Annotated in this window: 54 protein-coding genes, 5 tRNA genes and 3 pseudogenes (2 of these 62 cut by a window edge); 45 read left to right on the top strand and 17 right to left on the bottom strand. The window is 43.0% G+C overall.

The genetic code is table 11. From position 1 onward, the window contains the following. The 9 genes from btr to DIC78_RS09130 all read right to left on the bottom strand — a co-directional run. Positions 1-1,322 carry the 5' portion of a bacillibactin transport transcriptional regulator Btr gene (gene btr / locus DIC78_RS09170; protein WP_127696923.1) on the bottom strand. Its footprint begins 259 nt before the window's first position, so 1,322 of the gene's 1,581 nt are visible here — the first part of the coding sequence; the start codon lies at positions 1,320-1,322; its stop codon lies beyond the left edge, outside the window. A 203-nt stretch (positions 1,323-1,525) separates the two neighbouring features. Next, a complete protein-coding gene (locus DIC78_RS09165) occupies positions 1,526-2,770 on the bottom strand; it encodes an exo-beta-N-acetylmuramidase NamZ family protein (protein WP_127696143.1) in 1,245 nt (414 codons plus the stop codon). Between the two features lie 13 nt (positions 2,771-2,783). Further along, on the bottom strand, positions 2,784-4,712 hold the full coding sequence (locus DIC78_RS09160; protein ID WP_127696141.1) for a glycoside hydrolase family 3 protein: 1,929 nt from the start codon (positions 4,710-4,712) through the stop codon (positions 2,784-2,786). 22 nt (positions 4,713-4,734) lie between these two features. Further along, positions 4,735-6,072, bottom strand: coding sequence for a penicillin binding protein PBP4B (gene pbp4b / locus DIC78_RS09155; RefSeq protein ID WP_127696139.1), 1,338 nt, complete (start codon positions 6,070-6,072; stop codon positions 4,735-4,737). Positions 6,073-6,126: 54 nt separating this feature from the next. Then, complete coding sequence (locus DIC78_RS09150; RefSeq protein WP_127696137.1) at positions 6,127-7,494, bottom strand: PTS transporter subunit EIIC; 1,368 nt, start codon at positions 7,492-7,494, stop codon at positions 6,127-6,129. Positions 7,495-7,519: 25 nt separating this feature from the next. After that, a complete protein-coding gene (locus DIC78_RS09145) occupies positions 7,520-8,371 on the bottom strand; it encodes a MurR/RpiR family transcriptional regulator (protein WP_127696135.1) in 852 nt (283 codons plus the stop codon). Positions 8,372-8,386: 15 nt separating this feature from the next. Beyond that, on the bottom strand, positions 8,387-9,301 hold the full coding sequence (gene murQ, locus DIC78_RS09140; RefSeq protein WP_127696133.1) for an N-acetylmuramic acid 6-phosphate etherase: 915 nt from the start codon (positions 9,299-9,301) through the stop codon (positions 8,387-8,389). Positions 9,302-9,411: 110 nt separating this feature from the next. Continuing rightward, on the bottom strand, positions 9,412-9,894 hold the full coding sequence (locus DIC78_RS09135; protein ID WP_101860238.1) for a GNAT family N-acetyltransferase: 483 nt from the start codon (positions 9,892-9,894) through the stop codon (positions 9,412-9,414). 11 nt (positions 9,895-9,905) lie between these two features. Next, entirely contained in the window at positions 9,906-10,361 is a 456-nt protein-coding gene (locus DIC78_RS09130; protein WP_024120027.1) for a 2-thiouracil desulfurase family protein, read from the bottom strand. A 181-nt stretch (positions 10,362-10,542) separates the two neighbouring features. On the opposite strand from DIC78_RS09130, the gene DIC78_RS09125 reads away from it, so the two are divergent. The 26 genes and pseudogenes from DIC78_RS09125 (at position 10,543) to DIC78_RS09000 (ending at position 32,053) form a co-directional block, all read left to right on the top strand. Beyond that, positions 10,543-10,617 (top strand) — tRNA-Glu (locus tag DIC78_RS09125). 3 nt (positions 10,618-10,620) lie between these two features. Beyond that, positions 10,621-10,696 (top strand) — tRNA-Val (locus tag DIC78_RS09120). Positions 10,697-10,700: 4 nt separating this feature from the next. Next, a tRNA-Thr gene (locus DIC78_RS09115) sits at positions 10,701-10,773 on the top strand. Positions 10,774-10,792: 19 nt separating this feature from the next. Beyond that, positions 10,793-10,877, top strand: a tRNA-Tyr gene (locus tag DIC78_RS09110). A gap of 4 nt (positions 10,878-10,881) precedes the next feature. Beyond that, positions 10,882-10,953: transfer RNA gene (locus DIC78_RS09105), tRNA-Gln, on the top strand. Positions 10,954-11,183: 230 nt separating this feature from the next. Continuing rightward, complete coding sequence (sigW, locus tag DIC78_RS09100; RefSeq protein WP_010332813.1) at positions 11,184-11,747, top strand: RNA polymerase sigma factor SigW; 564 nt, start codon at positions 11,184-11,186, stop codon at positions 11,745-11,747. A gap of 13 nt (positions 11,748-11,760) precedes the next feature. Further along, positions 11,761-12,387: an anti-sigma-W factor RsiW gene (gene rsiW / locus DIC78_RS09095; RefSeq protein WP_059292084.1), complete on the top strand. Its 627-nt coding sequence runs from the start codon at positions 11,761-11,763 to the stop codon at positions 12,385-12,387. Positions 12,388-12,548: 161 nt separating this feature from the next. After that, a complete protein-coding gene (gene cdaA, locus DIC78_RS09090; protein WP_024120028.1) occupies positions 12,549-13,370 on the top strand; it encodes a diadenylate cyclase CdaA in 822 nt (273 codons plus the stop codon). Continuing rightward, positions 13,363-14,817, top strand: coding sequence for a CdaA regulatory protein CdaR (locus DIC78_RS09085; RefSeq protein WP_127696131.1), 1,455 nt, complete (start codon positions 13,363-13,365; stop codon positions 14,815-14,817). The genes cdaA and DIC78_RS09085 overlap by 8 nt, the downstream gene beginning before the upstream one ends. An 18-nt stretch (positions 14,818-14,835) precedes the next feature. Next, positions 14,836-16,182 (top strand): phosphoglucosamine mutase, encoded by a 1,347-nt coding sequence (gene glmM / locus DIC78_RS09080; protein WP_127696129.1) that lies wholly within the window; start codon positions 14,836-14,838, stop codon positions 16,180-16,182. Between the two features lie 429 nt (positions 16,183-16,611). Beyond that, positions 16,612-18,414 (top strand): glutamine--fructose-6-phosphate transaminase (isomerizing), encoded by a 1,803-nt coding sequence (glmS, locus tag DIC78_RS09075; RefSeq protein WP_024120031.1) that lies wholly within the window; start codon positions 16,612-16,614, stop codon positions 18,412-18,414. A gap of 295 nt (positions 18,415-18,709) precedes the next feature. Beyond that, positions 18,710-19,333 (top strand): undecaprenyl-diphosphatase, encoded by a 624-nt coding sequence (locus DIC78_RS09070; protein WP_083504421.1) that lies wholly within the window; start codon positions 18,710-18,712, stop codon positions 19,331-19,333. 1,058 nt (positions 19,334-20,391) lie between these two features. Next, positions 20,392-21,909: an NADH dehydrogenase subunit 5 gene (locus tag DIC78_RS09065; protein WP_127696127.1), complete on the top strand. Its 1,518-nt coding sequence runs from the start codon at positions 20,392-20,394 to the stop codon at positions 21,907-21,909. 13 nt (positions 21,910-21,922) lie between these two features. Continuing rightward, complete coding sequence (locus DIC78_RS09060) at positions 21,923-24,541, top strand: DUF2309 domain-containing protein (protein WP_127696125.1); 2,619 nt, start codon at positions 21,923-21,925, stop codon at positions 24,539-24,541. A 76-nt stretch (positions 24,542-24,617) separates the two neighbouring features. Then, a complete protein-coding gene (locus DIC78_RS09055) occupies positions 24,618-25,130 on the top strand; it encodes a carbonic anhydrase (RefSeq protein ID WP_127696124.1) in 513 nt (170 codons plus the stop codon). A gap of 63 nt (positions 25,131-25,193) precedes the next feature. Next, positions 25,194-25,484: a DUF6407 family protein gene (locus tag DIC78_RS09050; protein ID WP_127696122.1), complete on the top strand. Its 291-nt coding sequence runs from the start codon at positions 25,194-25,196 to the stop codon at positions 25,482-25,484. Between the two features lie 56 nt (positions 25,485-25,540). Then, positions 25,541-25,903 carry a Na-translocating system protein MpsC family protein gene (locus DIC78_RS09045; protein WP_003241432.1) on the top strand — a complete coding sequence of 121 codons (363 nt, stop codon included), beginning with the start codon at positions 25,541-25,543 and terminating at the stop codon, positions 25,901-25,903. A gap of 216 nt (positions 25,904-26,119) precedes the next feature. Next, entirely contained in the window at positions 26,120-26,422 is a 303-nt protein-coding gene (locus DIC78_RS09040; RefSeq protein ID WP_024120036.1) for an ArsR/SmtB family transcription factor, read from the top strand. A gap of 129 nt (positions 26,423-26,551) precedes the next feature. Next, positions 26,552-27,724: an MFS transporter gene (locus DIC78_RS09035; RefSeq protein ID WP_127696120.1), complete on the top strand. Its 1,173-nt coding sequence runs from the start codon at positions 26,552-26,554 to the stop codon at positions 27,722-27,724. Between the two features lie 118 nt (positions 27,725-27,842). Beyond that, positions 27,843-28,048, top strand: a pseudogene (locus tag DIC78_RS09030) (glutamine--fructose-6-phosphate transaminase (isomerizing)); the annotation flags it as partial. 228 nt (positions 28,049-28,276) lie between these two features. Next, positions 28,277-28,792: a HEAT repeat domain-containing protein gene (locus DIC78_RS09025; protein ID WP_101860228.1), complete on the top strand. Its 516-nt coding sequence runs from the start codon at positions 28,277-28,279 to the stop codon at positions 28,790-28,792. Positions 28,793-28,796: 4 nt separating this feature from the next. Next, positions 28,797-28,880 (top strand): annotated as a pseudogene (locus DIC78_RS09020) (TlpA family protein disulfide reductase); the annotation flags it as partial. Between the two features lie 218 nt (positions 28,881-29,098). Beyond that, entirely contained in the window at positions 29,099-30,076 is a 978-nt protein-coding gene (locus DIC78_RS09015; RefSeq protein WP_127696118.1) for an alpha/beta fold hydrolase, read from the top strand. A gap of 1 nt (position 30,077) precedes the next feature. After that, positions 30,078-30,749, top strand: coding sequence for a two-component system response regulator YbdJ (ybdJ, locus tag DIC78_RS09010; RefSeq protein ID WP_101864815.1), 672 nt, complete (start codon positions 30,078-30,080; stop codon positions 30,747-30,749). Continuing rightward, entirely contained in the window at positions 30,746-31,732 is a 987-nt protein-coding gene (gene ybdK, locus DIC78_RS09005; protein WP_167492249.1) for a two-component system sensor histidine kinase YbdK, read from the top strand. The genes ybdJ and ybdK overlap by 4 nt, the downstream gene beginning before the upstream one ends. Before the next feature lie 57 nt (positions 31,733-31,789). After that, complete coding sequence (locus DIC78_RS09000; protein ID WP_038954136.1) at positions 31,790-32,053, top strand: hypothetical protein; 264 nt, start codon at positions 31,790-31,792, stop codon at positions 32,051-32,053. Here DIC78_RS09000 and DIC78_RS08995 read toward each other — a convergent pair. Both DIC78_RS08995 and DIC78_RS08990 read right to left on the bottom strand, forming a co-directional pair. Continuing rightward, positions 32,038-32,808 (bottom strand): serine/threonine-protein kinase, encoded by a 771-nt coding sequence (locus DIC78_RS08995; RefSeq protein WP_106021154.1) that lies wholly within the window; start codon positions 32,806-32,808, stop codon positions 32,038-32,040. The two genes, DIC78_RS09000 and DIC78_RS08995, sit on opposite strands and share 16 nt — an antisense overlap. Positions 32,809-32,940: 132 nt before the next feature. After that, entirely contained in the window at positions 32,941-33,798 is an 858-nt protein-coding gene (locus DIC78_RS08990) for a hypothetical protein (RefSeq protein ID WP_127696116.1), read from the bottom strand. 129 nt (positions 33,799-33,927) lie between these two features. On the opposite strand from DIC78_RS08990, the gene DIC78_RS08985 reads away from it, so the two are divergent. The 4 genes and pseudogenes from DIC78_RS08985 to DIC78_RS08970 all read left to right on the top strand — a co-directional run bounded on the left by DIC78_RS08985 (position 33,928) and on the right by DIC78_RS08970 (position 37,415). Then, positions 33,928-35,103, top strand: coding sequence for a DUF4885 domain-containing protein (locus tag DIC78_RS08985; RefSeq protein ID WP_127696114.1), 1,176 nt, complete (start codon positions 33,928-33,930; stop codon positions 35,101-35,103). Positions 35,104-35,458: 355 nt separating this feature from the next. Continuing rightward, positions 35,459-36,847 carry an amino acid permease gene (locus DIC78_RS08980; RefSeq protein WP_024120047.1) on the top strand — a complete coding sequence of 463 codons (1,389 nt, stop codon included), beginning with the start codon at positions 35,459-35,461 and terminating at the stop codon, positions 36,845-36,847. 111 nt (positions 36,848-36,958) lie between these two features. Beyond that, positions 36,959-37,207: a sigma-G-dependent sporulation-specific acid-soluble spore protein CsgA gene (locus DIC78_RS08975; RefSeq protein WP_010332841.1), complete on the top strand. Its 249-nt coding sequence runs from the start codon at positions 36,959-36,961 to the stop codon at positions 37,205-37,207. Between the two features lie 17 nt (positions 37,208-37,224). Then, positions 37,225-37,415: pseudogene (locus tag DIC78_RS08970) on the top strand (DUF5370 family protein). 30 nt (positions 37,416-37,445) lie between these two features. Here DIC78_RS08970 and blaOXA read toward each other — a convergent pair. After that, the gene (gene blaOXA, locus DIC78_RS08965; protein WP_127696112.1) at positions 37,446-38,252 is read right to left on the bottom strand and encodes a class D beta-lactamase; all 807 of its coding nucleotides are present in this window, start codon (positions 38,250-38,252) and stop codon (positions 37,446-37,448) included. Between the two features lie 159 nt (positions 38,253-38,411). Between blaOXA and DIC78_RS08960 the strand changes: the two genes are divergently transcribed. Beyond that, positions 38,412-39,665 carry a CYP152 family fatty-acid peroxygenase CypC gene (locus DIC78_RS08960; RefSeq protein WP_127696110.1) on the top strand — a complete coding sequence of 418 codons (1,254 nt, stop codon included), beginning with the start codon at positions 38,412-38,414 and terminating at the stop codon, positions 39,663-39,665. A gap of 39 nt (positions 39,666-39,704) precedes the next feature. Here DIC78_RS08960 and DIC78_RS08955 read toward each other — a convergent pair whose 3' ends face one another. Continuing rightward, a complete protein-coding gene (locus tag DIC78_RS08955; RefSeq protein ID WP_024120051.1) occupies positions 39,705-39,965 on the bottom strand; it encodes a hypothetical protein in 261 nt (86 codons plus the stop codon). Between the two features lie 268 nt (positions 39,966-40,233). Between DIC78_RS08955 and DIC78_RS08950 the strand changes: the two genes are divergently transcribed. Further along, complete coding sequence (locus DIC78_RS08950) at positions 40,234-41,853, top strand: glutamate/serine transporter AimA (protein WP_024120052.1); 1,620 nt, start codon at positions 40,234-40,236, stop codon at positions 41,851-41,853. Positions 41,854-41,892: 39 nt separating this feature from the next. On the opposite strand, the gene DIC78_RS08945 is transcribed toward DIC78_RS08950, so the two are convergent. Together DIC78_RS08945 and glpT are read right to left on the bottom strand one after the other, a co-directional pair. Continuing rightward, positions 41,893-42,774 carry a glycerophosphodiester phosphodiesterase gene (locus DIC78_RS08945; RefSeq protein ID WP_095714522.1) on the bottom strand — a complete coding sequence of 294 codons (882 nt, stop codon included), beginning with the start codon at positions 42,772-42,774 and terminating at the stop codon, positions 41,893-41,895. 98 nt (positions 42,775-42,872) lie between these two features. Next, positions 42,873-44,207 carry a glycerol-3-phosphate transporter gene (gene glpT, locus DIC78_RS08940; RefSeq protein ID WP_024120054.1) on the bottom strand — a complete coding sequence of 445 codons (1,335 nt, stop codon included), beginning with the start codon at positions 44,205-44,207 and terminating at the stop codon, positions 42,873-42,875. A gap of 282 nt (positions 44,208-44,489) precedes the next feature. Between glpT and DIC78_RS08930 the strand changes: the two genes are divergently transcribed. From DIC78_RS08930 to DIC78_RS08920, 3 genes are all read left to right on the top strand, one after another. After that, positions 44,490-44,738, top strand: a complete 249-nt coding sequence (locus DIC78_RS08930; RefSeq protein ID WP_024120055.1) for a YbeF family protein — start codon at positions 44,490-44,492, stop codon at positions 44,736-44,738. A gap of 94 nt (positions 44,739-44,832) precedes the next feature. Then, on the top strand, positions 44,833-45,750 hold the full coding sequence (locus DIC78_RS08925; RefSeq protein ID WP_127696108.1) for a bifunctional helix-turn-helix transcriptional regulator/GNAT family N-acetyltransferase: 918 nt from the start codon (positions 44,833-44,835) through the stop codon (positions 45,748-45,750). Then, positions 45,747-47,000: an MFS transporter gene (locus DIC78_RS08920; RefSeq protein WP_095714523.1), complete on the top strand. Its 1,254-nt coding sequence runs from the start codon at positions 45,747-45,749 to the stop codon at positions 46,998-47,000. The genes DIC78_RS08925 and DIC78_RS08920 overlap by 4 nt, the downstream gene beginning before the upstream one ends. 26 nt (positions 47,001-47,026) lie before the next feature. Here the strand turns inward: DIC78_RS08920 and DIC78_RS08915 are convergent, their stop codons facing one another. Together DIC78_RS08915 and DIC78_RS08910 are read right to left on the bottom strand one after the other, a co-directional pair. Beyond that, positions 47,027-47,455 carry a hypothetical protein gene (locus DIC78_RS08915; protein WP_127696106.1) on the bottom strand — a complete coding sequence of 143 codons (429 nt, stop codon included), beginning with the start codon at positions 47,453-47,455 and terminating at the stop codon, positions 47,027-47,029. A gap of 60 nt (positions 47,456-47,515) precedes the next feature. Beyond that, positions 47,516-49,693 carry a glycoside hydrolase domain-containing protein gene (locus DIC78_RS08910; protein WP_127696104.1) on the bottom strand — a complete coding sequence of 726 codons (2,178 nt, stop codon included), beginning with the start codon at positions 49,691-49,693 and terminating at the stop codon, positions 47,516-47,518. Positions 49,694-50,143: 450 nt separating this feature from the next. On the opposite strand from DIC78_RS08910, the gene DIC78_RS08905 reads away from it, so the two are divergent. The 10 genes from DIC78_RS08905 to DIC78_RS08860 form a co-directional block, all read left to right on the top strand. Next, on the top strand, positions 50,144-51,202 hold the full coding sequence (locus DIC78_RS08905; RefSeq protein ID WP_127696102.1) for an iron-containing alcohol dehydrogenase family protein: 1,059 nt from the start codon (positions 50,144-50,146) through the stop codon (positions 51,200-51,202). A gap of 99 nt (positions 51,203-51,301) precedes the next feature. Next, on the top strand, positions 51,302-52,456 hold the full coding sequence (purT, locus tag DIC78_RS08900; protein ID WP_127696099.1) for a phosphoribosylglycinamide formyltransferase 2: 1,155 nt from the start codon (positions 51,302-51,304) through the stop codon (positions 52,454-52,456). Positions 52,457-52,605: 149 nt separating this feature from the next. Continuing rightward, the gene (locus tag DIC78_RS08895; RefSeq protein WP_105955631.1) at positions 52,606-53,544 is read left to right on the top strand and encodes a trypsin-like serine peptidase; all 939 of its coding nucleotides are present in this window, start codon (positions 52,606-52,608) and stop codon (positions 53,542-53,544) included. Then, positions 53,507-53,911 carry a DUF2606 family protein gene (locus DIC78_RS08890; protein WP_024120063.1) on the top strand — a complete coding sequence of 135 codons (405 nt, stop codon included), beginning with the start codon at positions 53,507-53,509 and terminating at the stop codon, positions 53,909-53,911. The genes DIC78_RS08895 and DIC78_RS08890 overlap by 38 nt, the downstream gene beginning before the upstream one ends. 174 nt (positions 53,912-54,085) lie before the next feature. After that, positions 54,086-54,982: an enantioselective carboxylesterase CesB gene (locus tag DIC78_RS08885; protein ID WP_127696097.1), complete on the top strand. Its 897-nt coding sequence runs from the start codon at positions 54,086-54,088 to the stop codon at positions 54,980-54,982. A 187-nt stretch (positions 54,983-55,169) separates the two neighbouring features. Then, entirely contained in the window at positions 55,170-55,703 is a 534-nt protein-coding gene (gene pssA / locus DIC78_RS08880) for a CDP-diacylglycerol--serine O-phosphatidyltransferase (RefSeq protein WP_095714500.1), read from the top strand. After that, positions 55,694-56,182 carry a DedA family protein gene (locus tag DIC78_RS08875; RefSeq protein ID WP_024120066.1) on the top strand — a complete coding sequence of 163 codons (489 nt, stop codon included), beginning with the start codon at positions 55,694-55,696 and terminating at the stop codon, positions 56,180-56,182. The genes pssA and DIC78_RS08875 overlap by 10 nt, the downstream gene beginning before the upstream one ends. Next, positions 56,175-56,966, top strand: a complete 792-nt coding sequence (locus DIC78_RS08870; RefSeq protein WP_127696095.1) for a phosphatidylserine decarboxylase — start codon at positions 56,175-56,177, stop codon at positions 56,964-56,966. The genes DIC78_RS08875 and DIC78_RS08870 overlap by 8 nt, the downstream gene beginning before the upstream one ends. Before the next feature lie 57 nt (positions 56,967-57,023). After that, positions 57,024-57,299: a hypothetical protein gene (locus tag DIC78_RS08865; RefSeq protein WP_024120068.1), complete on the top strand. Its 276-nt coding sequence runs from the start codon at positions 57,024-57,026 to the stop codon at positions 57,297-57,299. 130 nt (positions 57,300-57,429) lie between these two features. Next, positions 57,430-57,671, top strand: the 5' end (the start) of a protein-coding gene (locus tag DIC78_RS08860) for an erythromycin esterase family protein (protein WP_400153655.1). 1,078 nt of this gene lie beyond the right edge of the window; the window shows 242 of its 1,320 coding nt (coding positions 1-242); it begins with the start codon at positions 57,430-57,432; its stop codon lies beyond the right edge, outside the window.

Raw genomic sequence — 57,671 nt, 5'->3', positions numbered from 1 at the left:
GTGTCAGCCGGTTTGAATCCTAAATCTTCAAAGAAAACTTCGCGGACGCTGCGATTATGCGCCACATAAAAGCGCTGCTTATGCAGACGAAGAAAGAGATAACGAAACTCTTGAGCGTGCAGCAATGTCTTTTTAGCGGCAGCCGTCTGCTTGTCATAGGCTGCGAGCCACTTTTCAGCTTCCGATTCTTCCTTTAAAAACGAGGCGGTGTGCAGAAAGTGTGCTCTCCAGTTTTCTTCTGCAGGAAGGTAACATACTTCTGCAATGCTGTTCAGGCGCTTTTGTTCTTCTGAAGAAACAGAATCCATGCTGAAAATGATATCGGGTTCAGCTTGGGACAACGTCTGCAGGTTTTCCTCCCATTTTTCATTAAACCGGTATGCGCTGAGCTGTACTGGAATATCTGCTGAATAATGCTGATAATAGTAAGCCGTCCATTTTGGATGGAGTGCGGCTGCAAACGGTATGTGATGCAGAGGAATGAGCTGTCCCATTGTTCCCTTTCCATAGGCGGCTAGTTTTTGCCTGCGTTTTTTCATATAGCTTGTAGGTGAAGAACCTGTGTGCTTTTTAAAGATTCTGCTGAAATAAAATTCATCTTGATAGCCGGTTTGATGGGCGATTTCTTTCAGTTTACAGTTGGATCTTGCCATAAGCCGCTTTGCTCGGGTAATCCGAGTTTTTGTAATGAATTCTGTTACGCTCTGGCCTGTCCATTTTTTAAAGGTTTCGCTGTAATGCTTGGCGCTGATTCCTGCAATTTTTGAGAGCTGGGCAAGTGTAATTTTTGTATCGGCATGAGTTTCAATGTAATGTATTGTTTTTTCAATCGCAGATTGTGTATCGTTTTGATCGGATACATGAGCTGTGAATAGATCATAAATCAGGCTTTGAACCTCTATCACACATTTTAATTGAGAAAGCTGAGCTGATTCTGTCCATATTTCTGCAAGTTCTTGAAGCCGGGCTGAAAGGTTTTCGATATGTGAAACATTCACAAGGTTTAGACTGGATAAATCAGTTTCAGTGCATGGTTTTAAGAGATCTTGCCGGGTTTCCGCTGTATAGCAGTGAAGCCTGATCAGACACACATCTATATTTCTCTCTTCTGCAGGTGTAATGCCGAATGTCTCATGAGGCGGACAAACATACAGTGTCTTTTTTTGGAGAGGAGCGGTTCTTGTTCCGATAGAAATATGTCCATCTCCTTTTAAATGAAAGATCAGCACGAATGAGTCGGTCAATTGCTGTTCTGAGAAGAGATCACTCGTTTTCTTCATATATTCAATTTGTACCGGATGATAAATCATTGAGTTTTGCAAGGAGAAGACCACCTTTTCAGAAACGCTCGCTTAAATGATAATCATTTTCAATAAGATTGTACCAAATAAATGAAAGTTTTCCTATATAAAGCGTGTTGTTTTTGGATTTAAAAAACCCTTGCCGCAATGTGCGGGCAAGGGAAAATGATCATGCTTTTGTTGGGTAAGAAAATGTTACACGTGTAACATACCATTCTTAAGTCTTAATATAGGAGATATTGTTTTCTGGTTTTATTGAATTGCTTCAGCTGTTTTTGATAGGTGTCAATGATTTCATCAATTGAAGCACCGTTCTTGATTTTCGTTCTAATCCAGCCGTTGCCTGCCAATTTATCAAATGAGCCAGACGCTAGGAACTGAAAATCATCAGGATAGAGATCATGTATCATTTTAATAAGCGACAGTCCTGTTTTAACCGCTTCAAATTTTTCTCTGTCCGTAATATAGAGCTGCACGCCGTGGCAAAGTGTTCCTTGATGTTTAGAGAACGTTGGAGTGAAGGAGGAAGCTCTGAATGTAACGCCAGGCAGAGCAAGACTGTTCATTTTTTCTGCAAGCTCTGTGCTTGTGATAAAGGGAGCTCCGATCAACTCGAATGGCTTAGTCGTTCCCCGCCCTTCAGATACATTTGTTCCTTCAATTAACCCTGTTGCAGGGTATACAAATGTGCTCTCTGCGGTTGGCATGTTCGGTGAAGGGAGGACGAAAGGCAGTCTGGTTTCGTCAAAATCCATAGAGCGTTTCCAGTGTTTCATTTTTACGACTGACACATCAGCATTAATATTAAATTCCTTGTTGAATAGTAAAGCCAATTCTCCAATGGTCATCCCGTGCTTTAACGGAATAGGATAGAGTCCGACAAAGGATGCGTACTCGGGCTCCAGCACTGGTCCTTCAACCTTTTTTCCGCCTTGGGGATTCGGACGGTCCAGCACGATAAAAGGAATTCCGTTTTCTTTAGCGGCTTCCATTGCATAAGCCATTGTATAAATGTACGTATAGTAACGAGTCCCGACGTCCTGGATGTCAAATAGAAGAACATCGACATTTTTCAGCATATCAGGAGTGGGTTTTTTCGTTTTTCCGTAAAGGCTGTATACGGGAACCCCGGTTTTTTCGTCAATGTAAGAGCCTACTTCGTCTCCTGCCTGAGCGTCGCCGCGAACGCCGTGCTCGGGCCCGAATAAAGCTGTCAGCTGTATATCGGGGTCTTCGAAAAGAATATCTACGCTGCTTTTAAGGGATGCACTCACACCTGTTGGATTGGTAATCAGTCCAACTCTTTTTCCCATTAGCTGCTTTTTGTGTCGTGACAAGAGGATATCAATGCCGGTCTGGACTTTAGGTTTTTTTGCTGTTTGTTTTTCTGAATCAGGCGAAGCTGAGGCAGCCGTCATTGTCCCGAACATCATAAGCCCTGCGAGAAGAACCAATACCGTTTTCTTCATATGCTCCTCCTTATTAAAGCGGTTTTCCCGTTTTGATGTTTACTCCATAGCCAAATGGATAAAGGATGTCTCCCGGTTTTGTGACGGATGGAATGTCGACTGGCAGCGTGCCCTTTGGCTTTGATTGTCCGAAGATCGCTTTAACGCCGGCCGGAATATTCGGCTGAAGATAACGCCCGTTTGCATATCCTTTAAAACCATAGACGGCAATCAAAGCTCTTGCTTCTTCGAAATTGGCGGCATCATATGGATTGCGCAGACTCATTAAGACAAATTGCTTTTTGTGCTGCAGTGCGGCATTCATGACAGCTCTCGGAAAAGCGGTGGCCCATTTGCTTGAATCTGTTACCGTGTCGTCGATGACACCGTCGTTGACGACAGGGTCATTTTTTACAACGTAAGAGCCTGTAATAATATAATCAGCTTCTTTTACTTGTTTTTCATGCTCAGCATTAAATACCTTTTCTGCAAAGTTGATTTTGTTAAGAGAAACAGATTTGATTTTTTTTCGCTGCATTAAATCGTGAATGGTTTTTTCAATGGATGCTGTTTGTTCCTCGTAAGGTGCGGCAATTAAGATTCGGCTGCCTTTTTTGGGTTTGAACGGCAAGGTATGCTGATCATTTTTTAATACTGTCACTGCCTTTTCAGCGATTTTTTGCTCTGTCTTCGTATGGTGTTTGCTTCCCACTGTTTTGAGTGCTTTCTTCACCTTTTTATCTATGTTGCTGTCATGCTGAGCGGGGTAAATACCGCGCTTTATTTTCAGGGAAATGATTCTTTCCACCGATTTGTTGATTTGCTGTAAGGGAATGTCTCCATTTTTAACAGCTTCTTTTAAGGAGTCAATCACGCTTGCCAATTTTTGTTCATCTTTCAAAGATGTAACTGAGACAGGCATTAACGCGATATCAACACCGGCCTTTATGGCCATGACGACCGCCTCTTCATGACCGAAATGATCTGCTATGGCTTTCATATTGAGAGCATCAGTGACGATTACACCGCCAAATCCCATTTCCTCCCGAAGCAGCCCGGTCATTACTTTCTTTGAAAGTGTAGCGGGAACCATAATATCTGATCCATCAAGCTTGCTTTTATATGTGGTGTCATCAAAGGCTGGGAATTGAACATGAGCTGTCATCACCATATCTGCTCCGGCATCAATCGCTTTTTGAAAAGGATAGAGTTCAACCTCACGAAGCCGTTCCTGGTTATGAGAAACGAGCGGCAGTCCATAATGGCTGTCAACGTCAGTGTCTCCATGTCCCGGGAAATGTTTAAGAGCAGAGGCGATATTTTGCCGTTGCAAACCTTTCATAGAATATAAACCGAGTCGTGCTGTCAGTTCACGATCAGAACTGAATGATCTCACACCGATCACGGGATTATCAGGGTTATTATTAATGTCCAAGACTGGGCTGAAATCTGTATTGATGCCTAAGACAGAAAGCTCTTTTCCAATCATGCTGCCGGTCTGATATGCATTGATTCTGCTTCTTGTTGCGCCAAGCGCCATATTGCCTGGGAAATTAGTGCCCTCCCCTAATCTCGTCACGATCCCGCCTTCTTGATCAATGCTGAGTAAGAGCGGAATCTTAGGGCTGGCCTTTTGATATGCGTCTGTCAGCCGTACCGTTTGCTCAGTTGTTTTTACATTTTCTGCAAAAAGTATGACGCCGCCGAATTGATATTTCTTGATGAGGCCAGCGACTTCCTCATTCATTTTTGTGAAGGCTTGCGGAGAAGACTCACCTTCCTTTTTCCAGTTTCTGAAATCCGGCATCAGCATCTGGCCAAGTTTTTCATCTAACGTCATACGATCAACGATCTGCTTGGCATCATCTGAGCTGCGGGGTTTTGCTACAGCTGTCTGACTGACGCCGAGAAAACATGAAAGAAAAAGGACGGTGGAAAGGATAAGCGAAATGACAGGTTTCATAACAACTTCCTCCTATCGTCGATTATTTCATTGCTTCATAAATCGCGGTAATGACGCTTCCGTAACTGCCTGTTGAAAATTGGTCACCCTCAAACACGTTCGGATTTTCCGCTGGATCAGCGACAGGTGAATGCTTTTTATTTGTTAACAAAGCGATGCCTAAATTGTATGCCGGATCAATGATGGTAACCGTTCCTGTCCAGCCAGTATGTCCGTACGCATTTTCGCTTGCATAAGGGCCAAACATCCATTCCATGCTTTTACTGCCGTTTCGCCGCCATCCAAGGCCGAATGTCGGATCTGTTGCTGATGGCGCCGTAAATAGGTCAGCTGTTTTCTGATCGAATAATGAAACGTTTCGGTACGTTCCTTTGTTTAACATGACTTGAAGCAGAATCGCCATATCATCAGCGTTTGAAAACAGTCCGGCGTGGCCTGAAACGCCTTCCATCGAATAGAATGCTTTTTCGTCATGTACTTCTCCTTGCAGCGTGTCTATGCGGATATGAGGGAAATGGATAACACCGTCTCGTGTATTGCCCATACGTTCAGTGGCTGCGAACTGTTTTGCTTTAAAGCCCTTTTGCAGCGGATTGTACAACGTATGTTTCAGCTTCAGCGGTTTGTAGAGCTCTTGTTCCGTATAGACATCAAGCGGTTTGCCAGTGAGTTTTTCGACAATACAGCCGAGAAGCATGTATCCAATGTCACTGTATACGTGTTTTGTTCCTGTTTCATAATCCAGCGGGATTTTCATCAAGTATTCAATGGTTTTCTCCCGCTCTTGCGAATAATACATTCCGGCTTTTTCCGGGCTGTAAAAGTAGAAGCTGGATGGAAGCCCTGATTGGTGCTGCAGGACATCAATGACACGAATGTTATCTTTCCCTTTGATGCGATCTGTAGGCTGATCCTTGAAATCAGGCAAATAAGCAGATACCTTTTCATAAACGTCGAGTTTGCCTTGGCTGACTAAGCGCTGTAAAGCAAAATTGGCCGCATACATTTTTGTATTTGATGCCAAGTCAAACATCGTGCGGGTTTTCATTTTTGCCGGACGGCGCAACAGTTCAGCCCCGTCATATTTTTTACTGTAGCCGTATGCTTCTTTTTTGATCATACGGCCGTCCTTCACGACGACCAGAACGGCGCCGGGGAATCCTGCTGCAATGTCCCGTTCAATCATCTGATCAACCTTCCTTAGTTTCTTCGACGAAAACTGTGCAGTTTCTGGATTTATTGTTTTCGGCTCAACCTGGTTGTCTGCTTGATGAAGGGCGGTTTGTGCGAAGGCTTCGTTCGGCGTCAGAATGGACACGGTTAAAATAGCGCTGAGTAATGCTAATGTCTTCGTTCTCACAAGCTTGCTCCTTTCCGTGTTTCTATGCCGTTACTATTCCTAAAACGTCATCATTTAATCGAACTGGGCAGCCATTTCATCTTTATATCCGAAAGCGTAGGTCAATAAAAAGCCTGCCGCATAGGAAATAAAGAGACCAATGATATATAAGATGATTTGTGAAGGCAGCACCAGAAAAGAGAGCGGCAATCCGGAGACGCCGAGCGCAACTGTGGCTACCTGAAAATAAGCTTGAAAAGCTCCGCCGATACCCGCCCCTAAGCATGCTGTCAAAAACGGACGGCCAAGCGGCAGCGTTACACCGAATATAAGCGGTTCACCGATGCCGAGCAGTCCTGAAGGAAGACCCCCTGTGATCGCTTTTCTCAGCGTTTTTTTCTTTGTTTTAACGAAGATGGCGAAGGCTGCGCCCACTTGTCCCGCGCCTCCCATAGCAAGGATAGGGAGAAGCGGGTCATCACCGATCGAATTGATGAGTTCCATGTGCACCGGCGTCAGGCCTTGATGTAGCCCGGTGACAACAAGAGGGAGGAAGGTCGCGCCCAGAATAAAGCCTGCAGCGATTCCGCCGATGTCTAAGATGGACAGAAGACCGGATGTGATGACATCTGAAATGAACCCCCCTAAAGGCATGAAAACGACGTACGTCAATATTCCAGTGATCAAAAGCGAAACTGTTGGAGTTACGATAATATCGAGTGATTGAGGAATAAAGCGGCGGACGAATTGTTCTGTGTAAGCAATGAATATAGCTGCGAATAGAACGCCGATGAGCCCTCCCCTGCCGGGAAGAAGCTGTTCTCCGAATAAGCTGATCTTTGCGATTTCCGGGTTAATGATCAGAATCCCTGCAAGAGCGCCGAGAGCGGGCGTCCCGCCAAATTCTTTTGACGCGTTAATGCCGACGAGAATGCCGAGATAAGTGAACAGGCCTGATCCGATGACTGTCAATACAATTGCTGTTTGTGATTCAGCAGAGAGCCAGCCGGCTTGGATTATCGCTTTGGTAATTCCGGTAATTAAGCCTGAAGCGACGAGTGCGGGAATGAGAGGTATGAAGATGCTGGCTATTTTACGTAAAAAAAGCTTAAACGGGGTGGCGTTCTTACGATTGATATCGGATTTCTTTTTGGCTGCGGCCTCTTTTAGATTAAAATCTTCTTCTGATGATACCAGCTTCGAAAAAGCGGCGGTGACATGATTAACGACACCAGTGCCGAGGATAATCTGCAGGGTTTCAGCTTCGACGACTCCAAGGACGCCATCAAGTTCTCTTAACGCCTTACTATCCGTTTTGCTGACATCGTAAGGCGTAATGCGCAAGCGGGTCATGCAATGCGTATAGGAAGAAATATTGGATTTCCCCCCGCATAGCTCAAGGATTTTTTCCGCCAGAGTATTGTAGTGTTTTTCTTTGCTCATACAAACCCCTCCCTTTCAAGATGCCTTATGTCTTTCTCATAGATTTGATTGCTTCTCTCGTTTTATCAATGCAGCCGACCGTTTCTTCATACTGCTCGGCCGCCATGCTTAAAAACAAAACATCAATCATAAAAAGCTGGGCGAGACGGGAGGAAGTGGCTGCGCTTCGAATCAGGGCCTCGTTGGAATGGGCTGTATATAATGAAACGTCGGATAATGCAGTGACGGAGGTTTGGCTGAATTGTGTGAGGCTGATGATTGTGACGCCTTTTTCCTTTGCCATCGAAAGCAGCTCGATGATTTCCTGTGTCTCACCTGAAAATGAAATGGCAAATACAATGTCTTTCTTATCTGCATTTGCGATTAAAGATGCCACAAGATGAGTGTCCGTGAAAGCAGTCGCCTGTTTATGAATTCGAAGCCATTTTTGCTGGGCATCCTTGGCGACAATTCCCGAGGCGCCCAGACCGAAAAAATGTACAGTGTTCGCTTGAAGCAGCAGAGAAACGGCGCGCTCAAGCTCTTGATAATCCATGAGATCTGAGGTGTCTTGAATTGCTTGAATAGCATTGCCGGCTGCTTTTTCAGAGATGGAAGGCAGCGATTCATGAGGAGCGATGTCCCGGTAGCCTTGAACAGCAGGTTTTGCCAGATCGCCCGCTACCCTCATTTTTAAATCCTGAAATCCTTTTAGTCCCAGTGATTTGCAGAGCCTGATGACGGCAGCGTCACTTGAATTAGCTAAGGCGCTGATTTCGCTGACTGTGCTTTCTATCGCTTTGTGGGGATGGGCTAATATGTAGTCCGCAAGCTTACGCTCTGATTGTGGCAGCTTGTGTTTCATTGATTGAATGATAGCTAAACCGCCTGTCGCCATTACTGTCTCTCCTTATCATGAATGGTAGTTTTCAATTGCTTTGTCTATAAAACCGTTCGCTTCATCAAGCAATGTCTTCGCTTTGTTTTGATCTGTGCTGGTTTTGAGCATAACAATTGCTGTTTTGACATGAAGATTCGCCTGTTCAAGTGTGTATTGCGCTTTCTCATAAGAAACGTCTGTAAGGCTTTGAATGATGCTGATGGCGCGTTCTTTTAGTTTTTTGTTGCTGACATTGACATCCACCATCAAGTTTTCGTAGACCTTGCCGATTTTGACCATTACAGCGGTGGATATCATGTTTAGAATCATTTTATGAGCGGTTGCGGCTTTCATACGTGTCGAGCCTGTAATGACTTCTGGCCCGACGACGACTTCAATGCTGTGATCAGCGTGTTTGCTGATGGCAGATTGACTGTTACAGGTAAGGGAGACGGTGTTTGCTCCGATTTTGCGGGCGTATTTCAGCGCACCTGCTGCATAAGGCGTACGGCCGCTTGCTGCAATCGCGATCACTGTATCGGCTGAGGTGAGATGGATGGATCGTAAATCCTCGGCCCCTGCTTCTTCATGATCTTCAATCCCCTCAGCCGCCTGCAAAAATGCGTTGGGACCGCCGGCCATTAATCCGATTACCTGATCAGGACTGACGCTGTAGGTCGGAGGACATTCAACTGCGTCCATCACACCGAGTCGGCCGCTAGTGCCTGCACCTGCGTAAATGAGCCGTCCGCCATTTTGAAAGGATTCATACGCGCATTCGACGGCTGCTTCGATATCGGGAAGGACACGCTGAACGGCGGCAGCGACTTTGATATCTTCATTGTTAATCATTTTTAAGATATCGAGGGTATTAGCTTTGTGTATTTTCGATGTTTGGCTATTGCGTGATTCCGTTGTAAGATTGTGAAGATTCAATTGTTCTGACATGAGGATGCCCCCTGTGTAAAAATAAATATATCTCAATATTCAGTATATTCATTTCTGTTATGATATTTCAACTATCATTTTTAATTTTTGAAACTTTATTTCAAAAGAGGCTATAAGAAATAATGAAGTATCAGCTGTTCGCCAAGCGGCCCGATTTTTCGGCGTCCTTTATCAAGAAATCCGGTTTTCATATAAAGCTGCTTTGCACGGGTGTTCAGGTGATTGACGGCTAAAATGATTTCATCGCACCATGGGAAATACCCGTTAACAAAAGAGGGGAGCTGAAGCATGGCTTTTTTCGCATAGCCTTGTCCGTGGTGGGCAGAGTTTAATGATAAGGAACTGAGCAATAAAGCAAATGGATTGTTGGAATAGGGAGCAATGGTTTCTTTTGACGTATGTAGAATGAAAAAGCCTATTGGCAGATCACCTTTTAAGATGACAACCGGATAGCGCTCCTGAATGCTTAGGGCCTGGGTCAGCACCTCTTTAGGGAGAGCGGTAAAGCGTTTGTCATCATCGTGTAAAGTAAATGCGTAAAGCTCCGGCAAATGCTCAGGCTTATAGAAGGATAAAGAGATATCTTGCATCATGATGAGCCTCCTTACAATATGTCGTCTAACTGGTTTTCAGAAATTACACGGTACCCCGCTTGTTTTAATAGCGCGGCGGTTACTCCGTTTCCAGCGATTTTTTTGCCTGAAAATGAGCCATTATAGATGAAATTGCTTCCGCATGATGGGCTGTTTTCTTTCAATATGACGGCAGAGGCGTTGATTTCTTTTGCGTAGGCCAATGTTTGGGCCGCGCCCTTCATATATAAATCTGTTACATCTTCTCCTGAAGACGTTATGATTTTCGCGGCTCCACTAAGAACATCCTCACCAGTGCCTCCGATGATTTCTGCTGGTTCTCGGGGAGTGGAGAAGCCGCCGAGAAGTTCAGGGCAAGCCATCACTGCTTGTTTTTCTTCAATCAGTTTTCGGATTTTCTCTGATGCGGCATGCGAACCGTTGTATCTGCATTCAATGCCGCCGAGGCAAGAGCTGACTAGTATCATATTGGTTTCTCCTCTCTTAATTCGATCTATATCTATCTTAAAATAAATGATAAATGTTAGGAGGCTTTTTCAGTTAAAAAAGGGGTTAAAAAGTTTGAAAATAAAAAATTTAAATTTCCTCTTTACAAAAGGGGGGGAACCTGTATATAATAACTTTTGTCAGCTCGACGAGAACACAAACGGCCCGTTGGTCAAGCGGTTAAGACACCGCCCTTTCACGGCGGTAACACGGGTTCGAATCCCGTACGGGTCACCATTTGGAGGATTAGCTCAGCTGGGAGAGCATCTGCCTTACAAGCAGAGGGTCGGCGGTTCGAGCCCGTCATCCTCCACCATCTTGCCGGTGTAGCTCAATTGGTAGAGCAACTGACTTGTAATCAGTAGGTTGGGGGTTCAAGTCCTCTTGCCGGCACTGTTTTTCTTAAAAATATGGAGGGGTAGCGAAGTGGCTAAACGCGGCGGACTGTAAATCCGCTCCCTCAGGGTTCGGCAGTTCGAATCTGCCCCCCTCCACCATCATTGGGCTATAGCCAAGCGGTAAGGCAACGGACTTTGACTCCGTCATGCGTTGGTTCGAATCCAGCTAGCCCAGTCACAGACACCTTTTGATCAAAGGTGTCTTTTTTCTTTTTGAAAAAATCATTCCAACTTCTAACTGTTCAGTCTGTATAATAATTTTAAAAATATGTTAAGGTAGTTTATTCACAAATTGCCATCTACACCCTGCCAAAAATTTGTTAAACTTATTTTATAAAAAAATTGAAACCTTTAGAAACGAAGCTCGTATACATACAGACCGGTGAAGGCAGAGGTTAGATAAATATGGAAATGATGATTAAAAAGAGAATTAAGCAAGTCAAAAAAGGCGATCAAAATGCATTTGCGGACATCGTAGATATTTACAAGGATAAAATTTATCAGCTTTGCTACCGTATGCTTGGCAATGTGCATGAGGCGGAAGATATCGCACAAGAGGCTTTCATCAGAGCGTACGTCAATATCGACAGTTTTGATATCAACCGGAAATTTTCAACTTGGCTTTATCGAATTGCGACCAACTTGACCATTGACCGCATTCGCAAAAAGAAGCCGGATTATTACCTCGATGCAGAAGTGGCGGGTACAGAAGGCTTGACGATGTATTCCCAAATCGCCGCAGATGGAGTTTTGCCTGAAGATGCAGTCGTATCGCTGGAGCTTTCACACACGATTCAGCAGAAAATATTAAAGCTTCCTGACAAATACAGAACTGTCATTGTATTAAAGTATATTGATGAACTCTCATTAATTGAAATCGGCGAGATTCTGAACATTCCTGTGGGGACTGTAAAAACGCGGATTCACAGAGGCAGAGAGGCTCTTAGAAAACAATTAAGGGATCTTTAAGTGGGGTGATGAAATGAGCTGTCCTGAACAAATTGTGCAGCTTATGCATATGCATCTTGATGGAGATATCCTTCCGAAAGATGAACAAGTATTAAAAGAACATCTGGAGGCATGCGAGGAATGCAGAAAGCATTTTTATGAGATGGAAAAATCCATTGCGCTCGTCCGGAGCACATCGCATGTCGAAGCCCCCGCCGATTTTACCGCTAACGTCATGGCAAAATTGCCTAAGGAGAAGAAAAGAGCTTCTGTGAAAAGATGGTTCAGATCCCATCCGGTTATCGCGGCTGCTGCGGTATTCATCATTTTGATGGGCGGAGGATTGTTAAACAGCTGGCACAATGACCACAACTTCAGCGTGTCGAAGCAGCCGAATCTGGTCGTGCAAAACAACACTGTGATCGTGCCTGAAGGTGAGACGGTCAAAGGTGATGTCACCGTCAAAAACGGCAAGCTGATTATTAAAGGGAAAATAGACGGGGATGTAACCGTTGTAAACGGAGAAAAGTATATGGCCTCTGCTGGACAAGTCACCGGTCAAATTGAGGAGATTAATCAATTATTCGACTGGACATGGTATAAAATGAAGTCTGCGGGGAAAAGTGTATTCAATGCATTAGACCCGAACGGAGAAGAGTAAAGCGTGTTGTGCGCTTTACTCTTTTTTTAGGTTCTCAAACGGCTGGCATATTTCACTTGCCAAAACGAAATGTGGTATAATGGGCTCGCTATGTAAAGTACATATGCGTAACACATTAAACTTCAAAATACGAAATGACTGAATTCTTGGAGGACGAGGAAATGGCTTTTGAGGATATCCCTTTTTTGCAGTACCTCGGCAATGCCGTTGATATTCTCCTTGTTTGGTATGTGATATATAAACTGATTATGGTGATACGCGGCACGAAGGCGGTTCAGCTCTTAAAAGGAATCGTTGTGATCGTGCTTGTCCGTATGGCCAGTCAATATTTGGGCCTCAGCACGCTTCAGTGGCTGATGGACCAAGCGATAACATGGGGATTTTTAGCAATTATTATTATCTTTCAGCCTGAGCTGAGAAGAGCGCTTGAACAGCTTGGACGGGGCCGTTTCTTCTCGAGGAGCGGCACGCCGGTTGAGGAAGCGCAGCAGAAAACAATTGAGGCTATAACGAAAGCGATCAATTATATGGCGAAACGCCGGATCGGCGCCCTTTTAACCATTGAGCGGGATACGGGTATGGGGGATTATATTGAAACGGGCATTCCTTTGAATGCAAAGGTCAGCTCTGAGCTCTTGATCAATATTTTTATCCCGAATACACCGCTTCATGACGGAGCGGTCATTATGAAAAATAATGAAATTGCCGCTGCCGCCTGTTATTTGCCGCTTTCTGAAAGCCCGTTCATTTCAAAAGAACTGGGAACGCGGCACAGAGCGGCTGTCGGAATCAGTGAAGTTACAGACAGTTTGACGATTATCGTGTCTGAAGAGACCGGCGGCGTCAGTGTGGCGAGGAATGGCGACCTTCACAGAGAGCTGACGGAAGAAGCGCTGAAAGAAATGCTTGAAGCAGAGTTTAAGAAGAACACCAGAGAGACTTCTTCTAACCGTTGGTATTGGAGGGGCAAGAAAAATGGATAAATTCTTAAACAACCGCTGGGCTGTGAAAGTCATTGCGCTGCTTTTCGCGCTCTTGCTTTATGTAGCGGTTAACAGCAACCAAGCACCAACTCCGAAAAAACCAGGTGAATCATTTTTTCCAACATCTACAACTGATGAGGCAACACTGACTGATATACCGGTTAAAGCATATTACGATGATGAAAATTATGTCGTGACGGGCGTTCCGCAAACGGTGAATGTCACGATAAAAGGTCCGACAAGCGCCGTGAAGAAGGCGAGACAGACAAAGAATTTTGAGATATACGCGGATATGGAGAAGCTGAAAACCGGCACGCATAAGGTCGAGCTTAAGGCCAAAAACGTGTCGGATGGGCTGACGATATCCATTAATCCGTCCGTGACGACCGTCACCATTCAAGAACGCACGACAGAAAGCTTTCCTGTTGAAGTGGAGTACTACAACAAAAGCAAGATGAAAAAAGGCTATTCTCCGGAGCAGCCGATTGTCAGTCCTAAAAATGTACAGATTACCGGTTCTAAAGCCGTGATTGATAATATTTCTCTTGTGAAAGCTTCGATAAACCTGGAAAATGCAGATGAAACGATTGAAAAGGAAGCGAAAGTGACTGTCTATGATAAAGACGGAAACGCGCTTCCTGTCGATGTGGAGCCCTCGGTCATCAAAATTACCGTTCCGGTGACAAGTCCGAGTAAAAAAGTGCCCTTTAAAATTGAGCGGACAGGAAGCCTTCCTGACGGGGTCAGCATAGCGAATATCGAATCAAGTCCCAGTGAGGTGACGGTTTACGGCTCGCAGGATGTCTTGGATTCTCTTGAATTTATAGATGGTGTCAGCTTAGATTTAAGCAAAATCAAAAAGGATTCTGATATCGAGGCAGATATTCCGCTTCCTGACGGCGTCAAAAAAATCTCGCCGTCAAAGGTGACGTTGCATATAGAAGTAGATAGTGAAGCGGATCAGACGTTTGAGAATGTCCCTATTAAGACTGTAGGGCTGAGCAGCTCACAGAACATTGAATTTCTGGATCCGGAATCACAAACGATAGATGTTACGGCCAAAGGCTCTCCCGGCAACATAAAAAAACTGCAGAAATCAGACATAGAATTGTATGTGAATGTATCTGATTTAGATGACGGAGAGCACAGTGTGAAGCTTGAAGTAAACGGGCCTCAAAATGTAACCTGGTCCTTGGGGCAGAAAAATGCAAAAATCAAGCTTACGTCTAAAAAAACGAATACGACAACAAAAGATAACAGCAATACGACGTCAGGGAACCAGGATGACACTGATGACAAGACGAATGACAAAGAGAATAATCAGCGAGAAGATACAACGAACAGCGATAAAAACAATGATGATCAAAATCAAGACGAAAACCAAGATCAAAATCAGGATCAGGATGAAGATGAATCAAATACAGGTTCACAATCTTCATCAGAATAAAAAAGGAGCGATTATAAAATGGGCAAGTATTTTGGAACAGATGGTGTAAGAGGTGTTGCCAACAGCGAGCTTACGCCTGAGCTGGCCTTTAAAGTCGGACGTTTCGGCGGGTATGTGCTGACAAAAGACAAACAACGTCCAAAAGTGCTGATAGGCCGCGATACACGCATCTCCGGCCATATGCTGGAGGGAGCCCTTGTCGCCGGACTTTTATCAATTGGCGCAGAAGTCATGCGTCTGGGAGTCATTTCTACACCTGGTGTTTCCTATTTAACAAAAGCGATGGATGCAGAGGCGGGCGTCATGATTTCTGCTTCTCATAACCCAGTGCAGGATAACGGAATCAAGTTCTTTGGAGGAGACGGATTTAAGCTTTCTGATGAACAGGAGGCTGAAATTGAGCGTCTGATGGATGAACCGGAGGATAAGCTGCCAAGACCGGTTGGAGCTGACCTGGGACTTGTAAACGACTATTTTGAAGGCGGCCAAAAGTACCTGCAATTCTTAAAACAGACTGCCGACGAAGATTTTACAGGCATTCATGTTGCGCTTGACTGCGCACACGGAGCGACGTCATCGCTTGCGACACACTTGTTTGCCGATTTAGACGCAGACGTGTCGACAATGGGAACTTCTCCGAACGGATTAAACATCAATGACGGAGTTGGATCGACTCATCCCGAAGCGCTCAGTGCGTTTGTAAAAGAGAAAAATGCTGATATCGGCCTTGCGTTCGATGGTGACGGCGACCGCCTGATCGCAGTCGACGAAAAAGGAATTATCGTTGACGGCGACCAAATTATGTACATATGCTCAAAATACCTGAAATCAGAGGGCCGCTTAAAGGATGATACGGTTGTTTCCACAGTCATGAGCAACCTCGGTTTCTATAAAGCGCTTGAAAAAGAAGGGATAAAGAGCGTGCAGACGGCTGTCGGCGACCGCTACGTGGTAGAGGCGATGAAAAAAGACGGCTACAATGTCGGCGGTGAACAGTCCGGCCACTTAATTTTCCTTGATTACAACACAACAGGTGACGGATTATTGTCCGCCATTATGCTGATGAATACATTAAAAGCGACAGGCAAGCCGCTGTCAGAGCTTGCGGCTGAAATGCAGAAGTTTCCGCAGCTTTTAGTCAATGTGAGAGTAACTGATAAATATAAAGTCGAAGAAAACGAAAAAGTAAAAGCCGTTATTTCTGAGGTTGAAAAAGAAATGAACGGCGACGGCCGGATTTTAGTGCGCCCATCTGGCACTGAACCGCTCGTTCGTGTGATGGCTGAAGCGAAGACGAAAGAACTGTGCGATGAATATGTTAATCGCATTGTTGAAGTCGTCCGGTCAGAAATGGGATTAGAGTAACGAAATCTATAAACAGAGAGCGAACAAGACAAGTGCGACTCACATATAATAATTATGAGACAGGCGGCAAAGTTGTTTAAAAAACAATTGACCATTCTTGGCACATGCTGTAAAATCAAGCTTGTCTTGTTCTTGTTTTCTAGAGGCAGGAAAGACGGGATTTTGTTTCACTTATAATTATAGCGCCCGAACTAAGCGCCCGAAAAAAGGCTTAGTTGACGAGGATGGAGGTTATCGATTTTTCGGCGGATGCCTCCCGGCTGAGTATGCAGATCACAGCCGTAAGGATTTCTTCAAACCAAGGAGGCGACTCCTTGAACAAAGGGAAATCACATGATCTTCCATAAAACATGTAGGAGGGGACGATTGAAAGTCCCCTTGAAAAATGACTTTCTTCGTCTCCTTTTACAATCTTAGGAGGAAGAAATTATGTGTGGAATCGTAGGTTATATCGGTCAGCTTGATGCGAAGGAAATTTTGTTAAAAGGATTGGAGAAGCTTGAGTACCGCGGCTATGACTCTGCGGGTATCGCAGTTGCCAACGAACAGGGGATCCATGTGTTTAAAGAAAAAGGACGCATTGCCGATCTTCGTGAAGTTGTGGATGCCAATGTAGGAGCAAAAGCAGGAATTGGCCATACTCGCTGGGCAACACACGGCGAACCAAGCTATCTGAACGCTCACCCGCATCAAAGCGCACTGGGCCGCTTTACACTTGTTCATAACGGCGTGATCGAGAACTATGTTCAGCTGAAACAGGACTATTTACAAGATGTAGAGCTCAAAAGTGATACCGATACAGAGGTAGTCGTTCAAGTAATCGAGCAATTTGTCAACGGAGGACTTGATACAGAAGAAGCGTTCCGCAAAACACTTACACTGTTAAAAGGCTCTTACGCAATTGCTTTATTCGATAACGATAACAAAGAAACGATTTTTGTAGCGAAAAACAAAAGCCCTCTATTAGTTGGACTTGGAGATACATTCAACGTCGTGGCGTCTGACGCGATGGCAATGCTTCAAGTTACAAACGAATATGTAGAGCTGATGGATAAAGAAATGGTCATCGTGACTGATGATCAAGTTGTTATCAAAAACCTTGATGGCGACGTTATTTCACGTGCGTCTTATATCGCTGAGCTGGATGCCAGTGATATCGAAAAAGGCACGTACCCTCACTACATGTTGAAAGAAACGGATGAGCAGCCAGTTGTGATGCGCAAAATCATCCAAACGTACCAAGACGAAAACGGCAAACTGTCTGTGCCTGGCGATATCGCTGAGGCTGTAGCGGAAGCGGACCGCATCTATATCATTGGCTGCGGAACTAGCTATCACGCAGGACTTGTCGGTAAACAATACATTGAAATGTGGGCAAACGTGCCGGTTGAAGTGCATGTAGCGAGTGAATTCTCTTACAACATGCCGCTTCTGTCTAAGAAACCGCTCTTCATTTTCCTTTCTCAAAGCGGAGAAACAGCAGACAGCCGCGCGGTTCTTGTTCAAGTCAAAGCACTCGGACACAAAGCGCTGACGATCACAAACGTACCGGGATCAACGCTTTCCCGTGAAGCTGACTATACATTGTTGCTTCATGCAGGCCCTGAAATTGCTGTTGCGTCAACAAAAGCATACACAGCACAAATCGCAGTTCTTGCGGTTCTTGCATCAGTAGCTGCTGACAAAAACGGCATCGATATCGGGTTTGATCTTGTCAAAGAACTCGGTATTGCAGCAAACGCAATGGAAGCCCTTTGCGACCAGAAAGACGAAATGGAAATGATCGCTCGTGAATACCTGACTGTATCCAGAAACGCTTTCTTCATCGGACGCGGCCTCGACTACTTCGTATGTGTCGAAGGCGCATTGAAGCTGAAAGAGATTTCTTACATCCAGGCAGAAGGCTTTGCCGGCGGCGAACTGAAGCACGGCACCATCGCCTTGATCGAACAAGGAACACCAGTATTCGCACTGGCAACACAAGAGCACGTAAACCTAAGCATCCGCGGAAACGTCAAAGAAGTTGCCGCTCGCGGAGCCAACACATGCATCATCTCACTGAAAGGCCTAGACGATGCGGATGACAGATTCGTATTACCGGAAGTAAACCCAGCGCTTGCTCCATTGGTATCTGTTGTTCCATTGCAGCTGATCGCTTACTATGCTGCACTGCATCGCGGCTGTGATGTTGATAAGCCGCGTAACCTTGCGAAGAGTGTTACTGTGGAGTAAAATGTTTAACCCCTTTGGTTGTTTTTGCCGACTTTAAAATAAAGTTACGACGTTTATAAAAATGTTGCGATGCTTTTTCCCTTAGATAATTTTTGTCTAAGGGTATTTTTCTATTTTAACTAAAGAGGCAGGTAACTAAAAATTATAAGGGGATTCCAATTGATTTTGGACCCCCTTTTTACATAAATGATGTGACACTAATCTTACAAAAATGTAACTTTAATCTCAAATAATGTAATTTGATTCGATGGCAGGTCATCTAATTTTCTTTTATTATGTTCTAAAAAGAGATTGGATGGTGTTAGGTTTGGATATTTCAGAAGTTAATATATCACTGTTTAGACTAGTTAATGACTTAGGAAAAGAACATCCCTTTTTGAATCCTGTATTTAGTTTTATTGCTGAATATATGGTTTTTTTACTTGCACTAAGTGTTCTTTTTATTTGGTTTACAAGAGATACGGATAATAGAATTATGATTCTTTGTGCATCTATCGCTTTCATTTGTGCCTTTACGATAGGGAAGGTTTCAGGGGTATTTCACTCGAATTATCAACCTTTTGTTGAATTGGGAGAGGTTAATAAACTGATACATAAAGAAAAAGACAATTCTTTTCCAAGTGACCATACAATTTTATTCTTCTCATATTGTATTTCATTCTGGCTCTTTAAGAGAGGCTGGTCAATTTTATGGGTACTGTTAGCTGTTCTTGTGGGAGTCTCCCGTATATGGGTTGGGGTTCATTATCCTTTTGATGTTTTAGCAGGAGTATTAATAAGCCTAGCAGTTTCAACTTTTATATATTTAACATTCCCTAAACTAAATATTACTCAAACTACCATGAAAATTTATGAAAAATGTGAAAACATACTTCTTTATCGCTTCAAAAGAAAGGAAAACAAGTCAAAAAACCTTTAGATTTATTCAACAATCGGGTGCTAATGTTCAAAAAATCGTAACCCTAAAATGATAAACTCTTTTATAAAGATTCCACCTGTATTCAAAGCTGTAGAATCCATTTTGATCTATCGATTCTTTAAATTTGCCGTAAACTGAAGGTTCATGTGTTATTTTTGATCAACCTATATTTTAAAGCTACAGTTTTAGCCAAAGGGGTTTTTTGTTTTAAAGATGGCTATGTTTAATTTTTCAGATATTTAGGATTGCCATAAGAATATGAAAATATTAAAGAAGGTATTTTTAAGGAAAGTGACATCTACGGAGAAATTGGGGAATTCTAGCTATAACAATATCCACAACAGCTAGTTCAATTTCTTGGTTGTTAAGGCTGTTGAAAATAAAGTAGGAACCAGTATTCATTTATAGTTCCTAATTGAACTCAGTTATTTACTAAACAAGAAAATAGAAAAATGATTATAAAATTCTTCTTGTATTTCTACAAAAAATTAAAGTGATAGATATCATAAGCCTTGGATAAAGATTCAGGATGTATATTTAAAGGGAAAGAAGGATTTGATACTTCTTTCTCTGTATTCCAACATCTTGACAATGCTTAAAATTTAGCATATCTTATACTTAACTTAATAATCGGCCCAGATGTTTATTTTCGTTTGTTAAATTATTAGGTCTTTAGCATTCTTTCAACTAATCTTGACAGGATGAAAAAGTATCCTAATTTAAATGGAGGAGAAACATAAGTCGATTTTATTTGATAATTAAGCACTATATTAAAATGTAGCGATGATTTCATTCCTTTAGAAGGAAGTTAAAACATAGCATATAGTAAAATGACCAATAATAAGGTAGCTCTTCAAAAAACTTCGCAGAAGTTAGTTGAAGTGAAGCCGACAATTTTCAAGATTCAATGATTAAAAACATCATTGAAATTTTGAAATTGTCGGCTTTTTTATTGGAAAAAAATAGAGATATATAAAATTTGTATTAAATTATAGAAAATATGATCTGATCTAAAGGTCTTTTGAGCAATAACGACTTTTAAAAAGGGAGAATTTGAAATGTTAGTTTCGCTGAGTTTGTCATCATTATTAACATTATTTTTTATTACGCTTATTGCTTCTGGGATAAGTGGACTTTTGTTTTTACATCCGCGCGTACCCTTGAGTTTTGTTCGCATTCATATTGGTATCTTGGCTTTACCGCCGTTGGTTTCCTTAGTGATTCTTGCCAATAGGAGTGTGAATGGAAATGTTGGCCCTTGGCACTTCGATTCATTAGCTTGGTTAATGACTTTCTTTGTTTTGACAATTGGCCTAATCATTCAGCGATTTTCTGTACGTTACTTAATGGGTGATCGATCTTATCGAAAATATTTTACGCTTTTTACTTTCACTACAGGTGCTGCTTCAATTGCGTGGTTAAGTGGTGACCTCCGCTTGATGGTTATTTCTTGGGGAGCAACTCTTGTCGGTTTAACCCTGCTTATCAGGTTAAACAGTGCTTGGCAAGTCGCTAGTGAAGCAGCCAAGGTTACTGGCCGATTATTTTTGTTAAGCTGGCTTTCTTTGTTTTTCGCGATAGTTTGGCTTTTTCAAGTCACAGGTCAATGGCAGTTATCATTGGTTTTAACAAATGAAAGCTTAGCTCAACTGGGGGCATGGGAGAGAACAGGGATTAATCTATTGATTGTATTAGCAGTGATCATTCCTGCGGCTCAATGGCCATTCCACAGATGGTTAATTGAGTCTATTGTTGCTCCAACTCCTGTTTCTGCGATTATGCACGCAGGTTTAGTAAATGCAGGCGGGATTATACTAACTCGATTTTCACCTCTATTTAATGGTGGTATAGCATCGATTATTTTACTTCTGCTTGCTGGCATCTCTGTATTGATTGGAACGGGTATTAGTTTGGTCCAGGTTGACTATAAACGCCAGCTAGTAGGCTCCACGATTGGACAAATGGGATTTATGCTCATTCAGTGTGCACTAGGGGCTTATACAGCAGCCATTATTCATCTTATTTTACATGGTTTATTCAAAGCTACGTTGTTTCTACAAGCTGGTTCAGCAGTAGGGCGTCATGAAGTATCGGATCGTACTAATGAAAGAACATCCTATTTATGGGTCATGGCTGGTCGGATTTTATCCTTAGTTATAGGCGTTGCTTTTTGGCTCGCTGCTCCTGGAGAGGGATATCAATTCATTAGTGCCTTAATCTTAGGGTGGTCATTGTCCGTTTCTTGGACTCAGCTCGTGGCTTTTGGAGAGGGGAAAATGGGCCGAATTGCCGGCTTAACATGTTTAGGAGGAGCAGCCTTTGTATATTTTATCATTCATAACCTCTTCTATAAGTGGCTGCATACAAGCGTTTTTCAAAGTGTTCAACCTCCAATGTCAGCTGTCATCATTGTCGTATGTCTATTGCTATTTGGCGGTGTTTTGAGTACGTGGGTTGCTCGTCATCGTTCTTCAGTTTTCTTCGCAGTACTCTATCTTTGGTTAGTACGATTAGGTGAAGCAAAACCCAAGACAGTAGAGAGTCATCCAGACTACCTTAAACAATATTTATCATAAGGAGGTAATAGTGTTGGGCATTACATCCGTATTAACGAAAGAAAATGTAAAAAAGAAAGAGACAGATATTGATGTTCAAGAAAGAGATATTAACGTTTTAATTGAATCTGCCAGCCGAGTCATTGCACCACTTTGGCCTATTTCAACATTCGCTGCACGTAACCCGTGGATGGGACTTGAAAACCAACCTTTTGATCAGGTTGCAAGTTGGCTGAAAAATACTCGTGATGTTGATATATATCCTAGTGCGTCTATGATTCGTTCAGCAAAGAATAAAGGTGAGATTGATGAAGATTTTGTGGAAATGGGGCTGCAGCGCTGGCTTGATTCACATTCCTTTACCATCCCGCAGGACGCGGCAGAGCGATTTTGTCATGCTGGATTAAAATTAGAACCACTGCCTTCCGACCTTTTATCATCACATAAGCTGGAGAAATTGGTGAATGAATGCAGTGGAGTGGATCATATCGAGAATGTTTTTATGCAGCCAATCAGTTCGTATATAGAAAATCAAGATGGTGAAAGGTTAATCAATATCCTAGATCATCATGTCATTAAGTGGTGTAAATTATATCTTGATGACTCTCAAGCAGGTTGGACAATGCCCAACCGTGAGGAAGGTTTCTATCGTGCCTGGCAGCATCTCATTCAGTATGATCCAGCACTTAGTAAAAAGCAGCGTGAAAGGTTAAAAGGTTGGCCGCAAGAGGCACATGTGGCTTTACAAGAAGCGTTATTCGCACTAGAAATCCCAGAATCAGAAATCCAGTGTTATCTTGAAGGCCATTTACTTTCCTTACCCGGATGGGCAGGGATGATGCTTTGGCGCTCCCAACAATCGAGCCATGAACATGCACTTCTAACAGAATATTTAGCAGTTCGGATATCCATGGAGTGGGCTCTTATAAAGCCATATTTACCTATTAATAATGAACGATTTGAGAATAAAATTTCAATTACTCCCCTTATAGCAGCTTGGATTCATTGGGGGGGCCTTACATTAGAGGAATGGTCACAGATGCCGGCCAATGAACAAAACGAATATTTATCATTTGCCTACAGCTTTGATGAGAAACTTCGCAGGAAACTTTGGCTAGAAGCTTGGGAACAAACACACACTGATCGATTAAGTCAGAAGATCATCTCGAAGCAACGTGAAACCAACGGTAAAAAATCTGCATTAGCTCAATTAGCATTCTGCATCGATGTCCGGTCAGAACCTTTTCGTCGTCAACTGGAAAAAGAAGGGCCGTTTGAAACGATTGGTATGGCTGGTTTCTTCGGGGTGCCAATTGCAACTTGTGAACTTGGCAGTAAACACAGTCATGCCTCTTTGCCGGTCATACAAAAACCGCAAAACAAAATAAAAGAGTTCGCAGATGAAGATGTACTCGAAAAATACAACCAACGCAAGCAGGCAGTTCATTCCTTAAGCTATACATTTAAAAAGATGAAACAGAATGTACTTGCGAGCTTACTTCTACCTGAGCTAAGTGGACCTTGGCTTAGTTTGCAAATGGTGGCACGCAGCTTTGCGCCAAGAAGAGCAGATCGTTTTATTCGTAATCTTCGTGAGACTTGGTTACGGAAACCTGATACAAAACTCTCGCTTCATCATGTTAATGACACAGAGGCAGAGATACCTGTGGGTTTTACTGAAGAAGAAAAAGTGAACCATGCTCGGCAAGCACTAAAAATGATGGGATTAACAGAGAATTTTGCACCCTTAGTCGTGATTTGCGGACATGGCAGTCAAAGCACCAATAATCCTTATGCCGCGGCTCTTGATTGTGGTGCCTGCGGTGGAGCGGCCGGCGGATTCAATGCAAGAGTTTTAGCTGCTTTATGTAATCTTTCAGAGGTAAGAGAAGCTCTATTAACTGAAGGAATGAAAATCCCTGAGGATACAGTTTTTGCCGCTGCTGAACATAATACAACGGTGGATGAATTACATTGGCTTTATGTGCCAGAGCTTTCCGAAGCTGCACAGGAAGCATTTGATCATATTGAAGCTGTTATGCCGAAAGTAAAACATCATGCAAATGCAGAACGACTGGCCCAATTACCGAATGTCCAATCGAAACTTAAAAATCCGAAGGCTGAGGCACACCGGTTTGCGGAAGATTGGAGTGAGATACGTCCGGAATGGGGACTGGCTCGTAATGCCGCTTTTATTATCGGCCAACGTGAACTCACTCAGGATTGTGATTTGGAAGGAAGATCCTTTCTTCATAATTATGATTGGAAGCAGGATGAAAGCGGTGAACTCCTAGCAAATATTATTGCAGGACCTGGAACTGTGGCCCAATGGATTAATTTACAATATTACGCATCAACAGTAGCACCCCATTATTATGGCAGCGGAAATAAAGCAACTCAAACCGTTACTGCAGGTCTCGGAGTGATGCAGGGGAATGCAAGTGACTTGTTAGCCGGACTGCCTTGGCAATCCGTCATGCAATCAGACCATGAGGCTTATCATTCTCCTCTTCGTTTGTTGATTGTCATCCAAGCGCCTAGACAACATGTAGAACGGTTATTAAATAATGACCCAGTATTTCTGCAAAAAGTTCAAAATGGATGGGTTCGACTGGCTAGTATTGATCCAGAAGGATGTTGGGAAAGCTGGTAATTATGAATCTAAACATTTCTCAAATGGATTTGTTACTTAATATAAAAATGATAAATATAAGGAAGAGGTGTGTTATATGAATGTAAATAAAAAAGTATTATTCTTGACGGACATGGAAAACGGCTTGGAGCCTATTTTACAAGAAGTGACTAACACTCCAGCAGAAAATATGCTGACTATCCAAAGCTATGGTGCCGCTATCTCACATCCTTATGGAGAAATCATGAGGTCTGTTATTTTTGCGATTTACCAGGAAGATGTTGAGGAGGTCTTTGTAGTAGGAACAAAAGATAAGCAGACTTCAACAGATCATGGACTAACTCAACTTGAAACAATGAAAGATAAAATACAGACATTGGATTATCTCTTTCAAAATTGCAAGCCTGAATTTTTAGGCGGTACAGTCGATGAATGGCTAAATGAAGATAGCAGTGGCGCTGTTGAAAAAAGTGTTGATATCATTCGTCAACATCCACTTGTGCCGTCATATGTTAAAGTCAGAGGTTTAATCGTTGATCATAAGGATGGGGAATCCTCAATTGTGGAGGTTCCTTCCGGTCAAGCCTTACCTGATCATTGCTTGTCATGATGGAGTGAAGTGGTCAGCTTCTACACCCATATATGGGGAGAAAGCAGTTTTAAGGAGAATGTAATGGGCGCTAATATAACTGATTTTGTCACGAAAACAATAGAGGAAATGACTCTGTTTGATCGTGAAAATAGGGAATGTATGAAAAAAGTAATAAGAAAAGCAATTCATTTTTATCATTTAAAATCTTATGAAGAAGTTGAGGAAACCCATTTAGGGAGCGTTCGATTTTTGCATGTACACTCTATGATGGAAGAAAATATGTTATCCAAAATTGTAGCGGTCACAAGAAACGGCACAACTGATTTGGATATTGAAGGTGTATATGAAGGATATGTTGTAAGAGAATATTAATGAGACGAAATAACTAATAGAATATGCCAATTATTTTGCCAGGAGATGTGTTATATATGAAAAAAACGAAAGGTTCTATTGAATCAGAGATCAGTAAGTCCATTACGCAATGGGAGAAGGATTATCTTGGGCGTGGGTCTGTATCTGTTAAAACTGATATACTGCGGGATATGATCATCGTTAATTTAAAAGGAATTTTAACACCAGCAGAATATGCAGTTTGTGGATCAAAAGAGGGTATGTTATCTATCAAACAAACTCGTTCGGAGCTAGTTGAATCAGGGATAGAGGGTCTAAAGGATATTATCCTAACGATAACTGGAGAAGAAGTGAAAAGTTTTCATACCGATTTAAGCTCTCGGACAGGCGAACGAGTGATGGTATTTAAATTATGTAATGATCTGGAGAAAAATCTATAATATTTGGAGAAATAAAAAAGCAGAATGAGAGCAAAGTATATATAAAGCAGCGCTTTCTAATGGTCAATCTAACAGTAGATATGCGAAAGTTAAGTTCTGTAATACCTCCAACTGAACTGAAATAAGTCTTCAGATTTTTAATGTCTAAAAAGAAGTCAGTCATCAAAAACGAAAAAACGAATTGACATATCGGAATATAACGATATAATAAACGATATGGAACCAATTGAAGTATTCAAAGCCTTATCAAATGAATCAAGGCTGCAAATTTTGCAATGGCTGAAGGAACCTGATCGTCATTTTTCACCCCATGAAGGGATTGATATGAACACAATCGGGGTATGTGTCAGTCAAATAACAGACAAATTGAAAATGACGCAATCAACGGCTTCCCAATATCTCACCATCCTTTTAAGAGCCGGCCTGATTAAGGCTCAACGAATCGGAAAGTACACTTATTACAAAAGAGATGAAGAAGCCATTGGGAAACTTGCGGACTTTCTTAAAACAGAGATATAAAAATAAACATCAAAAGATGTTTATTTTTACGCCATACATATCGACATATTACGATGTGTTTATTTTTTAAATTAACATATCGATAATTCGTGATATGTTGTTTTAATAAAAATTAAGGAGTGAATGTTTATGTCTAACACCTGGAAAATTTATATGTTAGCCATTGTCAGCTTTTTAGTCGGAACTTCAGAGTACATCATTTCCGGTATTTTGGATCACATTGCGCATACACTCGGGATCACCTTGGCCGCCGCGGGCCAGCTCATTACGATCTTTTCACTTGTATATGCTCTTTTAACACCCGTACTCATGGCGTTGACAGCAAGTATGGATAGACGCAGATTGATGATTTATGCTCTCGGTTTGTTTGTGTTCGGCAATATCTTGGCCTTTGTTCTGCCTGGTTATGGTTGGTTTATTGCAGCACGGATCATTATGGCGATGGGAGCGGGTGTGGTTGTTGTCACCGCATTAACGATTGCCGCTAAGATTGCGCCGGAAGGGAAGCAGGGCAGTGCCATCGCTACGGTCGTTATGGGATTTACCGCTTCTTTAATCATTGGTGTTCCGCTTGGAAGAATGATAGCAGTAGCATTAGGCTGGAAGTCTGTATTTGGTGCAATTGCTTTGTTGGGATTGATCGCAATGGCCGTTATATTTTTTACTCTTCCGCATACTGAAGGGGATAAACCTGTACCTTTGCTTCAACAGCTTGCTCTTTTCAAAAAACGGAAAGTGGCGATGGGCTTATCAATCACTTTCTTCTGGCTTGGGGGATATTCTGTTGCTTATACCTATCTGTCACCGTATCTCTTGAACATTTCAGGAATAAGCGGCAAGCTGCTTAGCGGTGTTTTGCTTATATTTGGAATTGCCAGTTTGGTTGGATCAAAGTTTGGGGGATATAGCACCGATAAATGGGGAGTGCCCTTTACACTCGTTGGCGGGATGACATTGCATATCGTCACACTGATTCTGTTGTCACTTGTCACCCATTCCCATATCGGAGTGTTGGTGATTCTGATATTATGGTCGTTTGCCGCATGGTCTACCGGTCCGACACAGCAATTTCACCTGGCTACAATAGAACCGGGAATGTCAGGTGTTTTGCTTAGCATGAATCAGTCAATGATGCAATTCGCCATGGCAGTCGGCGCAGGGATAGGAGGGGTTTTTGTAGAAAACGTATCATTGGCCTCGATTACCTGGATTGGTGCATTAGGGGTTATGATTGCAATTATTGCATCATTGATGATTTTCAATTCGCAACCGAAACAAGCGCTAAAAGATATCAATCAATAATATACTGCTTTGTTTTACCGCTTAAAATTCAATGGGTTCATTTCGAAAGATCTAACATCCGCTTGTTATCAAGCGGGTGTTTTTTTATAAGCTGTTCAAAACAGTCCATAAGCCTTCCAAGGGCCAACATCGTTCTGTATGTGTCGAAGGCGCACTGAAACTGAAAGAGATTTCTTAAGGCTTTGCCGACGGCGAGGTGAAGTACGGCACGATTGCCTTGCTCGAAAACTGGAAACACAAGAGCATGTAAACCTCAACATCCGCGTAAATGTCAAGGAAGTTGCCACTTGGGGAGTAAACACTTGCATCATCTCACTCAAAGGGCAGCCGAGATTCTTATAGTAGTATTAATGATACTAACTGACAAACAAGTTAACAGTAGTATATATGATGTCAAAATGGTCAGTTTGTTAGTCGTTTTATTAGCTCCTCACAGGAGTATTTACAGTGTTTGTGGTATTTATAAGTTAATTGGAAGTTAAGGCGCTTACTGATATATCTTTGTGGAAAATATGCTGAGTATCTGTTATCAAACGAGAGAGGGGCTCTTTTATGAAATCAAATGGTGATGAATTGTCGTTGTCTGTTCAGAATTTAGCGAATACAAATGAGATCACAATTGTTCAAGCGATAGGGGAGCTAAAGAAATCAGGACAAGATGCAATACCTGTTTTGGTTGAGGCCTTAAAAGAGGAAGGTTCTTTGCGTAATATTGCGGCGGCCGTTTTAGGCGAGTTTGGGGAAGGTGCGGGTGAAGCAGCGGAGGAACTGTCATGTTTATTAAAAAGTCATGCCGAAGATACAAGGATGGCTGCGGCCATTTCACTTATGAGAATCGGGAAGGCCAGTCTGCCCTTTGTCATCAAAATCGCTCAAGAAAGTGAAGGACAATCTCGTTTTTGGGCATCCTGGTGTATTGCATGGATCGATCCTTCTTACATTGAACCGAAGATGTATGAATGCCTAAAACATGAGCATGAACATCCTTCAGGAATGGTTGCTCCGTTTGCGGCTGAAGAGGCATTAGGAAAGCTGATTGCTTTTCAGCTTAAAGATAAGGAGGATTGAAAGGATGAAAGCTGAACAAATAATAAAAGAATGGCCAATTCATTTGCCCTGGTTGAATCAATCACAGAATGATTTGACATTCTTGTCAGTATGTATGGCAAACGGTCCTTCCTATAAGCAGGAAGGTTTTTTTAATCATGAAATATTTTTTTATTAGTGGGTATATTCATCAAATGTTCTGCTATGCTCCAAATGTACACCTTTCCGTAAGGGCAAAGTCAAATATGAAAATAAAACTGTTCCAAAGTTAATCAGTTATTTATTTTCATATCGTATCCTTTCAGTATCACGTGAAAGGAGCATCATATGAAAACGTTATGGAAAGTCGTAAAAATCTTTTTTGGCAGCATAGGTGCTTTGATTTTGCTTGCAGCCGTCTCGGTCTTTATCTACCACCATTACCAGCTAAATAAGGAAGCAGCACTCCTTAAAGAAAAAGGCACATTAGTCGATGTTGACGGTAAAAAGATGAATGTGTATCAAGAGGGAAGCGGGAAGGATACGTTTGTGTTTATGTCTGGTTCGGGGATTGCTGCGCCTGCTTATGAGATGAAGGGGTTGTACAGCAAGTTTTCAAAAGAAAACAAGATTGCTGTAGTGGATCGTGCGGGCTATGGCTACAGCGACGTGTATGATGATGACAGAGATATTGATACAATATTAGAACAGACGAGAAAAGCGCTTCTGCAAAGCGGGAATAAGCCTCCTTATATTTTAATGCCTCATTCCATATCCGGGATTGAAGCGATTTATTGGGCGCAGAAATATCCTGAGGAAATTAAGGCGATTGTTGCGATGGATATTGGATTGCCTCAGCAGTATGTCACGTATAAAATGAGCGAGATTGACAGACTGAAAGTGAGAGGGTTTCATCTGTTAACCTCGATTGGTTTTCATCGATTTATGCCTTCCGCAGTATACAATCCTGAGGTGATTCGTCAGTCATTTTTAACTGATGAAGAAAAAGAAATCTATAAAGCCATTAATTTTAAGCAATTTTTCAATGCTGATATGGAGCATGAGCTGTTACAGTCTGACCAAAATGGCAGCAAATCTGTAAATTTGCCGGCGCCAAAAGAAACTCCCGTCCTCATTTTAGATGCGGTCTCTGACCAAAATAGAAATTCAAAGTATGCCATACAAAACCGAAAAGATTATGAAGCGTTTGCGGCTCAATTTAATACAGCCGATATAAAGGAACTAAGGGGAACACACAGTATTTATTTATATCAGCCCGATCAAATATATAAACTTTCCATGGAGTTTATTAGAAAGGTTCGCTAAGATGAAGGGTTATCATATTTTAATCGTGGAAGACGATGTCATGATTGGTGATCTGCTGCAGAAGATTTTGCAGCGTGAGGGATATCATGTGATGTGGAAAACAGATGGAGCGGATGTGCTTTCGGTCATTCAGAAGGCTGATTTGGTCATTATGGATGTGATGCTGCCGGGTGAGGACGGGTATCAAATGTCTAAGAAAATAAAAGATTTAGGGTTAAACCTTCCTATTATTTTTCTGTCCGCCCGCAATGACATGGACAGCAAGCTTCAAGGGTTGAAAATTGGCGAGGATTACATGGTAAAGCCTTTTGATCCGAGAGAGCTGCTGCTGAGAATGAAAAATATGCTTGAGCATCATTATGGCACCTTTACGCAAATCAAACATTTGTATATTGATGCAGACACCAAAAAGGTATTCAATGGGAGTTTGCACCATGAAGTGCTGTTTACCGCGATTGAGCGGAAAATATTCTTTTATCTGTATGAAAACAGAAACAATATTTTAACAAAGGAACATTTCTTTGATTATCTATGGCAGCTTGAAGACAGAAATCCGAATATCGTGAATGTGCACATTAAAAAAATCAGAGCGAAAATTAATGATGTAGCGGGTGAGATCATTGAAAATATCTATGGAGAAGGGTATCGGCTGAATACCGTTGTGAAGAAATGAAGCTAAAGACAAAATATCAGCTGTTATTATGTACGGCCGTCATTAGTGTCCCGGTACTGTTGCTGGCGGTTAGCATTTTGATGTCGGTGATTTATGACAGCATGTTTAAACCGATCAATCATGGCATGCCCTTTCACAGGTCTTTTGCGTATCCGGCAATGCTGGCCGTATTTTTATTATCACTTTTATTGTTAGCTTTTTTATTTTCAAAATCGATCCATTCTCTGCTGCGTAAAATCAATCTATTGAATCAAACCATTCGGCATCTGGCGAGTGATCAAAAGGTGCCCGATAAAATAGAAGTGAAACGCGCTGATGAAATTGGCGAATTGATCAAGTCGGTCAACTTGTTAATTGAACGGACAACGTACCGGGAACTGGAACTAAGACAGCGAGAGGAAATAAAAAAGGAGCTGCTGCAAAAACTAAGGCATGATATCAATACACCTTTAACAGCTCTCAGGCTGCAGTTATTTTATTTGGAGAGCCAGTGCCAGGATCAAACCGCATTTGAATCTTTGTACCAGCAAATTGAATATATTGCGGAATTAACGAATGAATTCAATCATTACTCAGCCGAAACGTTAGAGAGTTCTTATATTGTAAATGACGAAGTCAATATTTCTGATCTATTAGAAACCACAGTGAAAAAGTGGGATTATTTATACAGTATCAATGGCATTGAATTGCAATTTAAGCCGTCAGGTCAAAGTTTGATATGGATGAGCAACAGTTTATGGATCCAAAGGTTATTCGATAACATTTTTCAAAATACGCTAAAGCATTCGAAAGCTGAAAAGCTGGAAGTCACGATAGAAAAAGGAGCTGTTTCGATTCGCGATGATGGCATTGGATTTGATAGAGATCAAGATAGTAACGGGCTTGGGTTGAAGATTATTGAGGATATATGCCGGTTGCTTCATATTAGCTATGAGCTGCAGACAAATGAAAATGGGACTGCGTTTTTGTTTTCAAAAAAGTGATCCGGCTATGTTTTTCTTTCTTCCGAACAATTATATATAATAGGAAGCAGAAAAGGGGTGAACAGCATATGTTTAAAAAAATCATCAAAACGATCAAGTACCTCTCAAGCAGCTCGAGTGATCGCCATCGCAGACACCGGCATTACAGCAGCAGCCGGCGCCGCCATTACCGGAGCTACAGCAGCAGCTCTGGCAGAAGAAGACATTATGATCGTTATGGCGGCAGCCACCGCTACAAACGCCGGAGCTACAGCAGCAGTTAATCGCAAAAAAAGTTCTTGTTCCGCATTGGGACAAGGGTTTTTTTATGTCACTGATTGAATCGCACGCTTCAGGTCTTCGCGAATGGAAGCCGTGTGCTGATACTCTTCATCAATGCCCAATAATTTTTTCAGCAGCAGGGTTACTTCTTTTGTCAGCGTTAATTCCTCCAGCCAAGTGGCGTTTTTCTTCTTTTTCCCTTTATATTGAGAGTACAGCAGGAACAATAGGGTTTCTCCGAGATCGAAGAAGTCATCCTGTTTTCTGAGCTTTAATTCCTCATCTTCTTCATGAGATAACTGTTTGGCAAGGCCGAAATCGATGAGACATACGTTACCGTGATTCATCATAATGTTTGGCGTTCTGATGTCAGTGTGAAAAATGAGACGTTCATGCAGGTATTCTACAATGTCCAGCAGCTGAGACATCAGCTGTAATGCCATCAGCTCTGTAAACGGCTGTTTTTGAAAAAATAACAATTCCTCTATATTATCGCCCTCGACCAGCTGCATGACATAGTAGGCTTGTCCGTCTATGATGAAGTCTTCTATGAAGGCCGGGATTTGCGGGTGGCTGATGCTTTTGAGCAGACCAATTTCCTGCTGAAATCGGACTCTTTCCTTTTGTTTTTTGGCTTTTGTCGGACGGAGCTGTTTTAAGACGTACGGTGTTTGCGTATGGATATCGGTGCACACATAAACCAAGCCGTAGCCGCCCATGCCGAGGCATTCTTCGATTTTGTATTGGTTGTTCAGTATGACGCCATTCTTCAGTGGGCGGTCAAATAATAGCTTTTTTAACTGTTTTAATGCCATTCGCGCTGCACTTCCCTTGGTTGTACTGATTATAGTTTATCAAAACAATTGCATCTTGGGCTAAGTCTATTCTATGGAAGCTTAGCATAAAAAAGAGCCGGATCATGGAATCTGAGCCAGCTCAGTATGACATTAAAACTGCTTTGTGACATCGTATTGATAATCTATTTTTGCCTTTACATTACTCATCGTTGATTTCGCAGTCGCTAATGTATTGTATTTAAAACTCCATACCTTTGCCGCACTGAGTTGGTCTGTTAAGGATATATCATAAGATCCCGAAGTTGAGCTATTCACAAGAGCACGGCGCCATTCGCTGTTTTCACTCGTCATGATGATATGTCGTGTATTTCCCTGGCTTGGTGTTTGAGTAGCGGTTGTTTGGACTCTTGTTACAGTGGCATCACGAGGAATTCCTGATTGGTTTGTTAAGTCAAGCTTGATGACGCTGGAGTCAGAACCTGAGGGGCTAAGGCTTGTATTTCCTTTATTTTCAGCCACGCCGCTGAATTGGAACGTTCCGCTGCCGGATTTGATCCGGTCTTCAATTGAAAGTGTGAAATACATGTTTCCAGTATAGGTGCCGCGGGACACTTTCACATAGAATGTATCAGTGGTGTTTTGGGCGTCGGCATTTGCATAAATAAAAGAAGAAAATGTATTAGGATTAATGACTTCTGTGCCTTGCGAAACAGGTACTCTGTTCTTATCGTAAATTTCGATTTTCATCCCTGTGTACGCACTCTGGTATGTACTTCTTACGTATACTTTTTCTCCCTTATTGGCTGTAAATGTGAAATAGGCTTCATCTTGTCCGGCTTCCAGTATCGTTGTGTCTATATTCTTATATTTCCAATATCCGATTGGGGCTGCTGTATCAAATGAATTGTTCCCTGCAATGGCAGTGATTCCGGCTGCGGAAGCAGAATAAGTACAAGTAAATAGAACTGACAGCATGATAGCGAATTGAATGATCCATTTTTTAGCCATGAGAAAACCTCCTTTTTTTTCCATCATACATAATAAAGTTTCAAGTGTAAATAAATGTTTTAAGAGGTTAATATATACAAAGAATTTGCCGATAAATAGAGAAGAGAGAATTATTCAGGAGGGAATCGAATGCGTCTGGATCGTCAATATATCCGCACCCAGCTCATGGCACAGAATATCACAAAAAAGGTTTCGGCTGATAAAGGCAGGAGTACATCTGCAGAGGTGCTGGAAAAGGCATACAGCCGGCTTGAGACACGGTCCTCTGAGAAGGGAATCGATCGGCTCAATTACTCAAAAACCAGTGTAGCGGGGAACAACGGGACTTTCAGCAAAGTGTTTCAATCAGCAAATGACCGAACAGTGACAGACACAGGGGAAGAAACTGTGATTCGATCCAATAATCCTTATGAATCTGAGAGCGATATTCGAATCAAAATTCTAGATGAAAAGTACAGCCGGATGAATGCGATAAACAAAACGAAGTCCGATCCTTTAGGTTATATAAAGGATAAGTATCAAAATTCGAAGTCTCCTTATTTCAGAAGTGATCTGTCAGCTGCAGAAAGACAGGCTGCTTACGATAATGAAACAGAATGGCTATTCAAAGGAAAGGCGCAAAACTATAACCTCCAGGATGCAGCGTTTCGCAATCTTACGTTTAATGGGGAAGTGGAGTCCGAGAATGCAAAGGTGTTCCAGCGAAGCCAAGTTAACCAACAGCTTCAAGTGCTCCTGAATCGGAACCATATTCAAATCCCGGCGGGTACAGAACTTACGTTTACCATTACACCCATCGATTATAAGGTAAAGGTGAGCGGAACAGACGACAAGGAGCTCATCGGTCAAATTGAGCGATTGCTGCAATCTGGAGACAACAGCAAAGAGCTGTTTTTACATATCTTGAAAAGCCAGACCAGCGATTCAGCACAATATTCCGAAGCGGCGTATCAAAAGTACCAAGCAGTTCGTGAGATGTACGAAGTCACAGGCTACCATTTGAAGGATTTAGAAGTTGTCGATGGCCGATACATCACACCTGACGGACGAGATCTTTTAGAGGTATATAAAGAAAAACTTGAGAATGATCCTATGCAAAAACAAACTGCTTCCTATGCTATATCTCACTATGGTTCACAGCTCAGTAACATTGCGGAAATCGGGTATGATGCTATCCCTGATTTCATTCTGTCAATTGGCTACAGGAATGGGTCATTGAGAGATTTGGGGCAAAGCAAGGGCTATGGGACAGGTGATACAGAGTGGCTTGAAACATTAAAACGTCAAACCGGCGTGAATTATTAGGTAAGCTGTTCATCGTGAACAGCTTATTTTTTTATGCCCATCTCTTGAAAGCAGCTGTATCATGCATCGTTTTCAATATTGTCATGATTTCATTATATTCATATAAAAGATTTTAATTAAAGTGATAGATCAAACCCATTGAATGAAAGTGTTTACCTGAAAAAAACAATTGTATTTTCCAGAGAAATTTATTATGATAAAATAAGTAATTTTGGAGATTATCTAACAATTTTATGATTGAATTTTCTGATATTTGTAGCTTAATAAGAAATGAAGAACGTTTTGGAGGCTGGTCGGCCTTGATCCTATTTCGGTTGAGCTGTACATGTATTCGTTTTTAAGAGGAGGAAGCGGAGTGGAAAATAAAGAATTGAAGAGGGGTTTGAGCGCCCGTCATATTCAGATGATTGCCTTGGGCGGTACGATCGGTGTTGGTTTATTTATGGGTTCTGCCAGCACGATTTCATGGACTGGCCCTTCTGTCCTTCTGGCTTATGCGATTTGCGGAATTTTTATCTTTTTTATCATGCGTGCAATGGGTGAAATGCTGTATGTGGAGCCGAGTACCGGTTCTTTTGCAACATTCGGCCATAAATACATTCATCCCCTTGCTGGTTATATGACGGCGTGGAGCAACTGGTTCCAGTGGATTATCGTCGGCATGTCAGAAATTATCGCAGTCGGTTCTTATATGAAATATTGGTTCCCGGATTTGCCTGCTTGGATACCTGGTATCGTAGCTATGGCAATTCTCGGTGCGGCGAACTTAATTTCTGTTAAGTCGTTTGGCGAGTTTGAGTTTTGGTTTGCGATGATTAAAATCGTGACGATTATCTTAATGATTATTGCCGGAATCGGGATTATCTTCTTTGGCTTTGGCAACGGCGGAGATGCTATCGGTTTGTCTAATCTGTGGTCTCACGGAGGCTTCTTTGCGGGCGGTTTCTCAGGATTTTTCTTTGCATTGTCTCTGGTTATTGCGGCTTATCAAGGGGTTGAGCTGATCGGGATTACTGCCGGAGAAGCAAAGGACCCGCAAAACACGCTGCGCAACGCGATTCAAAGCATTATCTGGCGTATTTTGATTTTCTATATCGGTGCTATTTTTGTGATCGTGACGGTATATCCTTGGGATGAGCTGAATTCACTTGGAAGCCCGTTTGTGTCTACGTTTTCTAAAGTTGGAATTACAGCAGCGGCCGGCATTATTAACTTTGTCGTTATCACGGCGGCGATGTCAGGCTGCAACAGCGGGATATTCAGCGCGGGACGTATGCTTTATACATTAGGTGTCAATGGACAGGCACCGAAATTCTTTGCGAAAATTTCTCGCAATGGTGTGCCGCTGTATGGCACAATCGCGGTGCTGATCGGATTAGCTGTCGGCGTTGTGCTGAACTATGTTGCGCCGCCGAAGATTTTCGTTTATGTATACAGCGCAAGCGTGCTGCCGGGGATGATTCCTTGGTTTATCATTTTGATCAGCCACCTCGGATTCAGAAAAGCGAAGGGCGCGGCGTTAGATAAACATCCGTTCAAAATGCCGTTTGCACCTTTCACAAATTATTTGACGATTGCTTTCTTGCTGATGGTTCTTGTCGGCATGTGGTTTAATGATGATACTCGGATATCTCTAATTGTAGGGGTTATTTTCTTAGCTCTTGTGGTCATCAGTTATTATGCTTTTGGAATTGGGAAGCGCGTGCAGGCGGATCTTACAAAAAGAAATCAAGCAGCTGAATAATACAGGAAAAAGAGACATTGACTGATGTCTCTTTTTTCATTTTTTACGTATGGATTTTTCTCATTTCAGCAACCTATAGGATATAGAACGCAAAGGAAAGGTGCTTATACTATGGATGTTACACTCGGTTATTTGCGCGAGTCACTTTCAAATCATCTTGAAAACGAAGTCTGTCTGCGGATTTGCAAGAAGATGCTGGCGAAGCGCTATGCCAATGAAGAGGAGTTTGTAAAGGATTTGGATGACGATGAGATGTCATATTTGAATCAGGTGCTGGAAAAGGAAATTAAGTATGCCCAAGACGAACAGGATCAAAAACGGGCCAAGGAATTAAATGAGGTGTATGAATTACTGCTTTGAGAAAGGCGGGAATGAAATTGGGTGCGATTGAACGAAGCGGATATACGTTCAGCCGGAGTTTAGTGTCGTCCGGCAAAATGGGGCGATCCACGTGTATCATCATGGAGAATTTGTTGAAGAAATTGAATTCGAGTTTAACGGAAATTACCCGGGTCATGATTTGATTGAAGAGCTTGTGAATCATTATTGCTTTGAGCATGACATTTAAGAGCCCTGTACGTTTGCAGGGCTCATTCATTTATGAAGTGATCAGGCCATATTTTTTTAGAATATCAATTGTGATGTTTTTGGCTGTTGTACCGGAGTCATCAACATTTGTGACAAACGTATAGGAGCCGTGCTCTGTTTTGATGAATCCGACAAACCATCCTAATTCCATGTCTGTCAGGCGGGTTCCGGTTTTACCGTAAAGCGTATAATGATCTCCTTCTTCTTGAATCATCATGCGTTTGACCGTTTTCATGACCGTTTTGTCAAACGGGAGCTTCTCTTTGTAAAGCTTCTCCATAAAGGCTTCTTGTTCCAACGGAGAAATTGTCAGAGAGCTTTGCAGCCAAAACTGGTCGATTCCGCCGCTGATATCTTCGTTTCCGTATGACAGGGTATGAAGCCATGTTTTCATTCTTTCCTCGCCGATGTCCCTCGCTAATGCTTGGTAATACCATATGGCAGATTCCCGCATGGCTGAGCCAAGTGTATGGTCGCGGTTCCATGATTCGAATTCGCGTTTGACGCCATCCCAGCGTTTGACATCGTATTCATCCCGGACGGCTTTTACCAAGCCGATTAAGGCATTGGTCACTTTAAAGGTAGATTGCGGAGTTTGTCTTTTGTTGGCCCGTTCCTTGTTGTAGACAAATGTCTTATCCTTTTCTAAATCATGAAGGATGAAGGTTCTGTCAGTATCCTTGAACTCCTTATCCACATCCATTCGGCTGACATTCAGGTGTTTTTTTGTTTCATTGGCGGGCGCTTTTGCATGAACGGACAAACCTCCTGTCACGGCAATGACGAGCACAAGAAAAGCATATATCCATTTCTTCACTTTGATCTCCCCTTTGTTTTGATCATCTATCTTTTCTCCATTTCTGCTTTTCTACCTTTAAAAGTAATGAAAAAATGCTTGGAGACAAATACTGTAATGGGGTTTATCTTCGTGAGATAACGTGAAAACAGAAGTAAAAAAGGAAGGCAGGGTTGCGGGATGAATGAGCAGATTCCACATGACAAAAGCCTCGATAACAGTGTGGCTTTGATGCGGGAAGGATATTTGTTTATAAAGAATAGAAAAGAGCATTACCATTCGGATTTGTTTCAGGCACGCTTGCTTGGAAAAACATTTATTTGTATGAGCGGCGCGGAGGCTGCGAAGGTATTTTATGATACCGAACGGTTTCAGCGGCAGGGTGCTCTCCCGAAACGAGTGCAGAAATCGCTGTTTGGCGTCAATGCAATCCAGACAATGGATGGCGACGCTCATATTCATCGGAAGCTGCTTTTTCTGTCATTAATGACACCGCCCCATCAAAAACGGCTGGCTGAGCTGATGACAGAGCAGTGGGAAGCGGCTGTTACAAGATGGGAAATGGCGGATCAGGTTTTGTTGTTTGATGAGGCAAAAGAAATCTTATGCCGGGTGGCTTGCTATTGGGCGGGTGTTCCGCTGAAGGAAACGGAAGTGAAAGAGAGAGCGGACGATTTTATCGACATGGTAGACGCGTTCGGTGCTGTGGGACCGCGGCATTGGAAGGGAAGAAGAGCGAGACCCCGAACAGAAGAGTGGATTGAAAAAATGATTGAAGAGGTCCGCGGCGGCAGGCTGAAAACTGAAAATGGTTCAGCGCTGCATGAAATGGCTTTTTATACGCAAGAGAATGGGAGCCGGCTTGATGCCCGCATGGCAGCCATCGAGCTCATTAATGTGCTGCGTCCGATTATAGCGATAGCTTACTTTATTTCGTTTTCAGCGTTGGCGCTGCATGAACACCCGAAGTATAAGGAATGGCTTCGTTCTGGAGGCAGTCAGGAAAGAGAAATGTTTGTGCAGGAGGTGCGCAGATTTTATCCCTTTGGGCCGTTTTTAGGAGCCGTTGTCAAAAAGGATTTTATATGGAATGATTGTGAGTTTAAAAAGGGTGCATCAGTGCTGCTTGATGTGTATGGAACGAATCATGATCCCCGTATGTGGGACAAGCCTGATGAGTTCCGGCCTGAGCGATTTAAAGAGCGGGAGGACAATCCGTTTGATTTCATCCCTCAAGGCGGGGGCAATGCGGAGAAGGGCCACCGCTGTCCTGGGGAAGGGATTACCATTGAAGTGATGAAAGCGAGCCTGGATTTTCTCGTGAATCAGGTTGAATATGACGTGCCAGAACAATCGCTGCATTACAGTCTTGCCAGAATGCCGTCATTGCCTGAAAGCGGATTTGTGATGAGCAGCATTAGACGGAAAAGCTAAATATAAAAGCTCTCTTCCTTTTCGAAGAGAGCTTTTTGATTACTTCTTTTTTTCATCGTAGTATTGAACAGGATACATGGAGCCTTCGGATACCATTTTGTTGTCCTCAATGTCATGCGGGTGCGGGTGACCGGCTTTATCGACTGGGAACGTTTCCATATCTGGTTGTTTTGTTATCTTCATTTTCATGCTGTGAATGAATTCTCTTGCCTTTTGGCGGTTTGACGGGTCTTTTAATAGATAAGAAGTGATGCCGACAGTTGAAACAGCGAGACCGGAAAGTAACAGCTTTTGTTTCATGGTAATAACTCCTTTCTATTTTAAAAATAATGTTTCCTGTATCATTCCCGTTCTGCTTAAGGCTAAACCTCTGTGTATTTTATCAATTGTTTTATAGAAAATTCTATTTTAGGTAAAGTTAGTTACTTAATTCCTATATTGGAAGGCGAGATACATTGATTTTTTATTATTTTAGCTATCATTCGATAAATATTGACAAAGTAAAGTAATCAGAATAATAATATAACTTAGCAACAGAATGTCATCATACATGAAAGGTGTTTACGATATGAATCAGTTACATCGAAGAATGGGAACGTTTGCCCTTATGATGGTCGGGCTCGGGTCGATGATCGGATCAGGCTGGTTATTTGGGGCGTGGCGCGCTGCCCAAATTGCGGGGCCTGCTGCTATTATTTCATGGGTTATCGGCATGATTGTTATTTTATTTATTGCTCTTTCTTACAGTGAATTAGGTTCTATGTTCCCTGAGGCAGGAGGAATGGTGAAATATACGCAATATTCACACGGTTCGTTTATCGGATTTATTGCAGGCTGGGCCAACTGGATTGCAATTGTATCCGTTATTCCTGTTGAAGCTGTAGCCTCTGTTCAATATATGAGTTCGTGGCCATGGGAATGGGCGAAATGGACAAGCGGTTTGGTGAAAAACGGAACGCTGACAGGAGAAGGATTGGTGTTCGCTTCTGTTTTGCTGCTGATTTATTTTCTGCTGAACTACTGGACAGTCAATTTGTTTTCGAAAGCGAATTCATTAATTACGATTTTTAAAATCATTATTCCAGGCCTGACAATTGGCGCTTTGCTCTTTGTCGGATTTCATGGAGAAAACTTTACAGCGGGCCAAAGCATTGCACCGAATGGCTGGGCAAGTGTTCTGACTGCGGTTGCGACTTCAGGTATCGTGTTTGCGTTTAACGGATTTCAAAGCCCGATCAATATGGCGGGAGAAGCCAAAAATCCCGGGAAATCGATCCCGATTGCGGTTGTCGGTTCTCTGTTAGTTGCGACAGTCATTTATGTGCTGCTGCAGATTGCTTTCATCGGAGCGGTGAATCCGTCTGATATCGCTCACGGCTGGAGCCATCTTAATTTTAATTCTCCTTTTGCTGATTTGGCGATTGCATTAAATATTAACTGGCTTGTCATCGTATTATATGCGGATGCTTTTGTGTCACCTTCCGGAACAGGTATTACGTATACGGCGACGACTTCCCGCATGATTTACGGAATGGAGAAGAACAAATACATGCCGAGCGTGTTTGGCAAGCTTCATCCGATTTACGGCGTTCCGCGCCAAGCGATGTTTTTTAACTTGATTGTTTCGTTTATCTTTTTGTTCCTGTTCAGGGGGTGGGGTGTGTTAGCGGAAATTATTTCTGTAGCCACGTTAATTTCTTATATCACCGGCCCGGTTACAGTGATGACATTGAGACGGACAGGGAAGGATTTGTACAGGCCTCTTCGATTAAAAGGCTTAAGCGTGATTGCGCCGCTTGGATTTATCTTTGCGTCGCTCGTGCTGTATTGGGCGCGCTGGCCGTTAACAGGGCAAGTTCTGTTTATTATTTTGATCGGACTTCCGATTTATTTCTATTACCAGGCCAAGGCGAAATGGAAAGGATTTGGCCAAAACTTTAAAGGTGGCATATGGATGGTGTTTTACCTGCTTGTCATGATGATGATTTCCTATTTGGGCAGTGACAAATTCGGCGGTCTGAACGTCATTACGTATGGCTGGGATATGGCCTTGATTGCCTTTGTATCGCTCGGTTTCTATGTGTGGGCGCTGAAGAGCGGATTCAAGACAGAGTATTTGAAAGATGCGAAGGAGATTAATAGCCAGCTGGTAAGCGCACAGTCAGAAGCTGCTGCGGGAAAAGAATAAAAGAAAAAACCTTGCGCTGTGGGCGCAAGGTTTTTTCTTTCAATAACCCTTTTTTACTTTGTGGAAAAGGTCAGGATAGTTGGTGAACACTCCTGTCACTCCCCAGTCCAGCAGGCGGCGCATATCTGCTTCTGTATTGACTGTGTAAGGATGCAAAAGCAGACCGTGGCTGCGGATCATGCGGACATTTTCTGCATTCAACGCTTTATAATCCGGACCTGCGCCGACAGCGTAGGTTTTGATTTCCTCCAAATCAGCATCTGTCATTGAAGCTATTTGCTTTGCTTCCATCAATTGAACAGTCGGCAAGTTAGGCTGTAATTGATGAATTTTTAACAGGCTTTCTTTGCTGAACGATTGGATGATCACTTGGCCGCGCTTGGAATGCTTGCTTAGCAGTTTATGCTTCTGTAAGGAAGCGATCAGTTTTTCCTCCATGCCTGGATAGGTGTCAGGCGATTTTGTTTCAATGTAATAGTTCGCATGTTTGCCAAAACGGTTTAATACCTCTTCTAATGTAGGAACTTTAAGGCCGGCGTACTGCGGCTTCGCTTTTGCCGGGTAAGCTTCATTAAACCAAGAGCCGGCATCAAGTTTCTTAATCTCCGCGAGCGTATGATCTTTCACCCAGCCCGTGCCGTTTGTGGTGCGGTCCAGTTTTTCATCGTGCATAACAATGAGTTGCCCGTCTTTTGTCATCTGTAAATCCAACTCAATATAATCGGCTTTCATTTTCTGAGCGGTTTCGTAAGATAGGATCGTGTGCTCAGGCACATATCCGGAAGCCCCTCTGTGCGCGACTGTCAGGATACGGTCAGGAGACAGCAGGTTTCCTTTTGAGGCTGCTGAAACTGGTGTAACCATAAACGACAGCAAACCAAAAGATAGCAGAACCAAAGCTAGTAATCTATTTTTTCTCATCTTTTCTTCCTCCTTATGAACAAGCAGTAACAGCTTTTATGTTAGAAAACGGATGTAAATGGCATGTTGGAAAAATATTAATCTTTTATAATCTTTTCTTAAACATGCTCCGCCCGTTTTCCCGTATTCCATGTCAAAGCCAAGAACACGATGGCCAGTATACAAGATGAGATCAGCATGATGAAGCCGCCGTTCCAATCAAATCGGTCAACGACAAATCCCATAATCGCGTTTGCGAAAGCAGACCCGCCGATGTATCCGAAAAACCCGGTCAAACCAGCTGCAGTTCCGGCTGCTTTTTTCGGAGCAAGATCAATGGCTTGCAGACCGATGAGCATCACAGGTCCATAGATTAAGAAGCCGATACTGATCAGAGCGATGTTGTCTACCAGCGGATGGCCGGCCGGATTCAGCCAGTACACCAATACGGCAATGAAAACACCTGCCATAAACAGAACGCCTGCCGGTGCGCGGCGGCTCTTAAAGAAGCGATCGCTGATCCAGCCGCACAGGATCGTTCCCGGTATGCCGGCGTATTCGTAAAGGAAATACGACCACCGGGAGTCTTCAGGAGAGAACCCTTTGGCTTCTGTTAAGTAAGTAGGCGCCCAGTCCACTACGCCGTACCGCACAAAGTAAACAAATACATTTGCAAATGCGATGTACCAAAGAAACTTATTATTAAGTACATATTGAAAAAGGATTTCTTTTGTCGTTAATTCTTTTTCTTGATCTTTGAAAGCGTGTTTTGGATAGTCGTTCCGGTACTCTTCAATTGGCGGAAGCCCGCAAGATTGAGGGGTATCCCGCACCAAAAGGACAATTAAAAATGAAATCAGAATCGCAATAATGGCAGGGAAGAAAAACACGCTTTTCCAAGTGACAAACATAGCAATTCCAAGAGTGACAAGCGGAGCCAGGATCCCGCCGCCAATGTTGTGAGCGACATTCCAAATCGACATCTTCGTGCCGCGTTCACTAATAGAAAACCAATGGGCCATCGTTCTGCCGCATGGAGGCCAGCCCATTCCTTGGAACCATCCATTGATAAACATAAAAATAAACATGATGGTGACGCTCGAAGTTACCCAGGGCATAGAAACAAAAAGAATATTAACAATTGCAGATAAAAATAAGCCTGTCGCGAGAAAATACCTCGGGTTGCAGCGGTCGGACACCATGCCCATAATAAATTTACTAAAGCCGTATGCAATGGATACGGCGGCCAGCACCAATCCAAGCTCGGTTTTTGAAAAACCTTGTTCCTGCAGATAAGGAATGGCAAAAGCAAAGTTTTTCCGCAGCAGGTAATAGCCTGCGTAGCCGATAAAAATACCTAAGAATACTTGCAGCCTGAGCCGTTTATATGCTGCATCCGTCTTTGAATCATCCAGTCTCTCAATGTGCGGAGCCGGTTTAAATAAGTGAAACATCAAATCATCCCCTTTGCTGTTTGTGTTGGATGTGTGGCGTGCCCTCCTTCTGAAAAACAAAAAGAGCCAGAAAACACCCCCTTGTCAAAAGGGGTGGAATTCCTGGCTCTCCTCATCTCCATCCAAGCTATTAACTTATCGTGATAGCGCTTTCTTAAATTATCATAGTCTGGAGTGAATGTAAACGGGTAATTTTAAATTGTGTGAAAAAGTAAATGTTATCCTTTTGGTAGTTATGTTTTTTTACAAATAACATAAAAATCTGGGGGGAGGCTGTTGCAGGTGGATAAATTAGATATCGCATTCGGCATTTTACCGTTAGCAATTATTGTGTTATCGGTCGCCGGGACTTATGTTTGTAAAAATGTATATATGATGCCGTTAGTTAGTTTGATCATTTCTCTCGTGCTTACGTTTACGGTTTTTAATCAATCTTTTTTGGGATGGGCCGTTGTCTATAGCTTGTTTTCGCTGATTTTATCGTATATTACATTGATGGTGTTGAGGAAGAGGAAGGCATCTGGAAAATGAAATTTTCCTCCGCTTTTTTGACATATCGTTGACTATAGCAACTATATGTGATTATAATTGCTTTAATCAACGATATAAGAAAGTGGGGAGAAGTTTGAAAACCAATGAATCAGCAACGGGCTTAAAATTCAGAAAGTTCAATCGTTTTTACACGAATGTTCTTGGCTTCCTTAACGAACACATTTATGACAGCCCGTTTTCCTTAACGGAGACACGGATTTTGTTTGAGATTTACAATACGCCAAATTGTACGGCGAAAGATCTTCAGGATAAGCTGGGGCTTGACCGGGGATATGTCAGCAGAATACTGAAACAGTTTGAAAAAGAAGATTTGATTTATAAAGAGAAGAGCAAAGCTGATGCCCGCCATCATTATATATATGTGACGGAAACGGGGGAAGCCATTTATAAAAAGCTTGAGAAGAAAGCGAATGAACAGGTTGAGCTGATGCTGAAGGAAATCGATGACAAAGAGCAGCACAAGCTTGCGACGGCTATGGAGGAGATTGAAGCCATATTGTCTCAGTCGCTCTCATCCAGGTCATCAGGCATTTCAATCAGAGATTATTATCTTTCGGATGATATTCACCTTCTCATTGAAAAGCAAAGGCAATTTTATGCAGAGACTCATGGCTGGGATGATACATTTTTAGCTTATCTCCATGAGACATTTGATGCGGAAATTGAGAAGATATGGATTGCGGAAAGCGGCGGAAAATTTGCAGGCTGTGTGGGATTGGTCAAACTAGATAAAAAGACGGTGCAGCTGAGATGGTTCTTGGTTGATGCCGCGTTTCGAGGCAGAGGGCTGGGCACACAACTGCTTGAGCATCTCGTTACATATAGCAGAGAGAGGAAGTTTGAACGGATTTTTCTTTGGACAGTGAGCAGTATGGCTGAAGCCCGTCCGCTTTACGAGAAATTTGGATTCAGACTGAGTGAAGTGAAAGAAGAAACGCCATTATGGGGACAGCATCTGACAGAAGAACGATGGGATTTAGAGCTGTCATGAAAAGACTCCACTATGCTTGGATCATCGTTTTTATCACCTTTTTGATTTTATTGGCCGTACAAGGTGTGCGCCTGTCGTTTGGTGCGTTTGTCGAGCCTTGGGAGCGGGAGTTTTCGCTGGATAGGGGCACTATCTCGCTGATTTCAACGCTGAGCTTTATCGTTTACGGGATATCCCAGCCTGTGATCGGGCGGCTTGTGGACAGATGGGGCGCACGGGCAGTTTTATCATGGAGCACGTTACTGACCGGGATCAGCATTTTCTCGACATGTTTTATCACTTCACCGTGGCAGCTCTTTCTGCTTTACGGGTTGGGGGTGTCACTCGGAGTTGGCGGAGCGTCGAATGTAGCAACAAGTGTGCTGGTGGTGAATTGGTTCAGCAAAAAGCGCGGCCTTGCCTTTGGAATCATGGAAGCGGGCTTTGGAGCGGGGCAAATGCTGCTGGTTCCCGGCTCGCTTATGCTGATCCATTGGTTTAGCTGGAAGCTGACGGTTGTGGCATTGGGGTTGCTGTTAATGGTCATTGTCCTTCCGGCAGCCCTTTTATTGCTGCGAAATCATCCTTCAGAAAAAAATGAAGAGCCGATCGGCGGGACTGCTGAGGAGGAGTTAGAAACAGGATCAAAAACCAAAGCAGGCTCAGTAACCGCGATGTTTCGTATGAAGCAGTTTTGGCTGTTGATCCTTCCATTTTTAATCTGCGGCTTTACGACCGTCGGGCTGATGGATACCCATTTGATTCCCTTTTCTCATGATCACGGTTTTTCTACGACTGTTACGAGCGCCGCTGTCAGTCTGCTGGCCGGTTTTAATATCGCTGGTATCTTACTGTCCGGAATCATAGCGGATCGGTGGAGCAGCCGGAAAATCCTCTGTTTTTTATATGCGGTGCGCGCGCTGTCGATTGTAATTCTGATTTACAGCCACGAACCCTACTTGCTTTTAGGCTTTGCGGTTCTGTTTGGATTGGTGGACTTTGCAACGGTAGCGCCGACGCAAATGCTTGCCACCCAGTACTTTCAGAATTACTCGATCGGCCTCATGATCGGCTGGCTGTCACTTGCCCATCAAATTGGCTCTGCCCTCGGAGCGTATGTGCCCGGCGTCATTTATACCGTAACAGGTGAGTATACGCTGGCTTTTTATTTATCGATTGGAATGCTTGTGCTTGCAAGCGTGATGAACGTGATGCTGAGGGAGCCTGCGGCGATGAATCGTGACAGTGCGGCTGTGATGGAGAAGGTATAAGAGAGAAAAAGCATCTCTGGCGAGGATTATTCAGAGATGCTTTTTTTGTATTTTTGTTCTAATACGAAGTCGATCATACCGACAATGCGGGTGTTTTCGGATTTTTGTTTGAAGTTTTGGGAGATTTGAATTCTTTTAGCATTTGCAAAAGATGCAACAATCCAAAACAAGCCGATTAACGCAAACAACATTTGTATAGACATGGCTATTAAGTCATTATAATGAGTGCTGAAAAAAAATATATATAGTGTTATTAATGTGACTGAAAATACGATTTTAATAGAATGCTTGAATGTGAGTTCAGGTTCAGTTAAGCACATTTTCATTTGATTTAATGTCAATGAATCTTGTTTCATAAGATATGTCAATAATTCATTATCATTATTTCTGACAGGAAACAATTCAGTTTCAATTTTTTTGACTGTTTTCCTATAAGTTTGCATATCAACTTTCATGTAGAATCCTCCTTGAAAATAAATCCATGAATACTCATAGAGTATTCATGGATTATAAAACTATCTAAAAGCTGCTAATAACGAACCGAACAGTACTGCCGCTGCTCCTGCCTCAGGTGCTAAGAGTACTAAAGCACCAATACCTACAACTACAATAATACCTGTACCTACCAGCAGCATGTTGTTTACAATAGTATCCCAATTTGGTGTGTATACTTCTTCTTCCGAATCTGGTAATCTAAAGTGCTTCTGTTTTATTTTAAACGTAATCGTAGTCGTAAGTCCAGTTGTAGCACTGTCACCTACTGGAATATCAGGCGTATAGATTTTAAATTGAATATTTAATGATTGAGCAGTTGGATTTACATAAACCTCCAGATAACCATTACGTACTGACAAGCTGAGACTGTTTAAAAGGTTTTGATAAGAATCAATTTGTGACGCAGTGAGAGACGTTTGGGTATCGCCCAATAAACCCGTGATATAGGCACCTGGTTTACCATTTGTAATGGTAATTGTGTTTGGTGAGCCTTCACTTGGTATGGTTGCCAGAAGTGATGTGGATAGAATAATATCCAACTCTGGTGATGTGAAAATGGTTTCTGTCGTATCAAATTCAAACATCGCGTTTGCGAGACCTGATAGATTTTCTAAAGCTGGAATGGTAGATAAAATGTCTGTCAGTGTACGCAGTCTTGCATCATATACCGGATCAGACGGTGGATTTACATGGCTTACTCCAGAGTCTTTTCCTGAAAAGCCGTCTTTATCAATCCCGATGCTTCCAGAACCGCTTCCGATTGTTACTTCATAAAATTGATCAAAGGCCCAGTTATTTGGCATCGGATAGCCGAGATTGCCGCTGAAGCCAGTTGACATATTTGCCACAAAACTATACTTTGTGAGTCCTGCTTCTTGGGTTCGGATACAAATATTTCTTGGTCCGTATACGCCTATTTCGTATTTAGGCGCAGTAGAAAACGTCTGCATTTTCGCAAAAGCTGACTTGATTTCCTGGAAATAAGGAATAATTTTATCTGTTACTTCATAATCGTAGGCATCAAAATCGACAGCAAAATAAATGGTCGTGCCTGACGGGAAACCTAATCTTCGAGCCGCTGAAGCAGCACTGTACGCATCTCTTGTGCCTTGGTCTTTTACAAAATAAGAAGATTGATAGCCGCCGTCTTGATAAATCGGAAAGATGTTTAATCCGGCATCAAAAATAACTGCAAGTTCTTGAGATGTCAGGGCTTTTGATGTGAGGCCGCTGCTTGTCCGCACATTTCCGGTTAAATATCTGCCAACTGTTTTATAACCGTTATTCCGCAGTGTTTGGGCTTTTTCTGCAGTAATAATAGTAGCGGTGTCACAAGCTGAAGCGGCGCGTGTTGTGTCTCCTGAGCTTGATAATAAAGCTTTAATGGTCGGCATATCTGCATAACCTGTTTGCGGCAGGCACATGAACTCTTGAAATGCTTTAACGGCTGAAACAACACCGACGCCATATTTGCCGTCAAACTCACCAGGGTCGAATGATTTTCCGTTGCAATAAAGGGCGTACTGAACAATTAAAATAAAGCCTGTTCTTGAATCACCGGGAGTTAAAGTAGGGCATAAGCTTGTTGTGCCGTTTCCGAAAAATCCATTGGCGACACTTGTGCTCATACCTTCTTCTTTTTGCAAAGCATAAATAAGGGCCTTGTTGGTATCGCGGGCATACAGTCCGTCACAAGGCATTAGGCCGATATAGTCATTGTAGTCCCGGTTTAAGTTTTGTTGTATCTGACGGATTCTTGAATCGCCCCCAGACACTAGTTTAAAAGCGCTCATGTCCAATAAGGCTTTCATAATCAAGGTGGTGACAATTCCGTCCTGAGTTGTCAGTCCTGCAGCTTTCTGAAACTCCTTCACCGCATTTTCTGTTTTTTCGTAAAAGACGCCTGTAAAACCGCCGGGATTAAAGCCTTTGCACCATAAAGCCCCCTGTAAAATAAAATTCATGTTGCTTGGTTTTGAATCTGGAGCTTGGCGTTTAAGAGGCTTAAATAAGCGCTGTGTTGTCGGCCCGAAGTTATCAGCTGGCTCTGAGATACCTAGTTCAATTTGAAGCGCCCGAGTCAGACCGTAGATCGTATCCCACCCAGTTTTCCCGCTTTCTTCTACTGGGTTATACCCATGTTTGCCCCTGTACGTCTCGTTCAGCCACTGCTGTGTGATTAAAACCATTTCATCCATTTCGATTCCTCCTTCTTTAGATCGCGTTCATTTATAGGTGGCAAACGTAGGACGAGTTTAAAAAAGGATGCCAATACGGCATCTTTAAAACCCGTTCCTCTTTCCATTTCGCTTTCAGCTCTGAAAAGTAGAGTCCTAGTGTAAGCGCCCCTCCAGAAGAGCAATCCGTGTCATTTTTTCCTGCAGAATCAAGATAGAAGAGATGATTGTGATAATCGGCATCATGTAAATATAAGCGCTAAAAGAGAGAGCAGGTAGGAGACATTTGCGCGTCAGTACTCATCCGGTTCCCGCATCACAAGAAGGGAAACTGCTCTATTAGGCGGGATTAAAGGGGATGAACCATTTTTCAGCGTTTATGCCATTGGCGGGTGGTTTGCGGGGAAAGCGGATTGACACCATTTGAAGGAGAGTGAGATGATTGATGAAAAAATGGAGGAGAGATGAGAGATGCAGCCAGAAGATATTGTCCGAAGCGGTCCGAATCAATACATATGCAAACAAGGAATTGTAAAAGAGCTGCCGGCATTTGTGAAGGAATGGAAGCATCCTGTTGTTGTAACGGGCATCAAGTCGTATGAGGCGTTTCAAAAGTATGCTGCGATTCCGCCAGAGTGGAGAGTGATTCAGCATAAAGGGTACAGCTCGCCTGAAGCAATAAGGGAGATTGCGGAACAAGCGGCATCTGCTGATCTCATTATCGGGATTGGCGGCGGAACAGTGTTAGACACGGCAAAAGCTGTTGCAGATCATATGGATATCGAAGTCATAACTGTTCCGACAATCCCTGGAACTTGCGCGGCAAGCACGCCGCTGAGCGTGATCTATGATCAAGAAGGCAACTTTATCCGAGTTGATTATCATAAACGTTCCAGCTATTTGACACTCGTCGATCCGTTATTGCTGCTTTCTTCTCCTATCGAATATGTCAAAAGCGGAATTGGCGACACGCTTGCGAAGTGGTATGAAGCGGAAGCCATTATCAGAAATACGAAGGAGCCTGTTTCATTAATGGTCGAAGCAGGGCTTAGGCAGTCTGTCTATATTCGTGATCTTTTGTTGCAGGAAAGCCTTAAGGCTGTTGAAAGCCTTGAGAGAGGGGAAGCCTCGGCTTCTTTCACAGCTGTAGCAGAAACCATTATTACTTTGGCAGGAACTGTAGGCGGTTATGCCGGACGCTTCGGCAGGATGGCGGGTGCCCATGCGGTTCACAACGGTCTGAGTTTTATCCCGGAAACCCATCATGTACTGCACGGACAAAAGGTGGCGTACGGCATACTGATTCAGCTTGCGCTTGAGAAGAGAAATCAGGAAATTGAAGAGCTGATTCCGTTTTATCAGCAGCTTGGCTTCCCGGTGAAACTGAGTGATTTAGGCATTCATAAGGATCAAGAGCAAGCGAAGAAAGTCCTTGCGGCTCATGCGTGCAAGCCGGAAGAATCGTTATGTTTGATGGGTTCTTTTTGTGAAGCGGATGTTGTGGCGGCAATTAATGTATTGGAATCATAAGCTAAAATAAGGGTTTTCTTATTTTAGCTTTTTTATTGCGAAATTTATTTTTTGAATATTTCAGTTATAATGGTTTTTGAACAGATAGGAGGGGCAAAGATGTATCAATCAAAGAAGGTTTTATTGTTAGGCTCAGGTGAACTGGGGAAAGAGGTTGTGATTGAAGCCCAGCGTCTCGGGGTAGAGACGGTGGCGGTAGACAGCTACGAGCATGCTCCGGCGATGCAGGTGGCGCATAAAAGCTATGTCATTGACATGCTGGATCGTGAGCAGATCAGACACATTATTGAGAAAGAAAAACCTGATTTGATTGTGCCTGAGGTTGAGGCAATCGCGACGGATGAATTGCTGAAGCTTGAAGAGGAAGGATTTCACGTGATCCCAAATGCGCGTGCAGCAAAGCTGACGATGGATCGGGAAGGCATCAGGCGGCTTGCGGCAGAAACGCTCGATCTTGCGACGGCAGACTATGAATTTGCGAATACATATGAAGAATTTGTACAGGCTGCAGCTCATATCGGCTTCCCTTGTGTCGTCAAACCGTTGATGAGTTCTTCGGGAAAAGGCCAAAGCGTATGCCGCTCAGAAGCGGACTTGGAGAGCTGCTGGGAGACGGCGATGGAAGGCGGACGAGTGAAGAACGGACGCGTGATCGTCGAGGAGTTTATCCCGTTTGAATCAGAGATTACACTCTTAACTGTGCGTGCAGTGAACGGTACGGTATTTTGTGCGCCGATCGGCCATGAGCAAAAGGATGGAGACTATATCGAATCATGGCAGCCTCATCATATGACAGAGCAGCAAATTGAAGAGGCGAAGCATATTGCGAAAGCCATTACTGATGAGCTTGGCGGGTACGGTCTGTTTGGTGTTGAGCTTTTCCTTGCGAAAGACAAGGTGTATTTCAGTGAGGTGTCTCCTCGACCGCATGATACAGGTCTTGTGACGCTGGTGACGCAAAATTTGTCGGAATTCGCGCTGCATGTCCGGGCGATTCTCGGCTTTCCGATTACAGAAATCACACAGCTTTCTCCAGGCGCCAGCCGGCCCCTCAAAGCACCGGAAGAGTCAGCGGATTACACTGTTGAAGGTTTGGAAAACGCGCTGGCAGTGCCAAAGACGCAAGTGCGCGTATTTGGAAAGCCGATAACGAAGGTCGGACGCCGTATGGCGGTTGCGCTTTCTGCGGCTGACACTGTTGGAAAAGCGCGAGAGAACGCAAAGAAAGCGCTGGATCAACTATCGATTCAATAAACATGAAACAGACGGGCACTGTCTTGATACATGGCCCGTTTTTTTATCATCCCGCCAAAAATTGTATCATAAGAATCAAATTCTTGATTATAATGTAAAAGTCTTCCAATGAAAAGGCTGGTTGACACAAAAGGAGGGGGATGACTAAAATGAGAGTAGTCTCAAGATTCAGAAAAAAATGCTTTGCAGGGTTTATGATTTTGTGTTTGGCAACGGCAGCGGCGGTATCTTTCGGAACGCCGGCAGAAGCGGCGGAGAACCCGCAAACCTCTGTCTCCAATACGGGAAAGGAAGCTGAAGTCAGCAATAACCAGACGTCGAAAGCGGAATTGGTTTCTGATCCTTATGAAGGAACCGGAAAAACAAGCAAAACATTACACGAGCTCATAGAATCAGAAAAAAACATTAAATCCTTAAAGCCTTCAAGTGTAATTGGATCTGATGAACGCGTCAGAATTTCAGGCACTACGTCATTTCCTTACAGAGCAACGGTTCAGCTATCTGTCAAATATCCCAATACCTCAAGCACTTATGGATGCACAGGCTTTTTAGTGAACCCGAATACTGTGGTAACGGCCGGACATTGTGTGTACAGCCAGGATCACGGGTGGGCTTCTTCGATCACTGCTGCGCCGGGCCGCAATGGTTCATCCTATCCATACGGCACTTATTCCGGCACGATGTTTTACTCCGTTAAAGGATGGACGGAAAGCAAAGATACCAATTATGATTACGGTGCAATAAAACTAAATGGTTCTCCTGGCAACACGGTTGGCTGGTATGGTTATAGAACAACAAACAGCAGCAGCCCCGTCGGCCTCTCTACATCAGTTACAGGATTTCCGTGTGACAAGACTTTCGGCACCATGTGGTCTGATACAAAGCCGATTCGCTCTGCGGAAACGTATAAGCTGACCTATACAACTGATACGTACGGCTGCCAAAGCGGCTCGCCTGTTTACCGCAATTATAGTGATACGGGGCAGACGGCCATTGCAATCCATACCAACGGAGGATCGTCATATAACTTGGGAACAAGGGTGACGAATGATGTATTCAACAATATTCAATATTGGGCAAAGCAATAAATACGGTAAACTGGCCGTTTTCATTTCTATTTTGTTTTTATGCGGATGCAGCTCTCAGGCGCATTCAGATTCTGCTCAGAAAGAAACAACGATTCCTGTGACCCTTCATGTGGAAGACGATGCCGGGTTACCGATGGAAGGCGTTCAAGTGACGATTGTCAAAGCGCCGGCATCAGATCAGGAGCCGAATACAGAGATCGGTGAGATTCTCGGTTTGACAGACAAAAACGGAGACATCACATGGGATACCGGGAAAAAGGGTGACTATTCCATCGCCTTGACGAAGAATGAAACGTCTGTGACACATCAAGTGTCATTAACAAAGGACAAAAAAGATAAGGTTATTCCATTAGTCTTTAAAGAATAGACGGTTTTCCTTCAAGTTTAGGAAGAGCGTCTTTTTTTTATTGATCTTCGTATATGATCAAACTATATACTGGAAAATTGTTATATGAGATAATAAGAATGGGTATTTTTTCTTACAAGAAAGGGCAGTCTCCTTTCTCTATATATAAATGAAAGTCGGAGGAAAAAGAAAAAGATGAAACAGGATTCGATGCAGCTTGCCGCGGCTGAAGGCGGTACATGCTTTTACCAGGCTTATGATGAAAGCCTTTCTTTGTGGCCGATTGATTCGGAAGCTTTCTATGTTTCTACTCGTTTTGGAAAAACACATATCATGGCAAGTGGGCCAAAGGACGCACCTTCGCTTGTACTGCTTCACGGGGGGCTCTTCAGCTCTGTCATGTGGTATCCGAATATCGCCGAGTGGAGCGGTCAATATCGTACATATGCAGTCGATATAATAGGAGACAAAAATAAAAGTATACCATCAGCCTCTCTGAATACGAGAGCTGATTGCGCTCACTGGCTGAAAGATGTTTTTGATTCGCTTGGACTGGAGACAGCACATCTGGCCGGATTTTCCCTTGGCGGGCTTCATACAGTGAACTTTCTGCTTGATATGCCTGAAAGAGTGGAACGAGCGGTTGTCATGAGTCCTGCTGAAGCGTTTATATCATTTCATCCGGATGTCTATAAATATGCCGCAGGCCTTAGTGAGCCGAGCGGGGCTGATGCTTACATCAAGTGGCTGACAGCTGACCGCTATCAGCTTCATCCCATGCTGCAAAAGCAGATAAAGGCTGGAGTCAAGTGGCAGGATGAGAAAAGAAGCCTGACACCGAGAGAAAATGGCTTCCCGTACGTGTTCACAGACGCGGAGTTAAAGTCGATCACGGTTCCGATGCTGGTGATGTTCGGTGAGCATGAGGTGATGTACCATCAGCAAATGGCTTTAGAAAGAGCTTCTGTATTAGTCGCGGGGATTCAGACGGAAATGGTCAAGAATGCGGGACACCTGTTACCTCTGGAGCAGCCGGACTATGTCAATAAACGTGTAATGTCATTTTTAGGCGAAAATGAAAAGAGTACATAAATTGAAAAGACTGGCATTCATTGTTCAAAAGGTAACAAATGTTGTATAATAATAGAATTTGAGTGCTGCTTTTTTTCTGGCAGTCTATGTTATCATGTTTAATAGAGAGATTTTTCCTGTAACGCTGATTCGATATACAACGTCGTGTTGATATAAGGTTTTTTTCAATTGGAGGTTTGGTTACACTGTGAATTATATACCCAGTATGATTACGATAGGAAACTTTATTTGCGGGCTTTTGGCGGTTCATTCCTTAATATTTCACAACATCCATTCAGCAGTGATTTTCATTTTTACCGGCATGTTTCTCGATTTCTTCGATGGAATGGCTGCTCGTAAGCTGAATGCTGTATCGGATATGGGGAAAGAACTGGATTCATTTGCGGATCTGGTTACATTTGGTGTGGCGCCATCCATGCTCGCCTACAGTGTCGCTTTATATGCCTTGCCGTTTATCGGGATACTATGCGCGCTGGCTTACAGTATTTGCGGAATGCTTCGGCTCTCTAAATTTAATGTTGAACAAAGCAAGCTTCCGACGTTTATCGGAATGCCGATTCCATTTGCGGCAATGTGTCTCGTCATTTTATGCTTTGTGAATAACCCGATTCTGCTGGCGCTCGGCACATGCGGGCTGTCTTATTTAATGGTGAGCAAAGTGAAATTTCCTCATTTTAAAAAACACGCAGCAGAAAATCTGGAGTCCGAAAGATGGAATTAGTGCAGCAGCTGATAGCGGATTATGGTTATCTCGCTATTTTTTTAATGCTTGTTCTTGGAATTATTGGATTGCCGATACCCGACGAAGTCATGATGACAATCGTCGGTTATTTTACGCATATTGATGTGCTGAATTATGAGCTTGCCATTTTTATCAGCTTTGTCGGAGCCCTGTTAGGGATGATGATCAGCTACATGATCGGCAGAAAGGCCGGGCGTCCGTTTATCGATAAGTATGGCAAATGGGTCGGTTTGAAAGAAAAGAGAATGCTGAAAGTAGAAAAATGGATGAAGAAATACGGACCGTATTCTCTTATATTAGGTTATTTTATTCCAGGCGTCCGGCATGTGACGTGTTACTTTTCGGGAATCGGCAAAATGGAGCTGAAAACGTATATCGCGTACGCGGCGATCGGCGCCTTTTTGTGGTGCTTTATTTTTATTACAATCGGAAGGGTTATAGGGATTATTCATGTTTAATACGGCTGTAAAGATTCTGTACCGATCATTGATAGAACTGACAAACCATCGATTATCATCCTGCCTGATCAAAGGATTTTGCGAATCGAAAATCAGTAAGCCGGTCATTCCGCTCTTCTCTAAACACTTTCAGATTAACTGGAATGATGTAGACGGAACGGCCGCTGACTACGGTTCGCTTTCCGAATTGTTTATTCGGAATATTAATTTGGAGCGGCGCCCTGTTTCAAAAGAGGCGCATGCTGTGGTCAGCCCCGTTGACGGTGTCGTTCAGACGATAGGGACTATCAATCATAATCAAACCTTTACGGTAAAGGGAAAAGACTACTCATTTGCTGAATTGACCGGCTGTAAAAGCGCTGATCATCAATACAACGGTGGATATTTCGTCGTGCTGTACTTAAGCCCGCGGCATTACCACCGTTTTCATTCCCCGATCAGCTGCACATATCAAAAGCTGGCAGAACTCGGGAACCGTTCATACCCGGTGAATCAGTTAGGATTAAAATACGGAAAAGATGTACTGTCGAAAAATTACCGAGTTGTTTATGAGTTGAATAGCGGCAATCGAAACGTGCTGATGATTCCTGTCGGCGCGATGAATATTAACTCCATCGTGCAGACCAGCACAGGTGATCAATTGAAGATCTGCGAGGAGCTGGGGTACTTTTCATTTGGTTCAACCGTCATTTTGATCTTTGAAAAAGACGCGTTCCGGCCGTCTGCTGATGTAACAGAAGGCCAAGAAGTCCAAGTCGGGCAACTGATAGGTTATGGAGAGTAAAGAAGAGGAGCTCGCAAATGGAAGCGGCGCCTCTTTTTTTGAAGAAAGGTGAGAGTGATGGAAAAACAAATCGTCAGCTGGATCACACATTATCAGCAAACCGGAGATGGAGCGGCTCTTCACAAGGTGCAGGAAGCGTGCTGGCCGATTGTGGAAACAGTTCTGCAAGAGGCGGCAACTGATGCAGAGCAAGTGAACGATTTGCGCCAAAAAGGATTGGAGCGGTTTCCATTCATCATCAGCAAATACCAATCGGATGTGCAGCTTCCGGTTGAAACGTTTTTGAGAAATACGTATCGGTTTTATTTTCATCAGGCAATGAAAGGCTCTTAAAAAAATGGCTTCTATCAGCAGAAGCTTTTTTTTTTATAACTAAAAAGGAAACTTTTTCTATAACCATCTCGTAACCACTAGAGAACCTAGCAGAAAAGGAGAGATAGAATTGAAACATAAGTTAGTAAAAATGACTTTGCCGCTGCTGATCGTCTGTCTGGCGTTTTCTTCTTTTGCGGCGCCCGCCCGTGCTGCTTCTGAAGAAAAACATTGGGATCGCTGGATTGAACGGAATGCCCATCCGCTGGATTCTTCCGATGCTTCAAACAAAGATCTTCGATTTCTGAAGAAAGTGCTGAAAGGAAAACGAATCGTCCAGTTAGGAGAAACCACACATGGCTCAGGTGAGATGAATGCAACAAAGGTCCGCAT

This window comes from Bacillus halotolerans, from assembly GCF_004006435.1.
In the GTDB taxonomy this organism is placed as follows: Bacteria; Bacillota; Bacilli; order Bacillales; family Bacillaceae; genus Bacillus; species Bacillus halotolerans.
Note: the sequence above shows the minus strand (reverse complement) of the source record. Positions and strands in the feature narration are given on the sequence as shown.

What these genes read in the sequence shown, in the direction of transcription:
- DIC78_RS09165 (WP_127696143.1), bottom strand. Translation starts at nt 2,770, where the DNA reads ATGAAGAAAACGGTATTGGTTCTTCTCGCAGGGCTTATGATGTTCGGG.
- DIC78_RS09160 (WP_127696141.1), bottom strand. Translation starts at nt 4,712, where the DNA reads ATGAAACCTGTCATTTCGCTTATCCTTTCCACCGTCCTTTTTCTTTCA.
- DIC78_RS09150 (WP_127696137.1), bottom strand. Translation starts at nt 7,494, where the DNA reads ATGAGCAAAGAAAAACACTACAATACTCTGGCGGAAAAAATCCTTGAG.
- DIC78_RS09145 (WP_127696135.1), bottom strand. Translation starts at nt 8,371, where the DNA reads ATGGCGACAGGCGGTTTAGCTATCATTCAATCAATGAAACACAAGCTG.
- murQ (WP_127696133.1), bottom strand. Translation starts at nt 9,301, where the DNA reads ATGTCAGAACAATTGAATCTTCACAATCTTACAACGGAATCACGCAAT.
- DIC78_RS09135 (WP_101860238.1), bottom strand. Translation starts at nt 9,894, where the DNA reads ATGATGCAAGATATCTCTTTATCCTTCTATAAGCCTGAGCATTTGCCG.
- DIC78_RS09130 (WP_024120027.1), bottom strand. Translation starts at nt 10,361, where the DNA reads ATGATACTAGTCAGCTCTTGCCTCGGCGGCATTGAATGCAGATACAAC.
- sigW (WP_010332813.1), top strand. Translation starts at nt 11,184, where the DNA reads ATGGAAATGATGATTAAAAAGAGAATTAAGCAAGTCAAAAAAGGCGAT.
- rsiW (WP_059292084.1), top strand. Translation starts at nt 11,761, where the DNA reads ATGAGCTGTCCTGAACAAATTGTGCAGCTTATGCATATGCATCTTGAT.
- cdaA (WP_024120028.1), top strand. Translation starts at nt 12,549, where the DNA reads ATGGCTTTTGAGGATATCCCTTTTTTGCAGTACCTCGGCAATGCCGTT.
- DIC78_RS09085 (WP_127696131.1), top strand. Translation starts at nt 13,363, where the DNA reads ATGGATAAATTCTTAAACAACCGCTGGGCTGTGAAAGTCATTGCGCTG.
- glmM (WP_127696129.1), top strand. Translation starts at nt 14,836, where the DNA reads ATGGGCAAGTATTTTGGAACAGATGGTGTAAGAGGTGTTGCCAACAGC.
- glmS (WP_024120031.1), top strand. Translation starts at nt 16,612, where the DNA reads ATGTGTGGAATCGTAGGTTATATCGGTCAGCTTGATGCGAAGGAAATT.
- DIC78_RS09070 (WP_083504421.1), top strand. Translation starts at nt 18,710, where the DNA reads ATGGTGTTAGGTTTGGATATTTCAGAAGTTAATATATCACTGTTTAGA.
- DIC78_RS09065 (WP_127696127.1), top strand. Translation starts at nt 20,392, where the DNA reads ATGTTAGTTTCGCTGAGTTTGTCATCATTATTAACATTATTTTTTATT.
- DIC78_RS09055 (WP_127696124.1), top strand. Translation starts at nt 24,618, where the DNA reads ATGAATGTAAATAAAAAAGTATTATTCTTGACGGACATGGAAAACGGC.
- DIC78_RS09050 (WP_127696122.1), top strand. Translation starts at nt 25,194, where the DNA reads ATGGGCGCTAATATAACTGATTTTGTCACGAAAACAATAGAGGAAATG.
- DIC78_RS09045 (WP_003241432.1), top strand. Translation starts at nt 25,541, where the DNA reads ATGAAAAAAACGAAAGGTTCTATTGAATCAGAGATCAGTAAGTCCATT.
- DIC78_RS09040 (WP_024120036.1), top strand. Translation starts at nt 26,120, where the DNA reads ATGGAACCAATTGAAGTATTCAAAGCCTTATCAAATGAATCAAGGCTG.
- DIC78_RS09035 (WP_127696120.1), top strand. Translation starts at nt 26,552, where the DNA reads ATGTCTAACACCTGGAAAATTTATATGTTAGCCATTGTCAGCTTTTTA.
- DIC78_RS09025 (WP_101860228.1), top strand. Translation starts at nt 28,277, where the DNA reads ATGAAATCAAATGGTGATGAATTGTCGTTGTCTGTTCAGAATTTAGCG.
- DIC78_RS09015 (WP_127696118.1), top strand. Translation starts at nt 29,099, where the DNA reads ATGAAAACGTTATGGAAAGTCGTAAAAATCTTTTTTGGCAGCATAGGT.
- ybdJ (WP_101864815.1), top strand. Translation starts at nt 30,078, where the DNA reads ATGAAGGGTTATCATATTTTAATCGTGGAAGACGATGTCATGATTGGT.
- ybdK (WP_167492249.1), top strand. Translation starts at nt 30,746, where the DNA reads ATGAAGCTAAAGACAAAATATCAGCTGTTATTATGTACGGCCGTCATT.
- DIC78_RS08995 (WP_106021154.1), bottom strand. Translation starts at nt 32,808, where the DNA reads ATGGCATTAAAACAGTTAAAAAAGCTATTATTTGACCGCCCACTGAAG.
- DIC78_RS08990 (WP_127696116.1), bottom strand. Translation starts at nt 33,798, where the DNA reads ATGGCTAAAAAATGGATCATTCAATTCGCTATCATGCTGTCAGTTCTA.
- DIC78_RS08985 (WP_127696114.1), top strand. Translation starts at nt 33,928, where the DNA reads ATGCGTCTGGATCGTCAATATATCCGCACCCAGCTCATGGCACAGAAT.
- DIC78_RS08975 (WP_010332841.1), top strand. Translation starts at nt 36,959, where the DNA reads ATGGATGTTACACTCGGTTATTTGCGCGAGTCACTTTCAAATCATCTT.
- DIC78_RS08960 (WP_127696110.1), top strand. Translation starts at nt 38,412, where the DNA reads ATGAATGAGCAGATTCCACATGACAAAAGCCTCGATAACAGTGTGGCT.
- DIC78_RS08955 (WP_024120051.1), bottom strand. Translation starts at nt 39,965, where the DNA reads ATGAAACAAAAGCTGTTACTTTCCGGTCTCGCTGTTTCAACTGTCGGC.
- DIC78_RS08950 (WP_024120052.1), top strand. Translation starts at nt 40,234, where the DNA reads ATGAATCAGTTACATCGAAGAATGGGAACGTTTGCCCTTATGATGGTC.
- DIC78_RS08945 (WP_095714522.1), bottom strand. Translation starts at nt 42,774, where the DNA reads ATGAGAAAAAATAGATTACTAGCTTTGGTTCTGCTATCTTTTGGTTTG.
- glpT (WP_024120054.1), bottom strand. Translation starts at nt 44,207, where the DNA reads ATGTTTCACTTATTTAAACCGGCTCCGCACATTGAGAGACTGGATGAT.
- DIC78_RS08920 (WP_095714523.1), top strand. Translation starts at nt 45,747, where the DNA reads ATGAAAAGACTCCACTATGCTTGGATCATCGTTTTTATCACCTTTTTG.
- DIC78_RS08915 (WP_127696106.1), bottom strand. Translation starts at nt 47,455, where the DNA reads ATGAAAGTTGATATGCAAACTTATAGGAAAACAGTCAAAAAAATTGAA.
- DIC78_RS08910 (WP_127696104.1), bottom strand. Translation starts at nt 49,693, where the DNA reads ATGGATGAAATGGTTTTAATCACACAGCAGTGGCTGAACGAGACGTAC.
- DIC78_RS08905 (WP_127696102.1), top strand. Translation starts at nt 50,144, where the DNA reads ATGCAGCCAGAAGATATTGTCCGAAGCGGTCCGAATCAATACATATGC.
- purT (WP_127696099.1), top strand. Translation starts at nt 51,302, where the DNA reads ATGTATCAATCAAAGAAGGTTTTATTGTTAGGCTCAGGTGAACTGGGG.
- DIC78_RS08895 (WP_105955631.1), top strand. Translation starts at nt 52,606, where the DNA reads ATGAGAGTAGTCTCAAGATTCAGAAAAAAATGCTTTGCAGGGTTTATG.
- DIC78_RS08890 (WP_024120063.1), top strand. Translation starts at nt 53,507, where the DNA reads ATGTATTCAACAATATTCAATATTGGGCAAAGCAATAAATACGGTAAA.
- DIC78_RS08885 (WP_127696097.1), top strand. Translation starts at nt 54,086, where the DNA reads ATGAAACAGGATTCGATGCAGCTTGCCGCGGCTGAAGGCGGTACATGC.
- DIC78_RS08875 (WP_024120066.1), top strand. Translation starts at nt 55,694, where the DNA reads ATGGAATTAGTGCAGCAGCTGATAGCGGATTATGGTTATCTCGCTATT.
- DIC78_RS08870 (WP_127696095.1), top strand. Translation starts at nt 56,175, where the DNA reads ATGTTTAATACGGCTGTAAAGATTCTGTACCGATCATTGATAGAACTG.
- DIC78_RS08865 (WP_024120068.1), top strand. Translation starts at nt 57,024, where the DNA reads ATGGAAAAACAAATCGTCAGCTGGATCACACATTATCAGCAAACCGGA.